This window comes from Paracoccus halophilus, from assembly GCF_000763905.1.
Lineage (GTDB): Bacteria > Pseudomonadota > Alphaproteobacteria > Rhodobacterales > Rhodobacteraceae > Paracoccus > Paracoccus halophilus.
In genome coordinates this window covers 55,518-111,330 of sequence record NZ_JRKN01000002.1, presented here as the reverse complement: position 1 = coordinate 111,330, position 55,813 = coordinate 55,518, and the positions used below count along the sequence as shown (strand labels likewise).

The following is a 55,813-nucleotide window of genomic DNA, read 5'->3' as shown; positions in this document are numbered from 1 at the left end:
CTTCGGGCTGCGGCAAGTCCACGTTCCTGCGCTGCATCAACCGCATGAACGACACCATCGACGTCGCCCGCATCGAGGGCTCGATCAAGCTGGACGGCGAAGATGTCTATGACAAGCGCGTCGATCCGGTGCAGCTGCGCGCCCGCGTCGGCATGGTGTTCCAGAAGCCGAACCCGTTCCCCAAATCGATCTATGACAACGTCTCCTACGGTCCGCGCATCCACGGGCTTGCGCGCAACAAGGCCGAACTGGACGAGATCGTCGAGAAATCGCTGCGCGGCGCCGCGCTGTGGAACGAGGTCAAGGACCGGCTGCAGGAACCCGGCACCGGGCTTTCGGGCGGCCAGCAACAGCGCCTGTGCATCGCCCGCGCGGTGGCGACCCAGCCTGAGGTGTTGTTGATGGATGAGCCGTGCTCGGCGCTCGACCCCATCGCCACCGGGCAGGTCGAGGAGCTGATCGACCAGCTGCGCAGCGAGTTTTCGGTGGTCATCGTGACCCACTCGATGCAGCAGGCGGCGCGCGTCAGCCAGAAGACGGCCTTCTTCCATCTGGGCTATCTGGTGGAATATGGCGATACGGATGATATCTTCACCAATCCGCGCGATCCGCGCACGGAAAGCTATATCAGCGGCCGCATCGGCTGAGCTGGAAAGGATCTGTCATGAACAACGAACGCCACATCCTGTCCGCCTTCGACCGCGACCTTGAAACGGCGCAGGCGCTGGTCGTCAAGATGGGCGGTATGGTGGAAACCGCGATCCACGACGCCGCCGCCGCGCTGGAGACCCGCGACGAGGAACTGGCCGCCGATGTCCGCCGCCGCGACCGCGCCATCGACGAGCTGGAACAGCAGATCAACGAAGAGGCCGCCCGCCTGATCGCGCTGCGGGCGCCGCGCGCGACCGACCTGCGGATGGTGCTGTCGGTGATCAAGATCTCGTCCAGCCTCGAACGTGTCGGCGATTACGCCAAGAATATCGCGAAGCGCAGCTATGTTCTGGCCGAACTGCCGGCGATCGACGGTGCCGGCATGGCGCTGCGGCGCATGTCCGCCGCCGTCGAGACGATGATGAAGGATGCGCTGGACAGCTATATCCAGCGCGACGCCGCCCTGGCCGAGGATGTCCGCAAGCGCGATCTGGATGTCGACCAGATGTATAACGCGCTGTTTCGCGAGTTCCTGACCTTCATGATGGAGGATCCGCGCAACATCACCGCCTGCATGCATCTGCATTTCATCGCCAAGAACATCGAGCGCATGGGCGATCACGCCACCAGCATCGCCGAGCAGGTGATCTATCTGACCACCGGCGAATTGCCTGACGATCCGCGTCCCAAGGGGGAAAGCGTTCAGCGGGTCGAGCCGGAAGGGGCCTGATCCATGGCGCATTCGCAACCCTGTGTTCTGGTTGTTGAGGACGAGGGCGCGCAGCGCGAGGTTCTGAAGTACAATCTGGAAGCCGAGGGCTTTGACGTCGTTCTGGCCGAAAACGGCGACGAGGCCATGCTGCTGGTCGCCGAGGAGCAACCCGACCTGATCGTCCTGGACTGGATGCTGCCCAATGTCAGCGGCATCGAGGTTTGCCGGCGGGTCAAGGCGGATCCGCAGACCCGCCAGATCCCGGTGGTCATGCTCTCGGCCCGTTCCGAAGAGGTGGATCGCGTGCGCGGGCTGGAAACCGGCGCCGACGATTATGTCGTCAAGCCTTATTCGGTGGTCGAATTGATGGCGCGGCTGCGCACGCAGCTGCGCCGCACCCGACCGGCGACGATGGGCGAGCGGCTGAGCTTTGGCGACATCATTCTGGATGCGGGCGAGCATCGCGTTTTCCGGGCGGGCCAGCCGCTGCATCTGGGACCGACCGAATTCCGGCTGCTGTCGACGCTGATGGAAAAGCCCGGCCGGGTCTGGACCCGCGAGCAACTGCTGGACCGTGTCTGGGGACGCGACATCTATGTCGATACGCGGACCATCGACGTGCATGTAGGCCGGCTGCGCAAGGCGCTGATGGCCAATGGCGGCGACAATCCCGTCCGCACGGTGCGCGGCACGGGCTATTCGCTGGGCTGATCGCCGGCATCAATCCCATGAAAGCCGCGGCCCTCAAGGCCGCGGTTTTTTCGTCTGGCGCGGGCGACTGATAACTGCCCGAGATCGTGCCGGCACTAGTTTTGCGAACCTTGCGCGGGAGTCTGCGCCTGGACCGGCTTTCCTCTTGGCGCCGGTCGGGCATTTGTGATCGCAGCGGGCAGGTCGGGCTTGGGGGCAGGGGGCGATGCACGTTCTCGCGCGAGGCTTTTTGCTTGCGGGACGCGGGCAGATGCACCTGCCGGCCGGGCCTCAGGCGCCTGTGCCTGCCCGGTATCCGGTTTTTCCGGCGGTTGCGCAGCTTGCGTCAGATGGGGTTTCTGCGGCGGCGGCTGAAAGGGAATATGGCGGCTGTAAGGCTTCGACAAGGGCTCTTGCTCGGACCCGGGCGGAGCGGTCGTCCATCGCAGACGAGGTTCTCCCAAGGGCTTCCATTCCTGCCGATCACTTACCCCAGGCGCGGATTTTTCCGACTCGGGCCGCGAAGACATGAACCCCGTCGAGGCCGGTAGCTCTTGATCTTTCAAGCTATGCGCCTGCTGAACCTGCGCAAGCGCAAGCTGCGTTGCCGTCAACGCGAGAATCGCCGCGATAGCCGTGGTACTTCCTCCAACCGGGCGCATTTCCATGCTCCGCCGTAGTTTGCCTGTCGAACTGTCAACAGCCGTTCAGCGGCAGGGTTCCCTTATGCCCCCGTACTTGCCGGAAAATCGGCGGCCGGCCGGGCGGCGCTCAGGCGCCGGTCAGTGCCAGCCTTCCTCCGGCCATGCGCTGTACCCGGCCCGCGATTTCCAGCTCCAGAATGACCGGAGCCAGCATCGCGACGGGTATCCCCAGATCGCGGATCAGCAGGTTTTCCTCGGTCGGGCTGGGACCAAGCCGGGACAGGACGCGCGCCTCCAGATTGACGGGACCGCCCTGGGCGGGGGATCTTTGCGGCATCCCGGCTTTGGCGGCGACCTTGTGACCCAGCTCGGCCAGACGCCGGGCAACGGCCGCCGGCTGCCGGGGGCGGGTCATGTCCGCGCCCATCTCCGGCAAGGATGGCGCGGGAGGCGGCGGCTTTGGCGCGAGTTCTTGCGGCGCGTCGTCGCAGGCGCCGTTCGATTGCAATGCCGTCAGCACATCGGCCGAGTTGCGGACCAGCGTGGCGCCGTCCCGGATCAGTGCGTTGCAGCCGCCGGCGCGCGCATCCATCGGATGGCCGGGAACGGCCATCACCTCGCGTCCCTGGTCGAGCGCGCAGCGCGCCGTGATCAGACTGCCGGATCGCAGCGCCGCCTCGATCACCACGACGGCGCGCGACAGGCCCGAGATGATGCGGTTGCGCGCCGGGAAATGCCGCGCGACCGGCTCGGTGCCGGGGGGCTGTTCGGTGACCAGCAGGCCGGTGTCGCAAATGCGATCGGCCAAAGCCCCGTTCTCGGCCGGATATACCATGTCGATGCCACCCGCCATGATGGCGATCGTGCCGCCATGCAGCGCGGCCTCATGCGCGACGGTATCAATGCCGCGCGCCAGCCCCGAGACGACCATGGCGCCGGATTGCGACAGGCCCGAGGCCAGGCCGCGCGCCATCCGCAGCCCCAGGGATGAGGCATTGCGCGCCCCGATCACCGCCACCGGCAGGCGCGTCAGCGCGGACAGATCGCCACGCACCCACAAGACGGGCGGCGCTTCGGAGATTTCGCGCAATATCGCGGGGTAGTCGGGCTGGTTCCATGTCAACAGCCGCGCGCCGGCGCGCAGGCCCGCGCGAATCTCGGCCTCGGCCACCGGGGCGGGGCAGGGGGTATAGTCATCGATCCCCGCCGCGCGCGCGATGGCCGGCAATGCGGCCAGCGCCGCGGCGGCGCTGCCATGCTCGGCCAGCAGCCGGTGAAAGGTTGCAACGCCGACCCGGCGCGAACGGATAAGGCGCAGGTCCGAAAGCGCGATTTCATCCGCCGCGGGATGGTTTTGCCGGGGGTCGAAAGATCGGGGTCCTGCCATCATCTGCGCTGCCTCTGTCGCGTCCGCAGACGAAACCTGGCATGGCAGTGGTTAAGAAAGCGTTAGCCCGGGCAAATTCCGAACTTTCCCGATCCGGCCGTCACGCAGCGGAGCCGCCGATGGTCAGCCCGCCGATTCGCAGCGTCGGCAGGCCGACACCCACCGGCACCCATTGCCCCTGCTTGCCGCAATTGCCGATTCCCGGATCCAGCGCCAGATCGTTGCCGATGGCACGGATCTGCTGCAGCGCGGTCGCGCCGTCGCCGATCAGCGTGGCGCCGCGGATCGCATCTCCGATCCGGCCGTTCCGGACCCGATAGGCCTCGGTGCAGGAAAAGACGAACTTCCCGTTGGTGATATCGACCTGACCGCCGCCGAAGCCGACGGCATAGATGCCGTCCTCCAGCCCCGAAAGGATCGAGGCGGGGTCCTCGGGGCCGGCCAGCATGAAGGTGTTGGTCATGCGCGGCATCGGCGCATGGGCATAGCTTTGCCGGCGGCCGTTGCCGGTCGGCGGCACCCCCAGTAACCGGGCATTCTGGCGGTCCTGCATGTAGCCGACCAGCACGCCGTCCTCGATCAGCACGTTGCGGCCGGGTGCCGTGCCCTCGTCATCGACGGAAATCGAGCCGCGCCGGTCGGGGATCGTGCCGTCGTCGATCACGGTGACGCCGGACGCGGCGACGCGCTGCCCCATCAGCCCGGCGAATGCGGAATGGCCCTTGCGGTTGAAATCCCCTTCGAGCCCGTGGCCGACGGCCTCGTGCAGCAGGATGCCGGGCCAGCCGGGGCCCAGCACGACATCCATCACCCCGGCGGGCGCGGGGACCGAGCGCAGGTTGACCAGCGCGATGCGCAGCGCCTCGCGCACGAGGCCCTGCCAGTGATCGGGGGTGATCAGCCCGTCCAGCGCGATGCGGCCGCCGCCGCCGGCATTGCCCGATTCCCGGCGGCTGTTCGATTCCACGATGACCGAGACATTGATCCGCGCCATTGGCCGGGTGTCGGTGGCCAGCCCGCCCTCGGGGCGCAGGATGGCGATTTCCTGGACCGAGGTCGCGATGCTGGCGGAAACCTGCACCACGCGCGGGTCCAGATCGCGCGCGAAGGCGTCGATGTCGCGCAGCAGGGCGACGCGGGCGGCAAAGCTGATCCCGGAGGCCGGGTCAATGGCCGCGTAAAGCGGCGCGGTCGCACCCTCCGGGGGCAGGGCCAGCCTGCCGCCGCCGTCGCCGATCGCCAGCCGGACGGTGCGGGCGGCATCCTTCAGCGATGACTCGCTGATCTCGGTGGAATGGGCATAGCCGGTCACTTCGCCGCGCACGGCGCGCAGGCCGAAACCCTGCTGGGCGTCATAGCTGGCATTGCGCAGCCTGCCATCGTCAAAGACCAGTGCCTCGGATCGGGACCGTTCCAGAAACAGCTCGCCGTCATCGCCGCCGGCCAGCGCAGAGCGCAGGATAGCCAGCGTGCGATCCCGGTCGAGAAGGGTCCGGAACGGTGAAAAGGAAGCGTCTGTCATGCGGGCCTGTCCCTGTCGTGCGGTCCCGACTATGGGTTTTTTCCGCGAAAGTCGATAGCTATAGGCTTGCTGCTGCGGGTAAGATATGGTTCTGGTGCAGCACCGATACCGGCCGCGTCTCAAGACCATGGTGCGGCGGGGCATGTTAGGCAACGGGATGGGATGATGGCAAAAGCGACGATGCGCCACCGGCTGGCGGCAGTAACGGGCCTTGGGTTTGCGGCAATGACGGCGGGGCCGGCATTCGCGCAGGACGTGTTGGGTGATCTGCCTTCGATCGGCAAGCCCGTGGATGGCGGCATGGGGTTCCAGCCGGCGGCGAGCCCGCTGGCGCAGGACCAGCAATGGCTGGACAATTTCGTGCTTTATATCATCACGGCCGTCACGATCTTTGTCTGCGTGCTGCTGCTGATCTGCATTTTCCGTTTCAACCGCCGGTCGAATCCGGTGCCCGCGCGCTTTACCCACAACACCCCGATCGAGGTGATCTGGACGCTGGTGCCGGTGCTGATCCTGGTGGCCATCGGCGCCTTCTCGCTGCCGATCCTGTTTCGCAGCCAGGAAATGCCCAACGATCCCGACCTGGTGATCAAGGCGATCGGCAACCAGTGGTACTGGTCCTATGAATATCCCGATGACGGCATCGCCTTCGATGCGCTTATGCTGGAAAAGGAAGCACTGGCCGAGGCCGGCTATTCCGAGGATGAATACCTGCTGGCCACCGACAACGCGGTGGTGGTGCCGGTCGGCAAGAAGGTTCTGGTGCAGGTCACCGCGACCGACGTGATCCACGCCTGGACGATCCCCGCATTCGCCGTCAAGCAGGACGCGGTTCCGGGCCGCATCGCGCAGCTCTGGTTCTCGGTCGATCAGGAAGGCGTCTATTTCGGCCAGTGCTCCGAGCTTTGCGGCATCAACCACGCCTATATGCCGATCGTGGTGAAGGCCGTCAGCCAGGAGAAATACGATGCATGGCTGGCCGGCGCGAAAGAGGAATTCGCCGCCGATGCCTCGGACTACCTGCCGGCGAAGCCCGTTCAGCTGGCGCTGGCGGAATAAGGCCGCGCCGTGGCCGATATCAACGCATATGAGGGGCCGGCCGAGGCCGGCTTCGGCGATTACGTCGCGCTCCTGAAGCCGCGCGTCATGTCGCTGGTGGTCTTTACCGCGCTGGTCGGGCTGTGGATCGCGCCGCAGCCGGTCAACCCGTTCATCGCCTTTTGCAGCGTGCTGTTCATCGCCATCGGCGGCGGCGCTTCGGGCGCGCTGAACATGTGGTATGACGCCGATATCGACGCGGTGATGAAACGCACCGCGGGCCGCCCCGTGCCCTCGGGCCGGGTCTCCTCGCAAGAGGCGCTGGCGGTCGGCATCGCGCTGTCGGGCCTGTCGGTGATGATGCTGGGGCTGGCGGCGAACTGGTTCGCGGCGGGCTTTCTGGCCTTTACCATCTTCTTCTACGCGGTGATCTATACGATCTGGCTCAAGCGCCGGACGCCGCAGAATATCGTCATCGGCGGTGCTGCCGGGGCCTTTCCGCCGATGATCGGCTGGGCCTGCGCGACCGGCGGCATCGGGATCGAGCCGCTGCTGATGTTCGCGCTGATCTTTTTCTGGACGCCGCCGCATTTCTGGGCGCTGGCGCTCTTCATGAAAGAGGATTACTCGCGCGCCGGGGTGCCGATGCTGACCGTGACCCATGGCCGCAAGGTGACGCGCCGCCACATCTTTGCCTATACGCTGGTGCTGGCGCCCTTTGCGATCTGGCTGGGGCTGACCTCGGTTGGCGGGCCGCTTTACATGGCGGTGGCGGTGGTGCTGAACGCCATGTTCATCGCCGGCGGCTGGCGCATCCTGCGCCGCACCGAAGAGCAGGCGATGGCCGACCATTACCTGGTCGAAAAGCGTTACTTCCGCCTGTCGCTCTATTATACCTTCCTGCATTTCCTGGCCCTGCTGGTGCAGAGCTGGATCGGAGGATGGTGATGCTGCGGACCGAGCACGAACTGCACAGGCGCCGCCGCGGCCGCAATATCGGGCTGCTGGTGGTGCTGATCGCCTTCGCCGCGCTGGTCTTTGGCCTGACCGTGGTCAAGATCGGCCAGGGCGACATGATGGAGGGCTATGATTACCGGCCGCGCGCGTCGATGCTGCCGCGCGATCCCGATGCGCCGGCACCCGCCGCCGCGCCCGAGACGCCCGCCGAACCGCAGCAGCAGCAGCCGGAGGATCAGCAATGACCGTGAAATCCAGATCGAACACCCGCGTTCTTGCCACGCTGGCCGGGGTTGTGATCCTGATGGGCGCGCTGGCCTGGGCGGCCGTGCCGTTTTACAACTGGTTCTGCCGGGTGACCGGCTATGCCGGCACCACCAATGTCTCGGAGACGGTTTCCGACACCGTGCTGGACGAAATCGTGCGCGTGCGTTTCGATTCGAATGCCGACAAGGATCTGGGCTGGACCTTCCGCCCCATGCAGCGCGAGATGAAGATCCGCATCGGCGAAAACGCCATCGCCTATTACGAGGCGGTGAACAATACCGACAAGGTGATCACCGGCACCGCCAGCTATAACGTCGCCCCCGACACGGCCGGCTATTTCTTCAACAAGGTCGAGTGCTTCTGCTTTACCGAGCAGACCCTGCAACCCGGAGAGCGGGTCGAGATGCCGGTCAGCTTCTTTGTCGATGCCGGGATCGTGAACGACCGCGACGCGGGTCGGGTCCGCGACATCACCCTGTCCTATACCTTCCATCTGAGCGAAGTGGCCGAGCCGCAGCAGGCGGCACTGGACGCAGCGCCGGAGGCGAACGTAAATTGAGCAACAAGAACCAGCAACAGCCGGGAATGCAGCCATGGCCCATGTAAAGAACCACGATTACCAGATCCTGCCGCCCTCCATCTGGCCGCTTCTCGGCGCCATTGCCGCCTTCGTGATGCTGACCGGCGCCGTGGCCTGGATGAAGGGGATCACGCTGCTCGGCCTGCCGATCGAGGGGCCGTGGATGTTCCTGATGGGGCTGACGGCGGTGCTCTACGTCATGTTCGGCTGGTGGGCCGATGTCGTGCAGGAGGGCGAGACCGGCGAACATACCCCGGTCGTGCGCATCGGGCTGCAATACGGCGTCATCCTGTTCATCGTCTCCGAGGTGATGTTCTTCGTCGCCTGGTTCTGGGCCTTTATCAAGAACGCCATGTATCCGATGGGGCCGGACAGCCCGATCAAGGACGGCGTCTGGCCGCCGGCGGGAATCGAGACCTTCGATCCCTGGCACCTGCCGCTGATCAACACCCTGATCCTGCTGCTGTCGGGCGTTGCGGTGACCTGGGCGCACCATGCCTTTGTCCATGAGGGCGATCGCAAGACCACCATCAACGGCCTTGCCATCGCGGTGTTCCTGGGTCTGTGCTTCACCGCGCTTCAGGCCTATGAATACAGCCATGCCGCCTTCGGCATGTCCGACACGGTCTATGCCGGCGTGTTCTTCATGGCGACCGGCTTTCACGGGTTCCATGTCATCATCGGCACGATCTTCCTGTTCGTCTGCCTGATCCGGATGATCCGGGGCCAGATGACGCAGGAACAGCATATCGGCTTCGAGGCGGCCGCCTGGTACTGGCACTTCGTCGATGTGGTCTGGCTGTTCCTGTTCGTCGTGGTCTATATCTGGGGCGGCTGATCCCGCATCCGGTTCCCGAGAACGACGCGCGGGGCGGCCCCCCGCGCGTTTTCATTCGGAGGGTTCACATGCTGACCGGCGGTTGCCAATGCGGTGCCCTGCGCTATCGGGTCGATGCAGATCCGATCCGCGTCTATTGCTGCCATTGCACGCAGTGCCGCGCGCAATCGGCCTCGGCCTTCGGCATCTCGGTGATCGTGCCGCCCGATGCGGTGACGCTGACACGGGGGCAGGCGCGGATATGGTCGCGGCCAACGGTGACCGGCAAGGTGCTGGACTGCGCCTTTTGCCCCGCATGCGGCAGCCGCGTCTGGCATGTCGACAACCCTGCCGGGGATGAGCTGTCGGTCAAGGGCGGCTCGCTCGATGGCGGTGTCGATCTGCGCGGCGCCTGGCATATCTGGACCTCGAGCAAGCTGCCCGGCATCGTCATTCCCGAAACCGCACGGCAATTTCCGCAAGAACACGATTGATGAAACGCTATCTTTTCCCCCTGTTTGTCGGCATCCTCGGCTGCGCCATCCTGATTTCGCTGGGCATGTGGCAATTGCGCCGGATGGAGTGGAAACAGGACATGATCAGCGGCATCGAGCAGCGTATCGGCGGCGCGCCGGTCGGCCTGCCGGCGGCGGTTGACCCGTCGATGAAATATCTGCCGGTCTATGTCTCGGGCCGGACCACCGGGCAAGAGATCGACGTGCTGTCGGGCACCAAGGAACGGGGCGGCGGCTATCAGGTCGTCTCGAGCTTCGTCACCGATGACGGGCGGCGCATCCTGGTGGATCGGGGCTTCATCGACCAGGACCACAAGCGCGCGCCGCGCCCGGCCGTGCGGCTGGAGATCGCCGGCAATCTGCACTGGCCCGAGGAAAAGGGCAGCGCCACGCCCGATCCGAACCTGGACGCCAATATCTGGTTTGCCCGCGACGTGCCCGCCATGGCCGCGCAGTTGGGAACCGAGCCGATCCTGATCGTCGCGGCCGAGACGCGGGGCGACGCGCAGGGGATCGAGCCGATCCCGGTCGCGGTCGAGGGGATACCGAACAACCATCTCAGCTATGCGGTGCAGTGGTTCATGATCGCCGCCGTCTGGGCAGGGATGACAGTGGCGCTGATCTGGCGTATCAGGCAGCGGCAATTCTAGGGGGACGCGATGCGTTACGTTTCGACCAGGGGTCAGGCCCCGGTCCTGGATTTCGAACAGGCGATGATGACCGGGCTGGCGCGCGATGGCGGGCTTTACCTGCCGGAAACCGTGCCCGCGATGACCCGGGACCAGATCGCCGCGCTTGCCGGCCTGCGCTATGAAGAGGTCGCGCTGCGCGTCGTCACCCCTTATATCGGCGACAGCTTCACGCAGGACGAGCTGCGCGGCGCCATTGCCCGCGCCTATGCCGGTTTCGACCATGTCTCGCGCGCGCCGCTGATCGAACTGGCGCCGGGCCATCACCTGCTCGAGCTGTTCCACGGCCCGACGCTGGCCTTCAAGGATTTCGCCATGCAGCTGATCGGCCAGCTGTTCCAGTTGGCGCTGAAGCGGTCCGGCCAGCGGGTCGCGATCCTGGGTGCGACCTCGGGCGATACCGGCTCGGCCGCGATCGAGGCGTTTCGGGGTCTCGACAATGTGGACGTGTTCATCATGTACCCGCATGGCCGCGTCAGCGAGGTGCAGCGCCGCCAGATGTCCACCCCCGCTGACGCCAATGTCCATGCGCTGGCGGTGGATGGCAATTTCGACGATTGCCAGGCGCGGCTCAAGGATCTGTTCAACGATCACGGTTTTCGCGACGAGGTCGGGCTGGCCGGGGTCAATTCGATCAACTGGGCGCGGGTGCTGGCGCAGATCGTCTATTACTTCACCGCCGCCACCAGCCTTGGCGCGCCGGCGCGCGAGATCGACTTTACCGTGCCCACGGGCAATTTCGGCGATATCCTTGCCGGCTCTATCGCGAAACAGATGGGCCTGCCCATCGGCCGGCTGGTCGTCGCCACCAATCAGAACGACATCCTGCATCGCGCGCTCAGCACCGGCGAATACCGGGTCGGCACGGTCGCGCCCTCGATCAGCCCGTCGATGGATATTCAGGTCAGCTCGAATTTCGAGCGCGCCCTGTGGCTGGCCTATGGCCGCGACGGCTCTGCCATCGGCCAGCTGATGGAGGAGCTGAAATCCGGCGGGTTCACGATCAGTCAGGGCGCGCTTGAGCACCTGCGCGAAACCTATGTTTCGGGCCGCGCGTCAGAGGCCGAGACCAGCGCCATGATCGCCACCATCCGCGAGGAAACCGGCCAGGTGATCTGCCCGCATACGGCGGTCGCGGTCAAGGTGGCGCGCGAACATATCCGCGCCGGCGTGCCGATGATCAGCCTGGCCACCGCGCATCCCGCGAAATTCCCCGACGCGGTCGAGGATGCGGTGGGGATCCGCCCGCCCTTGCCGCCGCATATGGCGGATCTGTTCGCCCGCGACGAACGCATTACCCGGATTGCAAATGATGCCGAGGCGATTAAATCATTGATCCTCGAACGGAGGACAGCTTGAACGAACCCCGCATTACCACGCTTGCCAACGGCCTGCGCGTCGTGACCCGCGACATGCCCGGCCTGCATTCCGCCTCGATCGGGATCTGGGTCAATGCCGGCGGCCGCGATGAGCGCCCCGAACAGAACGGCGTCGCGCATTTCCTTGAGCATATGGCGTTCAAGGGGACGGCGCGGCGCAATGCCCTGCAGATCGCCGAATCCATCGAGGATGTCGGCGGCTATATCAACGCCTATACCTCGCGCGATGTGACCGCCTATTACGCGCGGGTGCTGGCGGGCGATGTCGAACTGGCGCTGGACGTGCTTTCGGACATCCTTCTGAACCCGGTTTTCGACCAGCGCGAGATCGAGGTCGAGCGTGGCGTGATCCTGCAGGAAATCGGGCAGTCTCTGGACACGCCCGACGACGTGATCTTCGACTGGCTGCAAGAGGCCGCCTATCCCGACCAGCCCCTGGGCCGCACCATCCTGGGCCCGGCCGAGCGGGTCAGCCATTTCAGCCGCGACGACCTGTCGGGCTTTATCGGCCAGCATTACGGCCCCGAGCGGATGATCGTCTCGGCCGCCGGCGCCGTCGATCACGACCGCATCCTGCGTCAGGTCGAGGCGATATTCTCGCATCTGGCGCCGCGCGCCGATACGCCGCGCGAACCCGCCCGCTGGCGCGGTGCCGAGGCGCGGCGCGTCAAGAAGCTGGAGCAGGCGCATTTCGCGCTGGCCTTTGAGGGGCCGGGCTATCTGTCGGATGATTTCTATGCCGCGCAGATCTGGACCTCGGCGCTTGGCGGCGGCATGTCCTCGCGGCTGTTCCAGAAGATCCGCGAAGAGCGGGGGCTGTGCTATTCGATCTTTGCGCAATCGGGGTTCCATGACGATACCGGCATGGTCACGATCTATGCCGGCACCTCGGGCGATCAGATCGCCGATCTGGCCAATCTGACCGTCGACGAGCTCAAGCGCGCCGCCGGCGACATGACCGAGGCCGAGATCGCGCGCGCCCGCGCGCAGCTCAAGGCGGGGCTGCTGATGGGGCTGGAAAGCCCGACCGGCCAGGCCGAGCGCATGGCCCGGTCGCTGGCCATCTGGGGCCGCATCTCGGACCCGGCCGAGGTGGCGGCGCGCATCGACGCGGTCACCGCCGCCGATCTGCGCCGCTATGCCGAAAAGCTGATCCGGGATGCCCGCCCGGCTCTGGCGCTTTACGGGCCGGTCCGCGCCGCGCCCTCGCTTGTCAGGCTGACCGAGAGGTTGGCCGCCTGATGCTTCTGCGCCGCCGTCCGCTGCGACTGGAAACCGAGCGGATGGTGCTGCGCCTGCCGGCGCATGGCGATTTCGGGGCATGGAGTGCGCTGCGCGTCGAAAGCCGCGCCTTTCTGACCCCGTGGGAGCCGGTCTGGGCCGAAAACCACCTGTCGCGCAAAAGCTTTACCAACCGCGTCTATTGGGCGCAGCGGGCCAGCCGCAACGGCACCGCGCTGCCGCTGTTCCTGATCCGCCGGGACGGGTCGCTCCTGGGCGCGATCACGCTGGACAATATCCGCCGCGGCCCGGCGCAATCGGCGACGATCGGCTATTGGATCGGCCAGCCCTTTGCCCGCCAGGGCTACATGCGCGAGGCGATCGGCGCGCTGGTTCACCACGCCTTCACCCAGCTCGACCTCAGCCGGATCGAGGCCGCCTGCCTGCCCGAGAATGCCGCCTCGCGCGGGGTTCTGGAACGCTCGGGCTTCAAATATGAGGGCGTGGCGCAAAGCTATCTGCAGATCAATGGCCGCTGGCGCAACCATGTGCTTTATTCGAACCTGCGCCACGACCGGCGCGGCAAGACCGAGGCGCGCTGAAAACAAGGGGGAAGCGATGCCGGACATGTCCCTGAACCCTGCCGATGCGGCGCTGGCCGGGCGGCTGCCTGCGGGCGTGCTGCGCCCGCTGACCCCCGCCTATCTGGAAGAGCCGCGCCGGCGCTGGTCCGGCCAGGCCGGTCTGGTTGCCGCGCCGCGCAATACCGATGAGGTGGCCGCCGTGGTCCGCGCCTGCGCCGAGGCGCGCGTCGGCATCGTCCCGCGCGGCGGCGGCACCGGGCTGGTCGGCGGGCAGGTGATGCCCGGCGGCCCCGCGCCGCTGATCCTGTCGCTCGAGCGGATGACCGCGTTGCGCGGTCTCTGGCCGCAGGAAAACGTGCTGGTCGCCGAGGCGGGCATGAGCCTGCAGGCGGTGCGCGACGCGGCGGCGGGGGCCGCGCGGCTGTTTCCCCTGTCGCTGGCCAGTCAGGGCACGGCGGCGATCGGCGGCTGTCTTGCGACCAATGCCGGCGGTGTCACCGCGCTGCGCTATGGCACCGCCCGCGCGCTGTGCCTGGGGATCGAGGCGGTGCTGCCCGATGGCAGGGTGATCCACGACCTGAAGCGGCTGCGCAAGGACAATACCGGCTACGATCTGCGCGACCTGCTGATCGGCGCCGAGGGCACGCTGGGCATCATTACCGCCGCCAGCCTGCGCCTGGTCGTGCCGCCGCCCGATACCGGCGTCGCCATGCTGGCCGTGCCCGGCCCGGCCGAGGCGCTGAGCCTGCTGTCCCTGGCCGAGGGGCGCATGGCCGGCGGCGTCACCGCATTCGAGCTGATCGCCGGGCAGGGGCTGGCCTTTCTGGCCGAGGTTCTGCCCGATATCCGCCGTCCCTTGCCCGATGCCGCCTGGTCGGTGCTGATCGAGGTCGGCCTGCCCGAGGGCCTGCCGCCCGGCGATGCGCTCGAGGGGCTGCTGGTCGATGCGCTGGAGCGTGGCCTGGTTCTGGACGGGGTGATCGCGCAATCGGGCCAGCAGGCGGCCGATTTCTGGAACCTGCGCGAGAACCTGCCCGAGGCGAATGCCCGGATCGGTGCCATCGCCAGCCATGATATCAGCCTGCCGCTGTCCGAGATCGCGGGCTTCATCCGCGACGCGGAAGCGGCGTTGACCGCGCGGGCGGAACTGCGGATCAACTGTTTCGGCCATCTGGGCGACGGCAACCTGCATTACAACCTGTTCCCGGCGCCGGGCCGGTCGCGCGACGCCTATGACGACCGCCGCAAGGCCCTGTCCGATCTGATCCATGAGATGGTCATGGCGCGCGGCGGCTCGTTCTCGGCCGAGCATGGCGTCGGGCGACTGAAGGTCGCGGAACTGGAACGCTGGGCCGATCCGGCGCGGCTGGCGGTGATGCGCACGCTCAAGGCGGCGCTGGACCCGCTGGGGATCATGAACCCGGGGGCGGTTCTTGCGCCAGCACCGGGTTGAGACGCGGCGGGCAGGTGATTGGGCTGGCATCGCGCTCCCCGCCCCGCCGAGGTCTGTCGGACGCTGCTCCGCAGCGTCCATGCGGCGGGTCCCCATCGGCTTCAGGGCCGCAGCCCATATTGCAAAAGGCGCGATGCCTTAGCTCAGCGCCGATTTCAGCAGGTCCAGCGCATGTGCGACGGTCGCCGCCCGGACCTGCGCGCGGCCGAGCGGGCCGAACTCCACCGTTTCGGTGCGGCAGCCCCGCGCGTCGCCGATGCCAAAGCAGACGCGGCCCTCGGGCTTGTGTTCCGAGCCGCCCGGCCCGGCGATGCCGGTGACCGCCACTGCGATCCCGGCCCGCGAACGCGCCAGCGCGCCCTGTGCCATCTCGGCCGCGATTTCCTCGCTGACCGCGCCATGGGCCTCCAGGGTTTCGGGGCGGATGCCCAGCATCTCGATCTTGGCGGCGTTGGAATAGGTGACGAAGCCGCGATCCACCACGTCCGAGGAGCCCGCCACATCGGTCAGCCGGCCGGCGATCAGCCCGCCGGTGCAGCTTTCGGCGGTGGCGATCATCACGCCGCGCGCACGGGCGAGTTGCAGGATTTCGGCTGTATCGGTCATCGCATCAGCAGCCCGTGCGACAGGCCCGCCGCGATCATCGTCGCGACGCCCGCGAACAGCCCGGCCAGCAGGTCGTCCCACATCACCGCATCGGCATCGCCTCGCCGGTCGGCGCGGCCGATGATCCAGGGTTTCCAGATGTCGAACAGCCGGAAAAAGACAAAGGCCGCCACCCAGCCGGGATAGGGAAACATCTCGCGCGGCAGCCCCATCAGCAGGAACCCGGCCGAGGGAAAGCTGAGCGCGATCCACTGGCCGGCGACCTCGTCGATGACGATTTCCTTGCGGTCCTTGTGGGCAAGCCCGGCGGTCATTCGCCGCACCGCCCAGAACCCCGCCGCGATGGCGATCAGCGTGGCGGCCAGCAGCGCCGGGAAATGGCCCAGCCGGTGGATGGCCAGCCCCAGCAGGATCGCCACGGCCGAGGCCCAGGTGCCCGGCGCCGGCCGCAGGTTGCCGATGCCGAATAGCGTTGCGATCTGTCTGTCCATCCTGTGCCCCTTTCGGTTCAGTCGCGGATCAATGTGGCGGTTGCGATGGCGGCGATGCCTTCCTCGCGGCCGGTAAAGCCCAGCCGCTCGGATGTGGTGGCCTTGACGCTGACCCGGTCCGTGGCGATGCCGATGATTTCGGCCAGCCGCGCCATCATCGCGGGCGCGTGCGGGCCGATCTTGGGGCGTTCGCAGATCAGCGTCACATCGGCATTCGCGATCCGGTAGCCCATGTCGCGGGCAAGCTCCGCCGCATGGCGCAGGAAAACATGGCTTTCCGCGCCCTTCCATTGCGGGTCCGAGGGCGGGAAATGGCGGCCGATATCGCCCTGCGCCAGCGCGCCATAGATCGCGTCGGTCAGCGCATGCATGCCGACATCGGCATCCGAATGCCCCAGAAGCGCCTTGTCATGCGCGATGCGCACACCACACAGCCAGAGGTGATCGCCGGCGGTAAAGGCATGCACGTCGTAGCCATTGCCCAGACGGATATCCATGGCATTCCCCAATATGCGTTCCGCGCGCGAAAAATCGGGCGGATAGGTCAGTTTCAGATTGTCCTCGTCGCCCGGCGTGACGATGACCGGCAGGCCGGCGCGGATCGCCAGTTCGACATCGTCGGCCGCGCCCTCGGGATGGGCGCGATGGGCGGCAAGGATGGCGTCCAGCGCGAAGCCCTGCGGGGTCTGGGCGCGAAACAGCCCCTCGCGGCTGGCGGTGCCGGTGACGCGGCCGTCCCGCACCCGCCAGAGCGCATCCGAGACGGGCAGGGCGGGGGCGGCCGCCGGCGCGCCCGATTGCAGAGCCTGCACCACACCGGCGGTCACCGCCGCAGGCACCAGCGGCCGCGCGCCGTCATGGATCAGCACATGGCTTACGCCGCTGCCCGCAAGGCTTTCCAGCGCCGCGCGCACGCTTTCGCTGCGCGTCGCGCCGCCCGCGATCAGCGTGACCGGGCCGGCAAGCTCCTCGATCCCGCGGGTCATGTCCTCGGGGGCGAGCGTCACCACGATGCGCGGAAACGCGGCAAAGGCGCGGATGCTGCGCGCCAGCACGCTGCGACCGGCCAGCGCGCGCCACTGCTTGGGCGGGCCATCGCCGGCGCGCGTGCCCCTTCCGGCGGCGGTGATGATGGCGGCATAGGTTGCGGGTATGGTCATGGCGACAGCTTTAGGCGAGCCCGCCGCCCGAGGCAATCGCCGCAAAAGCGCCTTTCGTCGCAGGCGGGCGGCGCAAGCGGCCTTGGCCCTGCGCGCGGCTTCTGCGTATAAGGGCGCGACCGCCCTGCTGGGCATTCGCGACCGTGCCAAGGAACCCGCCATGACCGATCCCGCCATTGCCGATCAATCCAAGGATGCCGCCGCCACCGCCGCCGTCAGGCTGGTCGAGCCGGGGATGCGGCTGGGGCTGGGCACCGGCTCGACCGCCGCGATCTTCGTGCGGCGGCTGGCGCAGCGGGTCAAGGCCGAGGGGTTCGAGCTGCGCTGCGCCGCGACCTCGAAGGGGACGGCGGAACTGGCAGGCTCGCTGGGGCTCCGGGTCGAGGAGCTGGACGATATCGGCTGGCTCGACCTGACCATCGACGGGGCGGACGAGCTGGACCCGGACCTGAACCTGATCAAGGGCGGCGGCGCGGCGCATCTGCGTGAAAAGATCGTGGCGACCGCCTCGGACCGGATGGTGGTGATCGCGGATCAGGGCAAGGTGGTCAACCGGCTGGGCCAGTTCCACCTGCCGGTCGAGGTGATTCCCTTTGGCTGGCAGGCCACGCGCCAGCTGATCCTGCGCGCGCTCGAGCGGCTGGATCTGAGCCAGCGCCCGGTCCTGCTGCGCAAGCGCGACGACCAGCCGCTGCTGACCGACGAGGGGAACCTGATCCTTGATCTGGCGCTGGAGGAGATCCACGACCCCGAGGCGCTGGCGGCCGAGCTGTCGGCAATCGCCGGGGTGGTTGAACACGGGCTTTTCCTGAATATCTGCCAGCTTGCGATCATCGGCCGTCCCGACGGCTCGGTCGTGGAACTGGCACGCGAGGATTTCGAATGAATTTCGACTACGACCTTTTCGTCATCGGCGGTGGCTCGGGGGGGGTGCGCGCGGCGCGCATCGCCGCCAGCGAATACGGCGCCCGCGTGGCCCTGGCCGAGGAGGACCGCATGGGCGGCACCTGCGTCATTCGCGGCTGCGTGCCGAAAAAGCTGATGATCTTTGCCTCGCAGGCGGGGGCGATGGCGGCGGAATCGCGCGGCTATGGCTGGGCCGAGGCCAGCGCCGGCGGTTTCGACTGGCCGATGTTCCATGCCGCGCTGATGCGCGAGCTCGACCGGCTGGAAGCGGCCTATACCGGCGGGCTGGATGCGGCCGGCGTCAAGATCTACCGCCAGCGCGCCCGTATCCATGACGCGCATAGCGTGGCGCTGGCCGATGGCCGGCGGGTGACGGCCAAGCATATCCTGATCGCGGTGGGGGGGCGTCCGCAACTGCCGGGCATTCCGGGGCAGGATCTGGGCATGATCTCGGACGATCTGTTCACCATGGAAAAGCTGCCCGGCCGCGTGCTGGTGGTGGGCGGCGGCTTCATCGCCTGCGAATTCGCCACCATCCTGAACGGGCTGGGCAGCGATACGGTGCTGGCCTATCGCGGCGACGCGGTGCTGCGCGGCTTTGACGGCGAGATGCGCCGCCATGTCACCGCGCAGCTTGACCAGATTGGCGTCGAGGTGCGGCTGGAAACCAATCCCGCGCGGCTCGACCGCGACGGCGACGGCATCCGCGTCAGTTTCGAGGATGGCGCGACCGACCGTTTCGACGCGGTGATGTTCGCCACCGGCCGCGCGCCCTATACGCAGGGGCTGGGGCTGGACGAGGTCGGCGTCAGGCTGGGCCGCAAGGGCGAGATCGTGGTGGACGAATGGTCGCAGACTTCCGTGCCCTCGATCTTTGCGGTCGGGGATGTGACGAACCGGGTGAACCTGACCCCGGTCGCGATCCGCGAAGGCCACAGCTTTGCCGATACGATCTTTGGCGCGCGCCCGCGCAAGGTCGATCACGGTCTTGTGGCCAGTGCCGTCTATACCCGCCCGCATGAGCTGGCGACCATCGGCCTGACCGAGGAGCAGGCCGCGGAGCGCGGCCCCGCCGATGTCTATGTCGCCAGTTTCCGGCCGATGCGTTCGCTTTTCGCCGGATCCGAGGCGCGGGCGGTGATGAAGCTGATCGTCGCGGCGGAAACCGACAAGGTGCTGGGCTGCCACATCTTCGGCCCCGAGGCGGGCGAGATGATCCAGATGGTCGCCATCCCGATCGGCATGGGCGCGACCAAGGCCGATTTCGACGCGGCCATGGCCGTGCATCCGACGCTGGCCGAAGAGCTTGTCACGATGCGCAAGCCAAGCCGGCGGATTGGCGGGGAGTTTGCCGGGAAAGAGCGGGGTTTGGCTTGATTTTCAGGCTGAAACCACCAGTTTCAACCAGACGACAAAGCAAGAGCGAGGCACGAGAGGCATGGCTGGACAAGGCCCATGGGGCGGCGGCGGAGATGACGGCAAGGGCGGCGGCAGGCCGCAGGGGGGGCCGCGCCCCTGGGGAAATGGCGGCGGCGATCAGGACGGTAACGACCGGGATCCGCAGGGGCCGCGCCGTGGCGACCAGATGCCCGAGATCGAGGAGCTGATGCGCAAGGGCCAGGACCGGCTGCGCGTGCTGATGGGTGGCAAGTCCACGGGCAACGGCAAGCGCGGCGGCGGGCCGCGCCGGCCGCAGCCGCCGCAACTGAACCTCGGGCGCGGCACATGGGGGTTGATCGGGCTTGGCGCCGTCGCGCTCTGGGCCTTCATGTCCTTCTATACCGTGGACGAGGGCGAGCGCTCGGTCGAGCTGCTGTTCGGCCGCCCCTCGGCCATCGGCATGCCGGGCCTGAACTTCGCGCCCTGGCCGGTCGTCACCCGCGAAATCGTGCAGGCCACCGGCGAACGCGTGACCGAGATCGGTGTGGGACAGGGCGGCGCCATGGATAGCGGTCTGATGCTGACCCGCGACCAGAATATCGTCGATATGGGCTATCAGGTGGTCTGGAACGTCTCGAACCCGGAACAGTATCTGTTCAATCTGGCCGATCCGCCCGGCACCATCCGCGCCGTGGCCGAATCCGCGATGCGCGACATCGTGGCGCGCTCGGAGCTGGCGCCGATCCTGAACCGCGACCGCGAAACCATCCGCGCCGAACTTGAAGAGGCCGTGCAGGGCACGCTGGACCTCTATGAGGCGGGGATCAACGTGATCCGCGTCAACCTGCACCGCGCCGATCCGCCGCGCGAGGTGATCGACAGCTTCCGCGAGGTGCAGGCCGCGCAGCAGGAACGCGACCGGCTGGAAAAAGAGGCCGATGCCTATGCCAACCGCGTGCTGGCCAGCGCCCGGGGTGAGGCCGCCGCCGTGATCGAACGCGCCGAGGGCTATCGCGCCGAGGCGGTCAACACCGCAGAGGGCGAGGCGGCGCGCTTCAACTCGGTCTATGACGAATATGTCAAGGCGCCCGAGGTGACACGCCGCCGCATGTATCTGGAGACCATGGAACAGGTGCTGGGCAGCGTGAACAAGGTCATCATGGATGGCGAGGGCGGGCAGGGGGTCGTTCCCTATCTGCCGCTTGACCAGTTGCGGCCCGGATCGGGCGGCGCCGCCAACCGGACCAATGCCAGCGCGGGGAGCAACTGATGAAACGCTTTATGTCGACATTGGCCCTGCCGGCCCTGGTGGTGATCGGCGTGCTGGTCTTCAGCTCGCTCTATATCGTCGATGTGCGCGAACGCGCACTGGTCCTGCGCTTTCGCGAGGTGGTGACGGTGCGCGAGAATCCGGGCCTCGGGATCAAGGTTCCGCTGCTGGATTCGGTGGTGAAATACGATGCCCGCATCCTTGGCCTGCCGACCAGCCCGATGGAGGTCACGCCGCTGGACGACCGCCGTCTGGTGGTGGACGCATTCGCCCGCTGGCAGGTGACCGACGCGCAGCGCGTCTATCAGGCCACGCAGGGTCTGGGCCTGCCGCGCGTGCAGGAACGGCTGGACGATATCATCAACTCGAACATCCGCCAGGTGCTGGGCTCGGTGCCCTCGACCACGGTGCTGTCGGATGACCGCACGCCGCTGATGAACCGCATCCGCGACCTGTCGCGCTCCGAGGCCGAGGATCTGGGCGTGCGCGTCATCGACGTGCGGCTGACCCGGACCGACCTGCCCGAGCAGAACCTGACCGCGACCTATGCGAGGATGCGCGCCGAGCGCGAGCGCGAGGCCGCCGACGAGATCGCCCGCGGTGGCGAGGCGGCGCAGCGCGTCCGCGCCGCCGCCGACCGGACCGTCGTGGAACTGACCTCGGAGGCGCGCAAAAAGGCCGAGGTGGTCCGGGGCGAGGCGGATGCCCGCCGCAACGCGATCTATGCCGAGGCCTTTGGCCGAGATCCCGAGTTCTTTGCCTTCACCCGCTCGATGACCTCATACGAGCGCTCGCTGCGGGGCGAGAACAGCGCGCTGGTGATCCAGCCCGAGGGCGAGTTCTTCTCGTATCTGCGCAATGACGGCTCGGACCGGGCCAATCCGGTCCCGGTGCCCGCGCCGGCCGCTGCCCCGGCCGCCGAAGCCGAACCCGAAGAGGATGCGGCTGCCGATGTCTCGGAGGAAGCCGTCGCCCCGACCGAGACCAATCGCGAGGGCGAGCCTCTGGGCGCGAATGCCGGCGTCAAGCTGACGCCGATGCCCGAAGCGCTGGCCAGCCCGCCGCAGGAAGAGCCGGTGGTGGCGCCGGGCGCCGCCGACTGATCGGCGCATGTCCTGAAACGAGGGGGCCGGGCGGATCTTCTGCCCGGCCCCTTGCTTTCAGCCGGGCGCAGGGTGCGCGGTGGCAGGGTGCGGTCAGGTCTCGGCGCCGGGTGCCGTGCCGGGGCGGCGTGTCTCGTCATCGGCGATCTCGCGCTGCCATTCGCGCCAGATCGAGACCAGCAGCGCCATCAGCACCGGCCCGACGAACAGGCCGACGATGCCCATTGTCTTGACCCCGCCGATCAGGCCGAAAAACGTCGGCAGGAAGGGCAGCTTGACCGGCCCGCCGACCAGCATCGGGCGCACCGTCTTGTCGACGATGAACAGCTCGCAGGTGCCCCAGACGAACAGTGCCAGCCCGGCGACCGGGGCGCCGCTGGCCGCCAGATAGACCGAGACCAGCGTGAAGCTGAGCGGCGCGCCGCCGGGGATCAGCGCCATGAAGCCGGTGATGACGCCGAAGGTCACCGGCGAGGGCACGCCCGCCAGCCAGTAGGCCACGCCCAGAATGACCCCCTCGCCGATGGCGATCAGCGTCATGCCGGTTACGGTCGAGCTGATCGTCGCGGGCACGACGCGCGACAGCCGGCCCCACCGCTCGGGCAGGATGCGGCGGCCGACGCGGTCGATCTGCGCCACGATCTTGTCGCCGTCGCGATACAGCACGAACAGGGTGATCAGCAGGAACAGCAGGTTCAGCGCCAGATGAAAGGTCAGCGTGCCCGCGGTGATCGCGCCGCGATAGATCGCGCCGATATTCGAGCCGCTGACCAGTTGCACGATCTCGCTGATGCCGCCGGGCCGGCCGATATAGGTCTGCCAGTTCCGGTCCAGCCATTCGCCCACCTGCGGCAGGTCCAGCATCCAGCCCGGCGTCGGCGCGCCGGCGCTGTTGACCAGAATCGCCCAGCTTATCCAGTCGCGCAATTCGCGGAACGCGTAAAGCAGCGCCATGGCGATCGGGATCAGCAGGAAGCAGACCAGCAGCACGATCAGCAGCGTCGCCGCGCCCGTCCGGCCCAGCCCCATGCCTTCGGCGGCGCGGTCGCGGATCGGCCAGCTGGCCAGCGCAATGACCGAGGCGGCCAGCACCGGCACCAGAAAGCCGTGAAAGAAATAGACCGAGGCCGCGACGATCGCCAGCAGCAGCCAGCGCGCCGCCGAGATATTGGTCACCAGCGGCTGGCGATACACACGAAGCCCGACCTGGTTCGGTTGGCCCTGAACGGGCTTGTCGCCGCCCGGCGCGGACGCGCCCATTCTGTCAGGCATATCGCGCGTGTTCATCCTGTCCGACCCCGGTTCCGGCCCGCCAGGGGCCGCGCGCCACGAGATAACAGTTCCGCTCGGGCTGCAAGCAGAATGCCACGGGTCCGGACCAGGTTCCGCATCATTCTGACGTTACCGGGTGACATTGTGATATCGCAAGGCTAACCTGGCGCCACCAAGGGGAGCCCCGGCAAGGGGCTGAGAAACCGCTGGCGCAGCGAGCGCGGTGACCCTTCGAACCTGAACCGGATCATGCCGGCGGAGGGATGGGAAGAAATGCACCTGCCTTTTGCCGGCCTCACCGCGAGGCCGAGAATGAACCACAACGCCCGGTCTCGCCCCTTATGCAGGAGCCTGCGATGACCGAAACCTTCTTTGAAACCCTGCGCCGGGAAAACGGCGCCAACTGGTCTGCGGCCGTCACCCATCGTTTCGTGCGCGAATTGCTGGACGGCTCGATCCCGGATGCGGTCATGGCGGGCTATCTGGTGCAGGATCACCGGTTCCTCGACGCCTTCCTGACGCTTCTGGGCGCCGCCATCGCCTCGGCCGACCGGTTTGAATCGCGGCTGGTGCTTGGCCGCTTCGTCGGCCTCGTCTCGGGCGAGGAGAACGACTATTTCCTGCGCGCCTTCGAGGCGCTTGGCGTTTCGGCCGGGGATCGCGCGGCAATCCCGGACGCCGCCGCCACCACCGGCTTCAAGGCGATCATGCGCGAGGCGGCCGCCTCGGGCTCCTATGCCGCCGCGCTGGCCGTCCTGAACGTGGCCGAGGGCCTGTATCTGGACTGGGCGATGCGCGCCCGCGACCCGCTGCCGGAGAACTTCGTTCATGCCGAATGGATCAGGCTGCACGACAACCCGCAATTCCGCGAATTCGTGGCCTTCCTGCGGGCCGAGCTTGACCGGGTGGGTCCGGCCGCTGCGGATCGGGCGCGCGATTTCTTCGGCCGTGCGGTGGCGCTGGAAGTGGCGTTTTTCGACGCCGCCTGTCAATCGGCCGAGGCGGCGGTCAGTCCCTGACGATCTCGGTCGCCAATGGGCCGCGCGGCGGTCCGTATGCGCGATAATCCATGACGATGCGCAAAAGCGCCGCCGGCGTGACGGCGGCGCTGTCCTGGCGCAGCCCGTCGGGTCGCCACCAGCGGAATTCCCGGGTGATCCGGGCCTCGGCCGCGTCCCGCATCCGGGGCGCGAAGCGGCGGCAGGGGACGATGAAATATTGCTCGGACTGGCGCCAGCGATTGCCGTGCATGGTCAGCTCATGGCGGCGCTTCCAGATCAGCGGGCCGATCGTTGCGCCGCTGAGCCCGGTTTCCTCGGCCAGTTCGCGGCGCAGGGCCTCCTCCGCTGTCTCGCCGGGCTGGATGCCGCCGCCGGGGCAGATCCAGAAACTGCCGTTCTGCACCGCGACCCGGATCAGCAGCACCTCGTCATCCGGGGTCAGAAGGATGCCGCGCGCGGCCTGCCTGTCGATGATCTTCATGTCTTGCCTGCCATGGCTGCGGAACGGGATGCGGCGCGGGGGCGGCGCCGGGACATCGCGGAAACCCCGCGCACCAGCCTGCGACAAAGATCCTGTGCAAGTCACGATCAGTTCATCCCCTGAGAGCGTGATTCATTTGCAACGGGGGTAAAAATCCCGTTGAACGTGAACAGATTGTCGGAACGGAGAAAAATCTTCCGGCATGAAAGGAGACCTGTCAGATGAAGAACACCTCCCCCCGTCATCTTTTGACCGCATCGGGCATGGCGCTGATGCTGGCCTTGTCGCCGCTCCATGCGCAAGAGGCCGCGACAGCGGATGCCGCCCAGGCCGCGGCCAATGAAAACAAACCCCTGACGGCACCGGAAAGCCAGGCCCGCCGTCAACAGGCGATGCCCGAGAGCTTTGCCGATCTGGTCGAGCAGGTCAGCCCGGCCGTCGTCAACATCACCACCACCGCGACCGTTTCCTCGCCGCTGGCGCGTGGCCCGCAATTCCCCGAGGGCAGCCCATTCAGCGACCTGTTCCGCGAATTCGGCTTTCCCGGCTTTCCCGATCAGGGCAGCCCATTCAACCGCGGCGCCCCGACCGAGCGGCGCTCGAACGCGTTGGGCTCGGGCTTCGTGATCTCGGCCGACGGGCTTATCGTCACCAACAACCATGTGATCGTCGATGCAGACGAGATCGAGATCGAGTTCTTCTCGGGCGAGAAACTGCCCGCCGAGGTGGTCGGCCGGGACGAAAAGACCGATATCGCGGTGCTCAGGGTCGAGAGCGACGAGGCGCTGCCCTTTGTCAGTTTCGGCGACAGCGACGTTGCCCGCGTGGGCGACTGGGTTCTGGCGCTTGGCAATCCGCTGGGGCAGGGGTTCTCGGCCTCGACCGGGATCGTCTCGGCGCGCAACCGGGCGCTGTCGGGCACCTATGACGATTTCATCCAGACCGATGCGGCGATCAACCGGGGTAATTCCGGCGGCCCGCTGTTCAACATGGATGGCGAGGTGATCGGCGTGAACACCGCCATCCTGTCGCCCAATGGCGGCTCGATCGGGATCGGTTTCTCGATGGCCTCGAATGTCGTGTCGAAGGTGGTCGAGCAGCTTGAGCAATTCGGCGAAACCCGGCGCGGCTGGCTGGGCGTAAAGATCCAGCCGGTGACCCAGGATATCGCGGATTCGCTGGGGATGACGGATGTGCGCGGCGCGATGGTCACCGATGTGCCCTCGGGGCCGGCCGCCGATGCCGGCATGCGGGCGGGCGATGTGATCATCGATTTCGCCGGCGGCGAGGTCGAGGATCCGCGCGATCTTGTGCGGCGCGTCGCCGATGCCCCGGTGGGCGAGGCGGTCGAGGTGATCGTCCTGCGCAACGGCGAACCGGTCGAGCTGCAGGTGACGCTGGGCCGGCGCGAACTGGCCGAGGGTGGCGGCAGCGGCGAGATCAGCAGCGCCGCCGAATCGGCGACCGATCTGATGGGCATGACCGTGGCGCCGCTGACCCCCGAGATCGCGGCCGAGCTTGGCGTGTCGCGCGACATGCGCGGCTTGGTCGTGCAATCGGTCGATCCCTCGGGCGCCGCTGCCGACAAGGGGCTGACCGCCGGTGACGTGATTACCGAGGCGGGCCAGCAGCCGGTCGAGACCATGGCCGATCTGGAGGACCGCATCAGCGAAGCGCGCGAGGCGGGCCGCAAATCCGTCCTGCTGATGGTGCGCCGCGCGGGCGAGCCGCGCTTTGTCGCCCTGCCGGTCAAGTAGGAGCGGTTTCGCGAAAACGAAAATGGGCCGGCAAAGACCGGCCCGTTTCCAAAGCGGGGCGCCGATTGGCGCCCATTTTCGTTTCGGCTTACTGGCTGGCGCCTTCGGCCGCTGCTGCCGGTGCGGCTGCTGCCGGTGCGTCCTGGGCGGCCGGCGCGCCATCCTTGTTCGCCTCGACCAGCGCATTCATGCCGGCGGTAAAGCCGGACAGCGACATGGGCAGCTTGACCATCCGTTCCTTGGGCGCGCCAAAGGGCAGGAGCGAGACGGTGGCGGTATTGCCCCCCTTCAGCGGGTTGATCTCGGCATCCGACAGGCCGATGCGCGAGATGCAGCCGATCTGCGTGCACAGCATGAAGGGATAGCGCGCTTCCTTGCCGCTGTCGATCTGCAGGCCCAGACCGGCCTGAAGCTCGGTCTCCAGGGGCGCGATAAAGGTGATCACGGCGCGAACCTCGTCTTCGGCCATGGGAATCACCGAAGCCTCGGCGACGGGCGAATCGTTCGGATCCTTGAGAAGCTGATAAAGTTCACAGGGGTCGCTGCCGCTTTCGGTCCTCATGCAGCGCAGGGTCCATGCGCCATGGGTTTCCTTGGCATAGGGCTCGCCGATCTTGGGTTCGGCATTCGCATCGGCGTCGGCCTCGGCCGCCGGCGCCTCGGCCGGCATTGCTTCGGCAGCCGGCGCTTCGGCTGCGGGCTGCCCGCTGGTTTCCGCCGCCTCTTGCGCGGTTGCGATCCCGGCCCCGCCCGCAAGGGTGAAAAGAGCGGCAAGAATAGCCGCGGAGGTCAGTTTGGCCATGGTTAACATCCTTTGGTCCATGCTTCGCAACCGCCATTAGCATGCGTGACATGGCTTGTCAGGATGGGGCGCCTACAAAAGGAGTCACCATTCTGTTGAACGGGCGGCATGAACGAAAGACCGCCGATCTCCGGGCCGCTGAGCGGCGCGTTTGCGGCGCCCGACGCCAGCGACCGGAGCGGAAAGCCAGGGACCCGAAGCGTAAGATGGCCGCCCCGGATCCCCTTGCTTTCCTTCCCTGCCGGACTGGCCGGTCATCATTGCGCCAAAAGCTAGGCTTCGTTGCGCAATGCGTCAACTGTCCTATTCGTCATGTCGTTGTCATATGGGATGCCCGCCCCGATCCGTGATGCGCGCGACCGAAATCGCAGGAAAAAAAGCCGCGCCCGAAGGCGCGGCAGTCCAACAGGGAGGAAGCCGATCCCCCGCCAGGCGGGGTTCGACAGGTTCACACTGGCACAAATGCGTTACGGTTGTATTGTCCTTTTGTGGTAGCCTTGCGTTTTTTTGCCGATCCGAGGGGGTATAATGACACAAATCGTCGATCTGGATGCCGGAATCGCCTTTGTCGGCGGCGGCGGGCAGGGATATGCCGCGCCGCAGAGCCTGCTTCTGAAATATGCCAACCGGCACGGTCTGATCGCGGGCGCCACCGGTACCGGCAAGACGGTTACCCTGCAGACGCTGGCCGAATCGTTCTCGGGCGCCGGGGTTCCGGTCTTCATGGCCGATGTGAAGGGCGATCTGGCGGGGATCGCCAATTCCGGCAGCGAAGGGGCCAGCTTGCACGATGCCTTTGTCAGGCGCGCCGGGCAGATCGGCATGGAGCTGGACTACCAGTCCTTTCCGGTGACCTTCTGGGATGTCTGGGGCGAGCGTGGCCATCCGGTGCGCACGACCCCGGCCGAGATGGGGCCGCTGCTGCTGTCGCGGCTCATGGACCTGACCGATGCGCAGGAAGGCGTGCTGAACATCGCCTTTCGGATTGCCGATGAACAGGGGCTGGCGCTCTTGGACCTGAATGACCTGCAGCAGATGCTGATCTGGGTCGGGCAGAACGCCAAGGATCTGAGCCTGCAATACGGCAATGTCTCGACCGCCTCGGTCGGCGCCATCCAGCGCGCGCTGATGGTGCTGGAAAACGAGGGCGGCGACCGGCTGTTCGGCGAGCCGGCGCTGGAGCTTGCCGATCTCATGCGGCTGGATGCCTCGGGCAAGGGGATGGTCAATATCCTGTCGGCGGAGCGGCTGATGAACGCGCCGCGGCTTTATGCGACATTTCTGTTGTGGCTGATGTCGGAACTGTTCGAGCAGCTGCCCGAGGTCGGCGATCCGGACAAGCCGCGCATCGCCTTTTTCTTTGACGAGGCGCATCTGCTGTTTGACGGCGCGCCCGACGCGCTGGTGGCCAAGATCGAGCAGGTGGCGCGGCTGATCCGCTCCAAGGGGGTCAGCCTGTGGTTCATCAGCCAGAACCCCGCCGACCTGCCCGAGGCGGTTCTGGGCCAGCTGGGCAACCGCGTCCAGCATGCGCTGCGCGCCTTTACCGCCAAGGATCAGAAGGCGCTGCGTCTGGCGGCGCAGAATTACCGTCCCAATCCCGAATTCGACACGGCCGAGGCGATCCAGTCGGTCGGAACCGGCGAGGCGGTGACCTCGCTGCTGGAGGCCAAGGGGGTGCCGGGGATCGTGCAGCGCACCTTGATTCGCCCGCCCCTGTCGCAGCTTGGCCCGATTTCCGATGCCGAGCGCGGCGCGTTCAATCGGGCCTCGCCCATGGCGGCCAAATATGGCCAGGACCTGGATCGGGAATCCGCCGCCGAATTGCTGGCGAAGCGGGCCGAGGCCGCCGCCCGGGAAAGCGCGGATGCCGGCGCGAAAGGCGCCGATGACGATCTTTGGGACATGGATCGCGACTATACCCGCGCCCGGCGCTATGACCCGGGCGTGCAGATCGAAACCCGGCAGAAAAGCCGCAGCCGGTCATCGTCGCGCCGCTCGGATTCCATGATCGAAGCCTTTGGCAAAAGCTTCGCGCGGCAATTGGGCACGAAAAGCGGGCAGGCGCTGGTGCGCGGCGTGCTGGGTTCGCTGTTCAGAGGCAAATAGCCGCGCGCGGCGCGCCGGCCACCGGGCGCGGGGCGGCCTCGGCGGTTTCGGCCAGAATCGCGATCAGCAGCATGATATGGCGATGCAGGTCGTATTCGGCCTGTCCCGCGCGGCGGGCGGCGTCCAGCCGCGCCTCTTCGGCATGCAGGCGGGGCAGGATTGCGCCGGCGGGCGGCAGCTGTTCGCATTTCAGCACGCGGTGCAGATCGCGCCGGCGATTCCAGCCCGCCAGCCCGGCGCGGGCGGCGCGCACCAGCAGCCCCGGGCGGCGCAGACGCGGTTGCGAAGGGCGCGGTTCAAAGGCGATTACGTTGCTCATGATGGTCGTCTCGCTTCCCTGAGGTGAACTTTGATGCGGCCAGTATCTACAATCTAAGCGTGTGTTGCGCATCGGCGGCGTGCTGCGCGCGGCCCGGCAAGGAATCCTTAGTAATTATTAGCAAATATCGCCTCATCTCGGCGGGTGCCTGCGATTGATGGCAGGGTTAATAAACAACCCATAGGCGAGCGTCTGCCCGCTCGTCTTCAGGAAATGAAGGAATGACCATGACAATGTTGACGGGAGATTTCGCCCTGGACGCCTCGATCGCCGGACTGCCATCCGGTCTTGGCACCACGGCGTGCGATCGCCCTGAATCCGGCGCGGCCCAGCCTGTCGTGGCCGGGCCAGAAGATGACGACCTCAAGCTTTATTTGCGCCATATCGAGGGTGGCGAAACGATCCGGTCGCTGGCCCGCGAACTGGGCTGCCACGCCTCGACCGTCCTGCGCCGCATCCGCCGGTTCGAGGCGCGCCGCGACGATCCGCTGGTCGATCGCGGGGTCGAACGTGCGGTGCTTGCCCAGGGGAACGGCAAGGCGTTGCCCGCCCCGGGACATGCCGGCAGCAAGCAGATTTCCCGCGTGCTGCGCCGCCTGGCGGAACCCGGCGCGCAAATGGTCGTGGCCGAGGGGATGGACAAGGCGATCGTGGTCCGGGACGATATCCGCACCGCGATTCTGGACCGCGAACTGGCCGAGCACATGGCGCTGCGGGCATTGGTGCAGCTGGTCGGGCAGGGGCGGGTCAGCCGCTATGCGATTTCCGCCCAGGGGCGCGAGACCCTGCGCCGGCTGCTGGCCTCAAGGCGCGGGCGCAGCATGCCGGGCCGCGACGATTTCGCCCAGGCCCAGCCGGTCGCGGAAAATGCCGGCTGCGCCGAACAGGCCGCCGAATTCACCCATGCCGACCAGCATCGCCAATGGGAAGAACGCGAGATCACCGATCCCGAGGATGGCCGCCGCCGCCGCGCGCGGGTAAATATCGCCGAGAGCCCGCTTCTGGTGCTGGCCCGGCGGCGCGAGGCGGATGGCTCGCCCTTTCTGTCGGCCGGGATGGTGGCGGCGGGCGAAAGGCTGCGCGAGGATTTCGAACTGGCCCAGATGGGGCCGCGCGTGACCCAGAACTGGGACCGCTTCCTGACCGCCGGGGTCGATGTGTCGCGCATGGCCGGCGGCTATGGCGGCGGATCCGAGGGCGCGCGCAACCGGGTCGCCGCCGCCCTGCGCGAACTGGGTCCGGGCATGGGCGATCTGGTGCTGCGCGTCTGCTGCTTTCTGGAAGGGATCGAGATGACCGAGCGGCGCTTGGGCTGGTCGGCGCGTTCGGGCAAGATCGTGCTGCGGCTGGCGCTGATGCGGCTGGAACGCCATTACAGCGAAACCTATGGCTCGGGCGCGCCGATGATCGGCTGATGCCGCGACAATGCCGGGGTCGGGATGAAAAAGGGCGCCGCGAGGGCGCCCTTTGCGTTTCCGCCGGATGCGGCGATCAGGCCGCGGCCCTGGACGGATTGGCGCGCAGCCATTCCAGCACCGATTCCGGCGAGCTTGCGCCATAGGGATCCTCGGGGCAGTTGTCGACGCGGCCGGGTTCCTCGAACCAAGCCTCGACCCGGCCATCGTTGATGATCGCGGCATAGCGCCAGCTGCGCGCGCCGAAGCCCAGATTGTCCTTGCGCACCAGCATGCCGACGCGGTCGGTGAATTCGCCCGAACCGTCGGGGATCACCTTGACATTGTTCAGGTTCTGCGACCTGGCCCATTGGTTCATGACGAAGCTGTCATTGACCGACATGCAATAGATGGCATCGATCCCCAGATCGGCCATCTCGGCCGCCGCCTTTTCAAAGCCGGGCAGCTGATAGGTCGAGCAGGTCGGGGTGAATGCGCCCGGCAGCGAGAACAGCACCACGCGCTTGCCCTTGAAATAATCCGCAGTCGTGACCGGCTGCCAGCGATAGGGGTTGGAGCCGCCCAGCGATTCGTCGCGCACGCGGGTCTGGAAGGTCACTTCGGGAAGCAGGTCGCCTTGTTTCATCTTTTCGTCCTCATCTGACATCGGCTCCTCCCATTTGTCGATGCTGCGTTGCGGCATCGGCCCCATGTAGATGCCCTGACCAATGGCGTTGATCAAGCCCCCAAAAGCCCTTAAGTTCGGCTGATATCAGCAAAGGATGCCGTCATGGCGGATAAGCCCCCGGTTCTGCGCCACCCCGAGAAAGCCCATCGTGCCGATCAGGCGCAGCCGAAGAAACCCGGCTGGATCCGCGTCAAGGCGCCGACCTCGGAGGGCTACAAGAAGACGCGCGACATCATGCGCGAGAACCGCCTGTCCACCGTCTGCGAAGAGGCGGGCTGCCCCAATGTCGGCGAATGCTGGAGCCAGGGCCACGCCACCATGATGATCATGGGCGAGATCTGCACCCGTGGCTGCACCTTCTGCAACGTGGCCACCGGGCGCCCCGACCGGCTGGATGTGTTCGAGCCGGGCCGCGTCGCGCATGCGGTGCAGAAGCTGGGGCTGAAACATGTCGTCATCACCTCGGTCGATCGCGACGATCTGGACGATGGCGGGGCGGATCACTTTGCCCAGACGATCCGCGCGATCCGCCACCGCGCGCCCGGCTCGACCATCGAGGTGCTGACCCCGGATTTCCTGAAATCCAAGCCCGGCGCGCTGGAAACCGTGGTCGAGGCGCGGCCCGACGTGTTCAACCACAACCTTGAGACGGTGCCGGCGCTTTACCCCTCGGTCCGTCCCGGCGCGCGCTATTTCCATTCGCTGCGGCTGCTGCAGAAGGTCAAGGAACTGGACCCCGGCATGTTCACCAAATCCGGCATCATGGTCGGGCTGGGCGAGGACCGGCAAAGCGTGCTGCAGGTGATGGACGACATGCGCGCGGCCGATATCGATTTCATGACCATCGGCCAGTATCTGCAACCGACGCCCAAGCATCACCGCGTGGACCGTTTCGTCACGCCCGAGGAGTTCAAGGGCTATGAAAAGGCCGCCTTCGGCAAGGGCTTCCTGATGGTTTCGGCGACGCCGCTGACGCGCTCATCCTATCATGCGGGCGACGATTTCGCCCGGCTGCGCGATGCCCGGCTGGCCAGGCTGGGCCGCGCCTGAAGGCTGGGCGAAAAAGCGATCCCGGGGCATTGCAAGGGCACTTGCCGCCGCCCGCAATCCCCGTTATCCCGGCGGCATGTGCCCGAGTGGCGGAATGGTAGACGCAGCGGATTCAAAATCCGCCGCCGCAAGGCATGCCGGTTCGAGTCCGGCCTCGGGTACCACCGCAAATCCTTGAAATTGCCGCCTTCTGCGATGGATCGGGCGCCCCGGTGCGGGGCGCCGGCCGGCAGGCGTCAGTGCAGGTTCAGCTTTTCGGCAAAGCTGCCGCGATAGAGTTGCGACAATTCCGCCAGCGCTGAGTCATCGCCGCCCAGCGTCACCCTGTCGCCGCCGAAGCGGCCGACCTGCATGACCGGAACGCCGGCCGCTTGGGCCGCGTCGCGCAGCGTCCGGGCCGAGTCCGGCGCGCAGGCGACCAGATAGCGTGCCTGATCCTCGCCGAAAAGCTGGCCGATATCGTTGCTGTCCAGGATCACGCCCAGACCCGCCGCCTCGGCCATCTCGAAGGCCGCCAGCGCCAGCCCGCCATCGGAAAGATCGGTCGCGGCGGTCAGCAGCTTGCGATTGGCGCGCAGGAACTCGCCATTGCGCCGCTCGGCCGCCAGATCGACATGGGGGGCGTCGCCGGCCTCGATGCCAAAGGCCTCGGCGGCCAGAGCGGACTGGCCCAGATGGCCGGCGGTCTCGCCGATCACCAGCGCGATATCGCCATCCGCGGGCAGGCCGGCGATCAACTCGTCCAGATGCGCGATCAGGCCAACACCGCCGATGGTCGGGGTGGGCAGGATGCCCTTGCCGTCGGTTTCATTGTAAAGCGAGACATTGCCCGAGACGATGGGGAAATCCAGCGCCGCGCAGGCCTCGCCGATGCCCTTGATCGCGCCGACGAACTGACCCATGATTTCGGGCTTTTCGGGATTGCCGAAATTCAGGTTGTCGGTGGTGGCAAGCGGCTGCGCGCCGCAGGCGGTCAGGTTGCGATAGGCCTCGGCCACGGCCTGCTTGCCGCCCTCGAACGGGTTGGCGCGGACATAGCGGGGCGTCACGTCGCTGGTGAAGGCCAGCGCCTTGTCCGTGCCGTGCACGCGCACCACGCCGGCGCCCAGCCCGGGGCGGCGGACCGTATCGGCGCCGACCTGGGTGTCATATTGTTCCCAGACCCAGCTTTTATATGCGTAATTGGCCGAGCCGATCAGCGCTTTCAGCGCCGCGATCGGGGTGATCGCGGGCAGGGCGGGCATGGCGGCGGCAGGCGGCGTCTCGACCCATGGCCGGTCATATTCCGGCGCGCTTGAGGACAGTTTGGACAGCGGCAGATCGGCCTTGACCTCATTGCCATGCAGGATCAGGAAGCGGTCCTCGGCGATGGTCTCGCCGACGATGGCGAAATCCAGATCCCATTTTTCAAAGATGGCGCGGGCCTCGGCCTCTTTTTCGGGCTTGAGCACCATGAGCATGCGTTCCTGGGATTCCGACAGCATCATCTCATAGGCGGTCATGCCGGTTTCGCGCTGCGGCACGGCGTCCAGCACCAGACGGATGCCCAGGCCCCCCTTGTCGCCCATTTCCACGGCCGAGCAGGTCAGCCCCGCCGCGCCCATGTCCTGAATGGAAATCACGCTGTCGGTCTGCATCAGCTCAAGGCAGGCTTCCAGCAGGCATTTCTCGGTGAACGGGTCGCCGACCTGAACGGTGGGGCGTTTTTCCTCGATCGTGTCGTCGAATTCGGCGCTGGCCATGGTGGCGCCGCCGACGCCGTCGCGGCCGGTCTTGGCGCCCAGATAGACGACCGGCATGCCGACGCCCGAGGCGGCCGAATAAAAAATCCGGTCCGCATCGGCGAGGCCGGCGGCAAAGGCGTTGACCAGGCAGTTGCCGTCATAGCTGCGATGAAAGCGGACCTCTCCGCCGACATTCGGCACGCCGAAGGCGTTGCCATAGGCACCGATCCCCTCGACCACGCCCTTGACCAGATGCGTGGTCTTGGGATGCTCGGGCCGGCCAAAGGACAGCGCGTCCATGGCGGCGATGGGCCGCGCGCCCATGGTGAAGACATCGCGCAGGATGCCGCCGACGCCGGTCGCGGCGCCCTGATGCGGCTCGATATAGCTGGGATGGTTGTGGCTTTCCATCTTGAAGACCACCGCCTGCCCGTCGCCGATATCCACGACGCCGGCATTCTCGCCGGGGCCGCAGATCACCTGCGGGCCGGTGGTGGGCAGGGTGCGCAGCCATTTCTTGGACGACTTGTAGGAGCAATGCTCGTTCCACATGGCCGAGAAGATACCCAGCTCGGTAAAGCTCGGCTCGCGCCCGATGATGTCGAGGATGCGCTGATATTCGTCGGGCTTCAGGCCATGCGCGGCAATCAGGTCGCTGGTGATCTGCGGTTCGTTCATGCGGACGGCCTTTCCCCCGGTTTTCCGGCCTTTTAAGCGGCACTTGCGGGTTAGGAAAGGGGGCGTGCGCTCTGAGCCCGGAAACCCCGGGCGAAAGCTGCCGGAGCGGGCAAAAAAAAGCCGGGCACGAGGCCCGGCTCAAGTCCAACAGGGAGGTTGAAGTTGATGAGAGTTTCCTCAAATCATCCCCTTCGCTGCCTCAGATATGTGCGCTTGACGAACGGATCAAGGTTGATCTGGGTTTTCAGCGTCATGGCGGATATGCGCTGCAAGCATGACAGCCCCCGGCGGCGCCGGTCCGGCAGCGCCTATTTCGCGTCGGCCATGGCCTCGTCCTCGGCCTGCTGCTTGCGGATCGACTGGATCTCTTCCAGCACGAAATCGCGAAAGGCGGTGACCCGGCGCGAGGCGCGCAATTCCTCGGGGAAAGCCAGGAAGACCGGCACCTCGCCCGATTGGATATCGGGCAACACCCGGACCATGTTCGGAAAATCCGAGATCAGGTAATCGGGCAGAAGGCCGATGCCGACATGGTTTAGGACCGCCTGCAGCACGCCGAAATAATTGTTGACCATCAGCGTCGAGGTCATGTTGTGCGACAGCAGCATCTGCGCCAGAACGGCGCCCGAACTGACCTGCGGCGTCTCGGGGCTCTGGCAGATCAGCCGATGCGCGGCCATGTCCTGGATCGTTTGCGGTGTGCCGGCTGCCTCGAGATATTGCGGCGTCGCATAAAGTCGCATGCGGATGTTCAGCAGCCGGCGGCGGATCAGGTCCTGCTGGCTTGGCTCTTTCATGCGGATCGCCACATCGGCTTCGCGCATCGGCAGGTCCAGAACGCGCTCTTCCAGGATCAGGTTGATCTTGAGATCGGGATAGAGTTCGTAAAGCTTGGCCAGCCGCGGCACCAGCCACATCGAGCCGAAGCCGGTGGCGGTGGTCACCTTCAATTCGCCGAAAACGCCTTCCTCGCTGTCGCGGATGCGCGCGGCGGTGGTGTCCAGCTTGCGTGCCATCGCGGATGTCGCATCGAACAGCAGCTCCCCCTGTTCGGTCAGAATCAGCCCCCGCGCGTGGCGGTGGAACAGGGTCGTGTTCAGCGAATCCTCCAGCGCCCTGATCTGGCGGCTGACGGCCGATTGCGACAGGTGAAGCACATCGCCGGCATGGGTCAGACTGCCCGCATCCGCGACCGCGTGAAATATTCTTAGCTTGTCCCAATCCATATCATTGCTTTCTTGCGGCATCTGCCATGCAATTCGTGCAACCCTTACCATGCTGGCTGCAGCAAACAAATCGGTAAAAAAACGTATAAAACGCTTTATCGGTCAGTTTTACTGACCTATGATGGAGATGTCAGCCGTCGAGCTTGGGAGGGCCAGATGAGCGTGCAGGAGTTTTCTCTTTCGGACCGATTCGACCTGAAGCGCAGGCATGTGCTGCTGAACGGCACGCAGGCGCTGGTGCGGCTGATGCTGATGCAGGCGGCGCGCGACCGGGCGGCGGGGCTGAACACGGCCGGTTTCTGCACCGGTTATCGCGGCTCGCCGCTGGGTGCGGTCGATCTGCAGATGATGAAATCCGACAAGGAACTGAAGGCCGCCAGTGTCCTGTTCCAGCCCGGCCTGAACGAGGATCTGGCCGCGACCTCGATCTGGGGCAGCCAGCAGGCGGAATTGCGGGGCGAGGGCAGATATGACGGTGTCTTCGCGCTGTGGTATGGCAAGGGGCCGGGGGTGGACCGCTCGGGCGACGTGATGCGCCACGCGAATATGGCCGGCTCGTCCAGGCATGGCGGCGTGGTCATGGCGATGGGCGACGATCATACCGGCGAATCCTCGACCGTGCTGCATCAGTCGGACTGGGCGATGGTGGATGCCTATATCCCCGTCCTGTCCCCCGCCGGCGTGCAGGAGATCCTGGATTTCGGCCTTTACGGCTTTGCCCTGTCGCGCTTTGCGGGCGTCTGGACCGGGCTCAAGACGATGAAGGACACGGTCGAGGCGACCAGCGTCGTCGATGGCGATCCCGAGCGGCTGCGTTTCGTCACGCCCGATTTCGCCATGCCCGAGGGCGGGCTGAACATCCGCCTCGGCGACACGCCGGTCGCGCAAGAGGCGCGGATGATCGACTACAAGCGCTTCGCGGCCGAGGCCTTCGCCCGCGCCAATCGCATCGACCGCATGGTCTGGGGCAAGCCCGGCGCCCGGATCGGCTTTGTCGCCGCCGGCAAGAACTGGCTGGACCTGACCCATGCGCTGAGCCTTTTGGGCATCGACGAGGCCGAGGCCGAGCGGCTGGGCATCAGCACCTACAAGGTCGGGCAGACCTGGCCGATGGACATGAAATCCTTTCAGGAATGGTCTGAAAACCTTGAAATTCTGGTCGTCGTCGAGGAAAAGCGCAAGCTGATCGAGGTGCAGGTCAAGGAGGCGATATTCGACAATCGCCACGGCCGTCGCGTGCTGGGTTGGAAACATGACCGCACCGGCGAGGAGCTGTTTCCGACCCGCTTCGCGCTGGATCCGGTGATGATCGCGCAAAAGCTGGGCGCGATCCTGATCGAGGAGGGGCGCGGGACCGAGGCGATCAAGGCCGGGCTGCAGCGCCTGACCGAAGTGCGTCGCAATGACAATGCGCCCGAGATTGTCACCAGAACACCTTGGTTTTGTTCGGGTTGTCCGCATAACACCTCGACCCGTCTGCCGGAGGGCGCGCGCGCCTATGCCGGCATCGGCTGCCATTACATGGTGCAGTGGATGGGCCGCGAGACCCAGGGCTTCACCCATATGGGCGGCGAAGGCGTGAACTGGGTCGGTGAGGCGCCATTCAGCAAAAGAAAACATGTTTTCCAGAATCTTGGCGACGGAACCTATAATCATTCCGGCTCTCTGGCGATCCGCGCGGCGCTGGCTGCGGGCACCAGCATCACCTACAAGATCCTGTTCAACGACGCGGTCGCCATGACCGGCGGCCAGCCCAATGAGGGCGGGCTGACCGCATCGCAGATCGCGCGCGAATTGCATGCCATGGGCGTCAGCCCGGTGGTGGTCGTCTATGACGAGAAAGAGGATGTCGATCGCGGCGAATTCCCGCCCAACATGCGTTTCGAAGAGCGCGAGTCGATGCTGGCCGTGCAAAAGGAACTGGAGGAGGTCGGCGGCGTCAGCGCCATCCTCTATATCCAGACCTGCGCCGCGGAAAAGCGCCGCCGCCGCAAGCGCGGGCTGTTCCCGGACCCTGACCGCCGCATCTGGATCAATCCCGAGATCTGCGAGGGCTGCGGCGATTGCGGCGTACAGTCGAACTGCGTCTCGATCGTGCCCAGGGATACCGAACTGGGCCGCAAGCGCGCCATCGACCAGTCCAGCTGCAACAAGGATTATTCCTGCGTCAAGGGCTTCTGCCCCAGCTTTGTCTCGGTCCGGGGCGCGAAGCTGCGCCGACCCAGGGCCGCCGCGCTGGACCTGCCCGAAATGCCCGCGCCGGCATTGCCCGCGATCCGGGGCACGCATAACATCGTCGTCACCGGCGTCGGCGGCACCGGCGTCGTCACCATCGGCGCGGTGCTGGCCCAGGCGGCGCATATCGACGGCAAGGGCGCCGGCATGATGGAGATGGCCGGGCTCGCGCAAAAGGGCGGCGCGGTCCATATCCATCTGCGTCTGGCCAATGCGCCCGGCGATATCAGCGCCATTCGCGTCGCCGTGGGCGAGGCGGATTGCGTCATCGGCGGCGATCTGGTGGTGACCGGCGGCGCCAAGACGATCGGGCTGATGACCAATGGGCGCACTGGCGCCGTGGTCAACGATCACGAGATCATCACCGGCGATTTCACCCGGCAGCGCGATTTCCAGGTGCCTTCGGACCGGCTGCGCCTGTCGCTCGAGGCGCGGTTGGGCGACAAGGTGGCGTTATTCGACGCCTCGACGCTGGCGCTGCGGCTGCTGGGCGATTCGATCTATTCCAACATGCTGGTGCTGGGCGCGTCATGGCAGCGCGGCCTGCTGCCCCTGGGCGAAGAGGCGATCCTGAAGGCCATTGAGCTGAACGGCGCCAAGGTGGCCGAGAACCAGCGCGCCTTCCAGATCGGTCGCTGGGCCATCCTGCATCCGGACAAGGCGGCGGAACTCATCGCGGGGCCGGCGCAACAGGATGAGGCGGTCGATCCGGTCGCCTACCGCGCGGCGCGTCTGGTCGATTACCAGAATACGGCGCTGGCCAGCCGTTTTCGGGATTTCGTTGCGCAAGCCCCCGAAGAATTGCGGGAAAGTGTCGCCAGAGGCTATTACAAGCTGCTTGCCTACAAGGACGAATACGAGGTCGCGCGGCTGCATCTGGATTCGGCGCGGCAGGTGCTTGAGGAATTCGAGGAGGGCGGCCGGCTGTCCTTTCATCTGGCGCCGCCCGTGCTGCCGGGGCGCGATCCCGACGGGCGTCCGCGCAAGCGCGAATTCGGCGCCTGGGTTTTGCCCGTCTTTCGGCTGCTGGCCCGGATGAAGGGGCTGCGCGGCACTGCGCTGGACCCGTTCGGCTGGCTGCCCGAGCGCCGCGCCGAGCGTGCCGCCATCGCCGAATACGAATCCGACATGCGTGACGTTTGGCCGCAGGCGCGGCCGGAAACGCTGGAGCTGATCCGCGAACTGGCCGAATTGCCGCTGAGCGTGCGCGGCTATGGCCCGGTCAAGGAGGAGTCCGCGAAACAGGCGGCGGCGCGGCGGCTCTGGCTGCTGGATGCGATCCGGCAGGGGGGCACGCCCCTGGCGCAGGCGGCCGAATGACATAAGTCATGGCATTTGCGTGGCGCGCGCCCTAAATAAGTCCGGTCGCGAGCAGGAGGCTAGTCATGGCGGTGGGCGTTTTCGATTCGGGTCTGGGCGGGCTGACCGTTCTGGCCGCCATTGCCGCCCGCATGCCCGATCTGCCGCTGGTCTATCTGGGCGACAATGCCCATACGCCCTATGGCGTGCGCGATGCCGAGGATATCTTTCAGCTGACCTGCGCGGGCGTCGAGCGGCTCTGGGCCGAGGGCTGCGATCTGGTGATCCTTGCCTGCAACACGGCCTCGGCCGCGGCGCTGCGGCGGATGCAGGAAACCTGGCTGCCCGCCGACAAGCGCGTGCTGGGGGTCTTCGTGCCGATGATCGAGGCCCTGACCGAGCGCCGCTGGGGCGACAATTCGCCGCCGCGCGAGGTCGCGGTCAAGCATGTGGCGCTGTTCGCCACCCCGGCCACCGTCGCCAGCCGCGCCTTTCAGCGCGAACTGGCGTTCCGCGCCATCGGCGTCGATGTCGAGGCCCAGCCCTGCGGCGGTGTCGTCGATGCGATCGAACAGGGCGACGAGATCCTGGCCGAGGCGCTGGTGACATCCCATGTCGAGGCATTGCTGCGCCGGATGCCCCATCCCGAGGCCGCGATCCTGGGCTGCACGCATTACCCGCTGGTGCAGGCCGCCTTCCAGAAGGCTCTGGGCCCCGATGTCGCGGTCTATTCGCAGCCGCAGCTGGTCGCCGAAAGCCTGGACGACTATCTGAAGCGCCACCCCGAGATGCAGGGCGCGGGTGGGGACTCGCGCTTTCTGACCACTGGCGAGCCCGGGCGCGTCTCGGGCAAGGCCACGCAGTTTCTCCGCCATTCGATCCGGTTCGAACCAGCCTGAGATATGAAGAGCCAAGAAAATGAAATCGCTCAAGAAAAAACGCAGAATTCAGATCATTATCGCCGCCGCGCTGTCGCTGGCGCTGGCGGTCGGGCTGATCGGCTACGGTTTTCGTGACGGCATCAACCTCTATCGCTCGCCCAGCGAGATGGCCGAGAACCCGCCCGGCGCGGACGAGATATTCCGTCTGGGCGGCCTGGTCGAGGAGGGCAGCCTGATCCGTGGCGCCAGCGAGACGGTGACCTTCAGCGTGACCGATGGCGGCGCCTCGGTGCCGGTGCGCTTTACCGGCGTGCTGCCGGATCTGTTCTCCGAGGGGCAGGGCATGATCGGCACCGGCCGGATGGAGGGTGATACCTTCGTCGCCACCGAAATCCTGGCCAAGCACGATGAAAACTATATGCCGCGCGAGGTGATGGATTCGCTGAAGGAGCAGGGCGTCTACGAGGACCCCAACGCCTGACCAGATGCGGCGCGCCCGCTTGCAACGCGCGATTGCTTAACGAAAGGTTAACCGGATTTCTTCAGCCTTGACCCGCTTCACATGGGGGCCGGGATGAAGACAGTGGAACAGATCGCGAAGGAAATCGTCGCGCGTGAGGGGGGCTACGTCAACGACCCCGACGATCCGGGCGGCGCGACCAATTTCGGCGTGACCATCGACACCTTGCGGCGCCTGGGGATCGACAAGACCGGCGACGGTCGCGTCGATACGGGCGATGTCAGGGCGCTGACCCGCGCCGATGCCGAGCGGATCTTTGTCGAGCATTACTTTCGCCGGCCGCGGCTGGGCGAATTGCCGCCGTCGGTTCAGGCCTCGGTCTTTGACATGTATGTCAATGCCGGGGCGAACGCGGTGAAGATCCTGCAACAACTGGTCACGCGGATGGGCTTTCCGGCGGTGGCCGACGGGGTGATCGGGCCGCGCACCATTCTGGCGGCACGGCAGGCGGATGCGGCGGCGCGGGGCTATCTGGCCGATGCCTACGGCATCGCGCGGCGCAACTATTACTATGCGCTGGCGGATGCGCGCCCGGCCAGCCGCAAATATGCGCGCACCCGCGCCGGTGGCAAGGGCGGCTGGATCACCCGGGCAGAGGAATTCATCTCGGAGCGCTATCACCTGAGCGCGGCCGAACATCAGGCGAGGATCGCGGCATGGGGATGATGGACCGCCTGCTGGGTGGCGGTGCCGCCGTCACCACGGTTGCCAATGCGGCCACCAACATGGCCGAGGTGTTTCGCGAGAACTCGACCCGCAAGATGGAGCTGAACGAAGAGGCCTATGCCCGCGCGATCAGCCAGCTTACGGGCGAATTCGCCGCCGCGCCGCGCGGCTGGTTCGACGGATTCATGAATGGGCTGAACCGCCTGCCGCGACCGCTGCTGACCCTGGGCACGATCGGGCTGTTCGCCTATGCGATGATCGAACCCCAGGGATTCGGCCTGCGCATGCAGAACCTGAACCTGGTCCCCGAGCCTTTGTGGTGGCTGCTGGGCGCGGTGATCAGCTTTTACTTCGGCGCGCGCGAGGCGCATTATTTCCGCAGCCGTCCGGTCATTCCGGCCATCGCCGGCCTGGCGTTCGGTGCGGCCGGCCTGCCCGCGGATGCGGTTAAGGCCATGGGCCCGTCCGGCATGGATCCGGGGCCGGCGGCCGCGCCGGACAGGTTCGCCGACAATCCGGCATTGCGCGACTGGGCCGGGACCGGGGCGGCAAGCTAGCGGTACTGTGACAATATGGCCGGCGCGGGGGGGCTGGTTTGACGCCCGCGCCGCCGCTATCCTGTGGGCAGTCATCCGGAGATAGCCCATGAATGCGGAATTCGGCCATTTCGCCCTGATCCTTGCCTTTGCGGTCGCGCTTTACCAGATGATCGTGCCGATGGTGGGCGCCGCCAAGGGCTGGAGCGGATGGATCGATTCCGCGCGTCCCGCCGCGCTGGCGCAGTTCGGCCTGATCGCGATTTCCTTTGCCGCGCTGACCATCGCCTTTGTCACCTCGGATTTCTCGGTCCGGCTGGTCTATGCGAATTCGCATACCGCCAAGCCGATGATCTACAAGATTTCCGGCGTCTGGGGCAATCACGAGGGGTCGATGCTGCTCTGGGTGCTGATCCTGTCGCTGTTCGGGGCAGCGGCGGCGGTTTTCGGCACCAACCTGCCGCCACGGCTGCGCGCGCGCGTGCTGTCGGTGCAGGCCGCGATCGGCTCGGCCTTTCTGGGCTTTATCCTGTTCACCTCGAACCCGTTCCTGCGGCTCGACAACCCGCCGTTCGACGGGCGCGATCTGAACCCGCTCCTGCAGGATCCGGGTCTCGCGCTGCATCCGCCGTTTCTGTATCTGGGCTATGTCGGGCTGTCGGTGGCCTTCAGCTTTGCCGTTGCCGCCCTGATCGAGGGGCGCGTCGATGCGGCCTGGGCACGCTGGGTCCGCCCCTGGACGCTGGCCGCCTGGATGTTCCTGACCATCGGCATCGCATTGGGCTCGTGGTGGGCCTATTATGAACTGGGCTGGGGCGGGTTCTGGTTCTGGGACCCGGTCGAGAATGCCAGCTTCATGCCCTGGCTGTTCGCCACGGCGCTGCTGCATTCCGCCATCGTCGTGGAAAAGCGCGAGGTGCTGAAAAGCTGGACCATCCTGCTGGCGATCCTGGCTTTCGGATTTTCGCTGATCGGCACCTTCATCGTGCGTTCCGGGATCATCACCTCGGTCCACAGCTTCGCCAGCGATCCCGAGCGCGGCGTGTTCATCCTGTTCATCCTGGCCCTGTTCGTGGGCGGCGCGCTGATGCTGTTCACCTTTCGCGCCAGCTCGATGCAGGCCAAGGGGGTCTTTGCCCCCGTCTCGCGCGAGGGGGCCTTGGTGCTGAACAACATCCTGCTGGCGGTGTCGGCATTCGTGGTGTTCATCGGCACGGTCTGGCCGCTGATCGCCGAGCTGGCCTGGGGGCGCAAGCTCTCGGTCGGCGCGCCCTTCTTCGAGCAGGCCTTCACGCCCTTCATGATCGTGCTGGCGATCGTCCTGCCGATCGGGGCGATCCTGCCCTGGAAACGCGGCAAGCCGGGCCGCGCGCTGCGTTCGCTGCGCGGCGCGCTGGTCTTTGCCTTCGCGGTGATGGCGCTGGTCTATGCGGTCTCGACCGGGCGTTCGGCGCTGGCGGTGGTCGGGGCGGGACTGGGCAGCTGGCTGATCGCCGGCTCGGTCCTCGATCTGTGGATGCGCATCGGCAAATCCGGCCTGTCGCGGCTGCTGCGCCTGCCGCGCGCCGATTGGGGCAAGGCGCTGGCCCATGGCGGGCTGGGGGTGACCTTCATCGGCGTCAGCCTGCTGATGGCCTGGCAGGTCGAGGATATCCGTGTCGCCCGCCTTGGCGACACCTTCAACGTCGCGGGCTATGACATCACCCTGGAGGCGGTCGATCAGCACCCGGGCCCGAATTACGATTCGATCACCGCCACGATGCGCATCGCCCGCAACGGCCGCGAGGTGGCGACGCTTTACCCCGAAAAGCGCGTCTACCCGGTGCAGGCCATGCCCACGACCGAGGCGGCGATCGCCAGCGACATGTTCCGCGACATCTATCTGGTGATCGGCGATCCGCAGCAGGATGGAGGCTGGGCAGTGCGCAGCTATATAAAACCCTTTGCGACATGGCTCTGGCTCGGCTTCTCGCTGATGGCGCTTGGCGGGCTGGTCAGCCTGTCCGACCGGCGCTATCGCGTCGCCGCCGGCGCACGCGGCGCGCCCGCCCATGCCCAACCGGCCGAGTAGATCATGCGCGCGCTTCTGCTATGCCTTTCGCTGCTGCTCGCGCTGCCCGCATTCGCCGTGCAGCCCGATGAGGTGCTGGACGATCCGGCCCTGGAATCGCGGGCGCGGGCGATTTCCCGGGTCCTGCGCTGCCCGGTCTGCCAGGGCGAGAATATCGACGAATCGAACGCGCCGATCAGCCGCGATCTGAGGCTGTACCTGCGCGAGCGGCTGGTCGCCGGCGACAGTGACGATCATGCGGTGCAGGCCGTGGTCGACCGTTTCGGCGAATATGTCCTGTTCCAGCCGCCGGCGCGGGGCGTCAATCTGCTGCTTTATCTGGCCGGGCCCGGCATGGCGCTGCTGGCGCTGATTCTGGGGATCGCCTTCATCCGCTCGCGCAACCGGCCCGAGGAAGGTCCGGCCGCGCTGAGCGCCGATGAGCAGGCGCGGCTGGACCGGATCATGCGCGACTGACGTGAGGTCGGACTTTCCCCGCTGCCCTGTCTTCGGCAGGATGCCTGAAAATCAGGGGAGCGGGTGCGCATGGATTTTCAGACGATCGCGGTCACGCATGGCGAAGGTATCGCAAGGCTGGTGCTGAACCGGCCCGAGGTGATGAATGCGCTCAACAGCCGCATGCGCCGCGAAATCGTGGCGGCTTTGCGCGATCTGCCGGCCGCGACGCGCTGCGTCGTGCTGACCGGGGCCGCGCGGGCCTTCTGCTCGGGTCAGGATCTTGGCGATGCCAGTGCCGGGCTGAATGTCGAGGCGACGCTGCGCGACGAATACGAGCCGATGCTGGCCGCGATCCGGGATGCGCCGGTGCCGGTGATCTCGGCGGTGAATGGCGTGGCCGCGGGGGCGGGGGCCAATCTGGCCCTGGCGGCGGATGTGGTGATCGCGACGCAAAGCGCCAGCTTCGTGCAGGCCTTCAGCCGCATCGGGCTGATCCCGGATGCCGGCGGCACGCATATCCTTCCGCGCGCGGTCGGCATGGCGCGGGCCATGGGCATGACCCTGTTTGCCGAGAGCGTCCCGGCCGTGAAAGCCGCCGAATGGGGCCTGATCTGGGAGGCCGTGCCCGACGCGGAGTTCGAATCCGTCATAGCGGCGCGGGCGAAATACCTGGCCCAGGGGCCGACGGCCGCGTTCATGGCCACCCGTCAGGCGCTGCGCGCGGCGGATGGCAACGATATGGCCGCGCAATTGCAGGTCGAGGCACGTTTGCAGGGCGAGATGGCGGCAACGCAGGACTTTGCCGAGGGGGTTGCGGCCTTCCTGCAAAAACGCGCGCCCCGTTTCATCGGGCGCTAGCCGTCAACCGGGCGCCGATCGCAACGCCGCATCGGCGTGCCGGAGAACCCGGCCCGCCGCCGTTGCGCGCCGCCTTCAGGCAGCTTCACGGAACGGCTTGAAGCTCGTCTTGTGCGAGGCAGACAGGCGGTCCAGTTCCGCCGCGCGCTCGGCCTCGGTCAGGCTGGGCCAGGGCGTCGGGTTGCTGATCAGCCCCGCTGCCAGCAATTCGGCATGGACGCGCGGGAAATCCAACTCGCCCCAGGAACTGCGGCTGGGCCGGCTGCCGGGCTGCGGCATCCAGTCATTGACCAGGGCATTGATCTCGACCGCCTGCATGCCCTTGAAGACCCGCAGCTGCTCGGTCAGGTAACTGCCGATCTCCATGCTGCGGCGCGTCAGGATCGCCGCCTTCTGTCCGGGGTCGCCAACATATGCCAGCAGATGCAGGGGCGAGCAATCCGCGCCGACGATCAGCCGCGCGGCCTTGTAGCGCGCGATCTGCTCATTCTGCGAGGCAAGCTGTGGGTGGAAGATCTCGTAACCCTCGGCTTCGAGATATTGCTCGATCTTGTATTCGCCCAGGATGCTGCCCCGGTGCGGCCCCAGCTTCGAGCGCGAGATGTAGATCTTTTCCGAACCTTCGGCGGGCACCTTCGCGCCGACATGGGTGTTGACGTAATCGCGAAAGGCGGCGCTGCCGCCGATCAGGTCATACATGCCGATGCCCTGGCGCGGCACGGACAGGGTTTCGACCCTGGTGATCCCGGCGGCGATAATCACCGGGACCTCGATGCCGAAAGCGGTCAGCAGTTGCTGATGCACGGCGACCGCGCGCTCGTTCACGCGCGGGACCTTGGGCGTGAAAATGATCCCGTCAAGCTTGTCTTTCAGCCTGTCAAGTGCCCAGCTGCGGGCCAGCGACTCGACGATGAAATGCCCGAAATGGCCGTAGAAGATGCCGCCGAACATGTAATGGCCCGGCAGGTCGCGGATCGCCGCATCGGCGGGAAGCACGGGGGCGCTGTTCACCGGCCGCGTTGAACTGGTCCAGCTGATCGAGTTCTCGACGAAATTTCCGTCCGCATCCAGGACGCCCGAAGGCTGTTCGCGCAGATTTGCCTCCGAGAGGGGCGGCACGACAAGGGCGTTTCGCAATGTGACGATGTCGTTGCCGCTGTCATTGAGGTCGAGCATCACCTTCTGTTCCTTGCCATTGGTGTTCGGGGCGAGTCGTATCCACCGCCCGCGGTCGGGACAAGGGGTCGAAGCCGGACAGTTCGATATGTTTCTGCCTTAGCTTATGGGCTGCGAATCCCTGACCCCGCTGCCGCAGAAACAGGATCATCCGCGCCGAAAGGCCGAAGCGTTCACGGGTGAATGCCTTGTCGGCCACGCTGTTCAGAAACCAGGGCAGTCGGCGGCTCTGGCGGTAATGGGCGTAGAACCGGCTGGCGGTCAACTCGCCGTTCACGGCCTCGCGCACGATGGTCGAAAGCAGGCTGCTGCGGCGCAGGACAAGCGCCGTCTTGTGGCCGGCATAGCGCGTCCGCAGATGGATGGCATTGGGGTGGCGGAAACGCGCAGCATGTTTCACATCGGGCTCGAAGGTCGGGTCATAGACCAGAAATACCTGCGCGGCGGCGGCCGATTCCTCGGCGGCATCGGCAAAGGGGCCGCTCCAGTCCGCGCGCCGGCCCGAGGCGAAGCGTTCCTCCCAGGGGACGAGGTCCTCCTTGAGGGTGGATTGCGGCGAAAAGGCGATCACCCGGCAGCCGGGCACCAGCGAGGCAAAGGCGCAGGCCGCGTAGCCGCCCATCGAGGTGCCGGTCATGGTCACCGATCTGAAGCGGCGGAAAAAGCCGTTCCCGGCCAGCTGCCGCAGGGCGTCGAACAACTCGTCGCTGCGGAACCAGTCGGGCGCGAAGGCCAGAACGCCAAGCTGCGACCAGCCATGCTTGGCGACGAAACCATAGCCCCAGGGCTCGCGCTCGATCCGGTCGTCGCGCGCCGATGACAGGTTGTCGAAACTGACCATCAGGTGGTCGCTGCCGCGATCCGTGAACTGCAGCGCGTGGTCGCCAAGCGCGCTGTAAAAGCCGCGCCGATGCTCCGACCGGCGCCAGTCCACCAGCCAGCGCGGCGCCGGGTCCGGCTGCGCGGCGGCGGCGGCTGTCTCGTCATCCAGTCGCTCGTCATCATCGTCGCCGCCGGGTTTGGAAGTCTCGGCCATGGAAATCTCGCGGCTGTCCGTTGGAGCTTCATCTTAGGCCCCGGCGGGGTGCTGTGCAATCAGCCGCGCCGGGTTTGCATGCCCGCCGTGGCGTCAGGCCCATTCCCATGGCAGGGTAAAGCGGCCAAGACATTGCACGACGGCCTCGTCCGCGACCTCGCCGCTGCGGCTGAGCCTGGCCACGAGCCCCCGCTTCTTGTCATCGACCACCTCGGAGACCCGGGCGGCCAGTCCCGCCTCGGCCAGCGCGCCGTCATAGACGCGGCGGATCGCCATCTTGCGCAGATCGGGCTTGAAGATCTTGCCGATCGCAGTCTTGGGCAGTTCGGGCAGGATCTCGACATGCTTGGGGATCGCGGCGCGTTCGTGGATATGCTTGCGGGCATGTTCCAGCAACTCCTCGACCGGGACATCGGCGCCCTCGATCAGTTCGACATAGGCGCAGGGCAGTTCGCCGGCAAAGCTGTCGGGCTGGCCGATGGCACCGACAAAGGCGACCTGCGAATGCGACAGCAGCGCGTCCTCGATCTCGGCGGGGTCGATATTGTGGCCGCCGCGGATGATCAGGTCCTTGGCGCGGCCGGTGATCCACAGATAGCCGTCCGGGTCCATGCGGCCCAGATCGCCGGTGCGCAGGAACCGGTCCTCGACGAACAGTTCGTGGTTCTTGTCGGTCTCGGTATAGGTCGAGCCCTCGAAGATGCCGGGGCTGGCCACGCAGATCTCGCCGATCTCGTCGGTCGCGCATTCCTCGAAGGCGCCGTTGCGCCGCTTGAGGATGCGGACATGGGAATAGGGCATCGGGATCCCGACCGAGCCGACCTTCTTGGCGCCCTCGATGGGGTTGCACGACACCAGGCAGGTCGCCTCGGTCAGCCCGTAGCCCTCGGCGATCTCGACCCCGGTGGCGGCCTTGAAGCGGTTGTAGAGCTCCATGGGCAGCGGCGCCGAGCCCGACAGCGCGGTGCGCAGCGATGACACATCGGCATCGACCGGGCGCTGCATCAGCGCGGCGATGGCGGTGGGCACGGTGATCAGGAAAGTGGCCTGCCAGCGCTCGATGAGTTTCCAGAAATTGTCGAAGACGCCGTCGCCGCGATAGCCGGCGGGGGTGGGCATGACCAGTTGCGCGCCCGAAAGCAGGCAGGACATCAGGATCGGATAGGCCGCGAAGACGTGAAACATCGGCAGCGGGCACATCATCACGTCTTTTTCGCTGAACAGCAGCGTCGCGCCCAGCCAGCCGTTATAGATCATGCCCGACAGTTTGTGCTGGGCGACCTTGGGCGTGCCGGTGGTGCCGCCGGTGTGGAAATAGGCGGCGACGCGATCCTCGGTCCCCGGCTCGAAGGTCAGCCGGTCATGGCGCTGTGCGCTGGCGGCGGCCTCGAAATCCATGACCCTGGCGTGATGCCGGACCGGAACCTTGGGGCGCATGAACGGCACCAGCAGGCGCTTGACGCCGGTCAGGTAGCTGCGCAGGTCCACCTCGAGGACGGTCTCGACATTGGGCGCCAGCGAGACCGCCTCGGCCGCCTTCTGCGCGATATCGGTCTTGGGAAAGCTCTTCAGCGTGACCAGGACCTTGGCGCGGGTTTCGCGCAGGATCCCGGCGATCTGTTCGGCATCCAGAAGCGGATTGACCGGGTTCACGATGCCGGCGGTCGCGCCGGCCAGCAGCACGACCGGCGCCGCCGTGCAGTTCGGCAGCAGATAGGCGACCACATCGCCCGGGCCGACGCCAAGGCTGCGAAACAGGTTCGCGGTTTCGGTCACCCGTTCGTGCAATTCGCTCCAGTTGAGCGTCTGCGCATGCGCGCCGGGATCGGAGAACAACTGAAAGCTGATCGCAGGGCGCCGGGGAAAGGCATCTCGGGTACGGCTCAGAGCTTCATGGATCGAGCGCGGCAGATCGCGCCGGTTATAGGGCATTTCCGCCTCGACCGCATCACGGCCGGCGACGTCGGTGAAGCTCGCCATTGATATTCCTCCCAGAACGACAGCGGTCCCACCCGCTGGCGGCCAGATTGCTCCCAAACAGGGCCCCGGGGCAAGGCCGCGCTGCGCCCCCGGAACAGGAACGCAGCGTCAGGCCGCCGGGCTATGCCTGCGGGATCCGCAGGGTCTGGCCGGGATAGATCTTGTCGGGGTCGCTGAGCATCGGCTTGTTGGCCTCGAATATCTGGTGATAGCTGTTGGCATTGCCCAGATAGCGCTTGGCGATGGCGGACAGGGTCTCGCCCTTCTGGACGGTGTGAAAGACGGGCTTGGCGCCGGCGGGCGCGGGGGTTTCGGTGCTGGTGTCATCCGCCACCTCGACCCGCGCGATGCCCTTGATATTGCCAAGCGCCACGACCAGCTTTTCCAGCGTCTCCTGATCGCGCGCCTTGCCCGAGATGATGATCGTGTCGCCACCACGCAGCGTCAGATGCACGTCCTTGGCGGTCAGGCCCAGGTTCTTCAACTCGGCCTTGAGCGCGGCGACCTTGCGGTCGGTTTCGCTTGGCGCGGTTTCGGCCGGCGCCGCCTGCGGGGCGGGCGCGGCTTCGGCCTCGGACCCGAAAACGGATTTGCCGGCATCCTTGACGAAATCCCAGAAAGCCATTGTTTCTCCTTTCACATCAACTCCCAGCGGCAACGCCTCGCCCGCCCGGCGGTTCCCGGAAATCTTGCAGGGCGCGACCGGATGTCGCGCCGGCCGTCGCGGGCCGGCACGGTCCCCGCCGCATCGGCCGCGCGCGCAGGGCGGATCACTCGGCCGCGGCGTTCAGCCCTTCGGTGAATTGCAGCCGGGCGAGGCGCGCATAGAGCCCGCCCTGCGCGACCAGGTCCTGATGCCGGCCCTGCGCCACGATGCGGCCCTGATCGAAGACCACGATGCGGTCGGCCTTTTTCACCGTCGCCAGCCGGTGCGCGACGATGATCGTGGTGCGCGAGCGGGCCAGTTCGTCCACGGCCTCCTGCACCAGCCGTTCGGATTCGGCGTCCAATGCGCTGGTCGCCTCGTCCAGCAGCAGGATCGGCGCGTCGCGCAGGATGGCGCGGGCAATGGCGATGCGCTGTTTCTGCCCGCCCGACAGCATCACGCCGCGCTCGCCGACATAGCTGTCATAGCCCTCTGGCAGCAGGCGCAGGAATTCGTCGGCATGGGCGGCGCGGGCGGCGGCCTCGACCTCGGCATCCGAGGCATCGGGGCGGCCAAAGCGGATATTTTCCCGCGCCGAGGCGGCAAAGATCACCGGGTCCTGCGGCACCAGCGCGATGGCCCGACGGAAATCGGCCCGCGCCATGTCGCGCAGATCCAGCCCGTCGATGCGGACCGCGCCGGCATCCGGGTCCCAGAAGCGCAGCAGAAGCTGGATCACCGTCGTCTTGCCGGCGCCCGATGGGCCGACCAGCGCCACGGTTTCGCCCGGCGCGATATCCAGCGTCACGTTTTCCAGCGCCGAGCGGTCGGGCCGGCTGGGATAGTGGAAGGTCACCTTGTCGAAACCGATCCGCCCCTGGACCGGGCGGGGCAGGGCGACCGGCCGGGCGGGGTCGTTCAGCACATCCTTGGCGGTCAGCAATTCGCTCAGCCGCTCGGTCGCGCCGGCGGCGCGCTGCAATTCGCCCCAGATTTCCGACAGCGCGCCGACCGAGCCGGCGACCAGCACCGCATAGATGACGAACTGCACCAGCTCGCCCACGGTCATCGCCTGCAGCCGGACATCGCGGGCGCCGATCCACAGGACGCCCAGCACGCCGGAAAAGATCAGAAAGATCACGATCACGGTCATCACCGTGCGCGTGCGGACCCGGCGCAGCGCGATGTCATAGGACCCCTCGGTCACCGCGGCGAACCGGGCGCGCGTCGGACCTTCATGGGTGAATGCCTGCACCGTCTGCGCCGAAAGCAGGCTTTCCGAGGCGGCGCCCGAGGATTGCGCGATCCAGTCCTGGGTTTCGCGCGACAGCACCCGCAGCCGCCGGCCCAGCACGATGATCGGCACCACCACAACCGGCACCAGCAGCAGCACCAGCCCCGACAGCTTGACCGATGTCCAGACCAGCATCACCATGCCACCGATCAGGATCAGGAAATTGCGCAGCGCGATGGACACCGATGAGCCGATCACCGACTGGATCAGCGTCGTGTCGGTGGTGATGCGGCTGATGATCTCGCCGGTCAGGATGCGCTCGTAGAATGCCGGGCTCATCGCGATGACGCGGTCGAAGACGGCCTTACGGATATCGGCCACGACGCGCTCGCCCAGCCGGGTGACAAGGTAATAGCGCAGCCCGGTGCCAAGGGCGAGCAGGGCGACGATGGCCAGCGCCGCGCCGAAATACTGGTCCAGCAGATGCGCGCCGGCGCCGAAACCGTCGACCACGCGGCGCACGGCCAGCGGCAGGACAAGGCTGATCCCGGCGGTCAGCGCCAGCGCCGCCATCGCCGCCAGCATCAGCCCGCGCCAGGGACGGATGAATGGCCACAGCGCGCGCAGGGCGCCAATGCGTTTCGTCGTCGGTCGGTCCGCAATGACTCTGGTGCCGCGTGCCATGCCTTCTCCTTCAGTCGCCGGGCGATGCCGGGCTACAGCGCTGCGGTGCCGCCGGCCAGTTCCAGAATGATCTCCCATTCCGCATCCGAGACCGGCTGCACCGACAGGCGCGAATTATTGACCAGCACCATGTCTTTCAGGCGCGGCTCTGCCTTGGCCTCGTCCAGCGAGACGGGGCGCAGGACGCGGGCGACGGCCTTGATGTCCACGCATTCCCATTTCGGGTCATCGGCCTTGGAATCGGGATGCGCCAGCGCCACCACCTCGCAGATGCCGACGATCTCCTTGCCGATATTCGAGTGATAGAAGAAGCCGCGCTCGCCCAGCTGCATCGCCCGCATGTTGTTGCGGGCCTGATAGTTGCGCACGCCGTCCCATTCCTCGCCCGTCTCGCCCTTGGCGATCAGGTGGTCGAAGCTGAACACGTCCGGCTCGGATTTGAAAAGCCAATACGCCATCAGCCGATCACCTTTTTCCATTCGATCACCTCGGTCGAGGCGAAGAGTCCGGCTGCCTTGTAGGGGTCGGCATCGGCCCATTCCTTGACCTCGGTCAAACCCTCGGCCTCGACGATCAGCAGCGAGCCGCGCATCTCGCCCGCCTCGATCAGGGGGCCGGCCATTTGCAGGCCGGGCTGGTCCTTCAGGTAAGCCAGGTGCCTGTCGCGAGTGTCCAGACGGGTTTGCAGCTTGCCGGGGTGGTCGCGGCAGATCACGGCGAACAGGGGCATCATTCCTCCTTCAGCGGTCGGTTCAGCAGAATATCAAGGGCATGTTCCATGGCGACGCGGCCTTCGGCAAGCCCGGCGACCAGATCCGAGATCGGCATCTCGAGCTCCATCCGCCGGGCAATCGCGCTGACCGCGCGGGCGGTGGCGGCGCCCTCGACCGTGGTGCCCTGCGCAAAGGGCTTGCCGGCGCCAAGCGCCAGCCCATAGCGGAAATTGCGCGATTGCTGCGAGGTGCAGGTCAGCACCAGATCGCCCAGTCCCGACAGGCCCGCCAGCGTTTCGGGCCGCGCGCCAAGCGCGATGGCAAGGCGCTGCATCTCGGCAAAGCCGCGGGTGACGATGCTGGCCCGCGCGCTGTCGCCGTAACCCGCGCCGATGGCGGCGCCGGCGGCGATGGCGATGATGTTCTTCAGCGCGCCGCCCAGTTCCGCGCCGATGACATCGGTCGTGCGATAAAGCCGCAGCGAGGCGGTCGAGAGATCGCGTTGCAGCGCCTCGGCCGCATCCGCATCGGCGCAGGCAAGCGTCAGTGCGGTGGGCAGGCCGCGCGCGATATCGGCGGCAAAGCTGGGGCCGGTCAGCACGGCCACGGTGGCGGCGGGGCAGGCGCGGGCGATCAGCGCGGTCGGGCCGGTCAGGCTGGCCAGGTCGATCCCCTTGGCGCAATTGACCAGACGGCGGCCGTCCAGCCGCGCGGCATGTTCGGCCAGAAACCCGCCCAGCACCTGCGCCGGCAGCGCCAGCAGCAGGGTTTCGGCCACGATCCGGTCGAGTTGCCCCGAGACTTGCAGCCCGGCCGGCAGGCGGATCCCCGGCAGGCGCGGGTTTTCGCGCCGCCCGGCCCAATCGGTATCGCGGCCCCAAAGCGTCACCTGCCGCTTGGCCGCCAGGCTGACCGCCAGCGCCGTGCCGAATGCGCCCGCGCCGATCACCGCGATGCTCATGCCTTGGCCCCCCTTTTGCCCGCGCCCAGCATCGGGGCGGCCTTGCGGTCCAGCGGCCAGCGCGGCCGCGCGGCCAGATCCATGCCGTCGCGCTGGCCGGCGCGATAGGCCTCGATCCCCGCCCAGGCGATCATCGCCGCATTGTCCGTGCATAGCCGCAAGGGCGGCGCCAGAAACCCGGCGCCGGCATCACGCGCCACCTGTTGCAGCGCCGCGCGCAGGGTTTGGTTCGCGGCCACGCCCCCGGCCACGGCCAGCACCGGCGCGGGGGATTGCGCCAATGCGCGGCGGGTCTTTTCGGCCAGAACCTCGGCCACGGCGGCCTGAAATCCGGCGCAGATATCGGCGCGGTCCTGTTCGTGCAGCCCGCCCTGCGCCGCCGCCAGATCGTCGCGCAGGCGCAGAACGGCGGTTTTCAGCCCCGAAAAGCTGAGATCGCAGCCCGGGCGGTCCAGCAGCGGCCGGGGCAGGGAAAAGCGGCGCGGATCGCCGTCCCGCGCGGCTGCCTCGACCGAGGGGCCGCCGGGTTGCGGCAGGCCCAGAAGCTTGGCGACCTTGTCGAAAGCCTCGCCCGGGGCGTCGTCGATGGTGCCGCCGAGGCGGGTGAAATCCTCGGGGCCCGCGACCGAAAGAAACTGGCAATGCCCGCCCGAGACCAGCAGCATCAGATAGGGATAGTCGGTGCCGTCGGTCAGGCGCGGGGTCAGCGCATGGCCGGCAAGGTGGTTCACCCCGACCAGCGGCAGGCCGCTGCCCGCCGCCAGCCCCTTGGCCAGCATCAGCCCCGACAGCACGCCGCCGATCAGCCCCGGCCCGGCGGTGACCGCGATCCCGTCCAGATCGGCCAGCGACCGTCCGGCCTGCGCCAGCGCCTGCTCGACGCAGCTATCCAGTTTCTCGGCATGGGCGCGGGCGGCGATTTCCGGCACGACGCCGCCGAAATCGGCATGCAGCGTCGTCTGGCCGGCGACGACCGAGGCAAGGATCTCGCGCCCTTCCGTCACCACGGCGGCGGCGGTGTCGTCGCAGCTGCTTTCGATGCCCAGAAAGGTCAGTGACATGCTCATCCTTGTTCACGCGCGGCCAAGGCCCTAGGCAAAGGGAAGTAGCACCTTGTCAGGCCGATTGCCATGCCGCCGAATGCCCCGCCCTCCCTGCTTGTGACCCGCCCCGAACCTGCCGCGCGGCGATTTGCCGCAAGCGTCGCGCATCTGGGCCTGCCGGTGGTGATCTCGCCGGTGATGCGGATCGAGACGCGGCCCCATGACGAGACGCGGCTGCGTGACGCGCGGGGGCTGGTCCTGACCTCGGTCCATGCGGTGCCGCTGGCCGGGGCGGGGCAGGGCCGTCCCGCCA

53 protein-coding genes, 1 tRNA gene and 1 riboswitch (2 of these 55 only partly in view) are annotated in these 55,813 nt (G+C 66.8%); of the genes, 33 read left to right on the top strand and 21 right to left on the bottom strand.

Annotation, left to right across the window (positions count from 1 at the left end; all coding sequences use genetic code 11):
- The 3 genes in view from pstB to phoB are tightly spaced (at most 17 nt apart) and all read left to right on the top strand, a layout consistent with a single transcriptional unit that may run on beyond the window.
- Positions 1 to 647, top strand: the 3' portion of a protein-coding gene (gene pstB, locus IT41_RS01885; RefSeq protein ID WP_036738342.1) for a phosphate ABC transporter ATP-binding protein PstB. Its footprint begins 151 nt before the window's first position; 647 of the gene's 798 nt are visible here — the last part of the coding sequence; its start codon lies off the left edge, out of view; it ends in the stop codon at positions 645 to 647.
- Between the two features lie 17 nt (positions 648 to 664).
- Positions 665 to 1,381, top strand: a complete 717-nt coding sequence (gene phoU, locus IT41_RS01880) for a phosphate signaling complex protein PhoU (protein WP_036738340.1) — start codon at positions 665 to 667, stop codon at positions 1,379 to 1,381.
- Between the two features lie 3 nt (positions 1,382 to 1,384).
- Complete coding sequence (gene phoB, locus IT41_RS01875; RefSeq protein WP_036738339.1) at positions 1,385 to 2,074, top strand: phosphate regulon transcriptional regulator PhoB; 690 nt, start codon at positions 1,385 to 1,387, stop codon at positions 2,072 to 2,074.
- 750 nt (positions 2,075 to 2,824) lie between these two features.
- Here the strand turns inward: phoB and dprA are convergent.
- Together dprA and tldD are read right to left on the bottom strand one after the other, a co-directional pair.
- Positions 2,825 to 4,084, bottom strand: a complete 1,260-nt coding sequence (gene dprA, locus IT41_RS01870; protein ID WP_052081240.1) for a DNA-processing protein DprA — start codon at positions 4,082 to 4,084, stop codon at positions 2,825 to 2,827.
- 100 nt (positions 4,085 to 4,184) lie between these two features.
- Complete coding sequence (tldD, locus tag IT41_RS01865) at positions 4,185 to 5,606, bottom strand: metalloprotease TldD (RefSeq protein WP_036738338.1); 1,422 nt, start codon at positions 5,604 to 5,606, stop codon at positions 4,185 to 4,187.
- A 162-nt stretch (positions 5,607 to 5,768) separates the two neighbouring features.
- On the opposite strand from tldD, the gene coxB reads away from it, so the two are divergent.
- From coxB to IT41_RS01810, 11 genes are all read left to right on the top strand, one after another.
- Positions 5,769 to 6,665: a cytochrome c oxidase subunit II gene (coxB, locus tag IT41_RS01860; RefSeq protein WP_036738336.1), complete on the top strand. Its 897-nt coding sequence runs from the start codon at positions 5,769 to 5,771 to the stop codon at positions 6,663 to 6,665.
- A 9-nt stretch (positions 6,666 to 6,674) separates the two neighbouring features.
- Entirely contained in the window at positions 6,675 to 7,592 is a 918-nt protein-coding gene (cyoE, locus tag IT41_RS01855; RefSeq protein ID WP_036738335.1) for a heme o synthase, read from the top strand.
- Positions 7,592 to 7,846: a hypothetical protein gene (locus tag IT41_RS01850; protein ID WP_414811544.1), complete on the top strand. Its 255-nt coding sequence runs from the start codon at positions 7,592 to 7,594 to the stop codon at positions 7,844 to 7,846. The genes cyoE and IT41_RS01850 overlap by 1 nt, the downstream gene beginning before the upstream one ends.
- On the top strand, positions 7,843 to 8,427 hold the full coding sequence (locus IT41_RS01845) for a cytochrome c oxidase assembly protein (RefSeq protein WP_036738333.1): 585 nt from the start codon (positions 7,843 to 7,845) through the stop codon (positions 8,425 to 8,427). Before IT41_RS01850 ends, IT41_RS01845 begins: the two co-directional genes overlap by 4 nt.
- A gap of 34 nt (positions 8,428 to 8,461) precedes the next feature.
- The gene (locus IT41_RS01840) at positions 8,462 to 9,286 is read left to right on the top strand and encodes a cytochrome c oxidase subunit 3 (RefSeq protein ID WP_036738331.1); all 825 of its coding nucleotides are present in this window, start codon (positions 8,462 to 8,464) and stop codon (positions 9,284 to 9,286) included.
- A 68-nt stretch (positions 9,287 to 9,354) separates the two neighbouring features.
- Entirely contained in the window at positions 9,355 to 9,759 is a 405-nt protein-coding gene (locus IT41_RS01835) for a GFA family protein (protein ID WP_036738329.1), read from the top strand.
- Complete coding sequence (locus tag IT41_RS01830) at positions 9,759 to 10,430, top strand: SURF1 family protein (RefSeq protein WP_081967427.1); 672 nt, start codon at positions 9,759 to 9,761, stop codon at positions 10,428 to 10,430. The genes IT41_RS01835 and IT41_RS01830 overlap by 1 nt, the downstream gene beginning before the upstream one ends.
- 9 nt (positions 10,431 to 10,439) lie before the next feature.
- The gene (gene thrC, locus IT41_RS01825) at positions 10,440 to 11,828 is read left to right on the top strand and encodes a threonine synthase (RefSeq protein ID WP_036738326.1); all 1,389 of its coding nucleotides are present in this window, start codon (positions 10,440 to 10,442) and stop codon (positions 11,826 to 11,828) included.
- Positions 11,825 to 13,090, top strand: a complete 1,266-nt coding sequence (locus IT41_RS01820) for a M16 family metallopeptidase (RefSeq protein WP_036738325.1) — start codon at positions 11,825 to 11,827, stop codon at positions 13,088 to 13,090. Before thrC ends, IT41_RS01820 begins: the two co-directional genes overlap by 4 nt.
- A complete protein-coding gene (locus IT41_RS01815; protein ID WP_036738324.1) occupies positions 13,090 to 13,671 on the top strand; it encodes a GNAT family N-acetyltransferase in 582 nt (193 codons plus the stop codon). The genes IT41_RS01820 and IT41_RS01815 overlap by 1 nt, the downstream gene beginning before the upstream one ends.
- 25 nt (positions 13,672 to 13,696) lie before the next feature.
- The gene (locus IT41_RS01810; protein WP_036738548.1) at positions 13,697 to 15,106 is read left to right on the top strand and encodes an FAD-binding oxidoreductase; all 1,410 of its coding nucleotides are present in this window, start codon (positions 13,697 to 13,699) and stop codon (positions 15,104 to 15,106) included.
- Between the two features lie 138 nt (positions 15,107 to 15,244).
- On the opposite strand, the gene IT41_RS01805 is transcribed toward IT41_RS01810, so the two are convergent.
- From IT41_RS01805 to IT41_RS01795, 3 genes are read right to left on the bottom strand one after another with little or no spacing between them, the layout of a single operon-like run.
- On the bottom strand, positions 15,245 to 15,712 hold the full coding sequence (locus IT41_RS01805; protein WP_036738323.1) for a CinA family protein: 468 nt from the start codon (positions 15,710 to 15,712) through the stop codon (positions 15,245 to 15,247).
- Positions 15,709 to 16,203: a phosphatidylglycerophosphatase A family protein gene (locus tag IT41_RS01800; protein ID WP_036738322.1), complete on the bottom strand. Its 495-nt coding sequence runs from the start codon at positions 16,201 to 16,203 to the stop codon at positions 15,709 to 15,711. The genes IT41_RS01805 and IT41_RS01800 overlap by 4 nt, the downstream gene beginning before the upstream one ends.
- Before the next feature lie 17 nt (positions 16,204 to 16,220).
- Positions 16,221 to 17,363 (bottom strand): bifunctional 2-C-methyl-D-erythritol 4-phosphate cytidylyltransferase/2-C-methyl-D-erythritol 2,4-cyclodiphosphate synthase, encoded by a 1,143-nt coding sequence (locus IT41_RS01795; RefSeq protein WP_036738320.1) that lies wholly within the window; start codon positions 17,361 to 17,363, stop codon positions 16,221 to 16,223.
- Between the two features lie 160 nt (positions 17,364 to 17,523).
- On the opposite strand from IT41_RS01795, the gene rpiA reads away from it, so the two are divergent.
- The 4 genes from rpiA to hflC all read left to right on the top strand — a co-directional run bounded on the left by rpiA (position 17,524) and on the right by hflC (position 22,022).
- Positions 17,524 to 18,249: a ribose-5-phosphate isomerase RpiA gene (gene rpiA, locus IT41_RS01790; protein WP_036738547.1), complete on the top strand. Its 726-nt coding sequence runs from the start codon at positions 17,524 to 17,526 to the stop codon at positions 18,247 to 18,249.
- Positions 18,246 to 19,646, top strand: coding sequence for a glutathione-disulfide reductase (gene gorA, locus IT41_RS01785; protein WP_036738318.1), 1,401 nt, complete (start codon positions 18,246 to 18,248; stop codon positions 19,644 to 19,646). The genes rpiA and gorA overlap by 4 nt, the downstream gene beginning before the upstream one ends.
- 61 nt (positions 19,647 to 19,707) lie before the next feature.
- The gene (hflK, locus tag IT41_RS01780) at positions 19,708 to 20,919 is read left to right on the top strand and encodes an FtsH protease activity modulator HflK (protein ID WP_036738317.1); all 1,212 of its coding nucleotides are present in this window, start codon (positions 19,708 to 19,710) and stop codon (positions 20,917 to 20,919) included.
- The gene (gene hflC / locus IT41_RS01775) at positions 20,919 to 22,022 is read left to right on the top strand and encodes a protease modulator HflC (protein WP_036738315.1); all 1,104 of its coding nucleotides are present in this window, start codon (positions 20,919 to 20,921) and stop codon (positions 22,020 to 22,022) included. The genes hflK and hflC overlap by 1 nt, the downstream gene beginning before the upstream one ends.
- A gap of 93 nt (positions 22,023 to 22,115) precedes the next feature.
- Here hflC and IT41_RS01770 read toward each other — a convergent pair whose 3' ends face one another.
- Entirely contained in the window at positions 22,116 to 23,294 is a 1,179-nt protein-coding gene (locus tag IT41_RS01770; RefSeq protein WP_231564673.1) for an AI-2E family transporter, read from the bottom strand.
- A 165-nt stretch (positions 23,295 to 23,459) separates the two neighbouring features.
- A riboswitch (TPP riboswitch) is annotated at positions 23,460 to 23,575 on the top strand.
- 75 nt (positions 23,576 to 23,650) lie between these two features.
- On the opposite strand from IT41_RS01770, the gene IT41_RS01765 reads away from it, so the two are divergent.
- Positions 23,651 to 24,313: a TenA family protein gene (locus tag IT41_RS01765; RefSeq protein WP_036738546.1), complete on the top strand. Its 663-nt coding sequence runs from the start codon at positions 23,651 to 23,653 to the stop codon at positions 24,311 to 24,313.
- On the opposite strand, the gene IT41_RS01760 is transcribed toward IT41_RS01765, so the two are convergent.
- Entirely contained in the window at positions 24,303 to 24,776 is a 474-nt protein-coding gene (locus IT41_RS01760) for an NUDIX hydrolase (RefSeq protein WP_036738310.1), read from the bottom strand. The genes IT41_RS01765 and IT41_RS01760 overlap by 11 nt on opposite strands.
- A gap of 221 nt (positions 24,777 to 24,997) precedes the next feature.
- Here IT41_RS01760 and IT41_RS01755 point away from each other — a divergent pair, with 221 nt between their 5' ends.
- A complete protein-coding gene (locus tag IT41_RS01755) occupies positions 24,998 to 26,533 on the top strand; it encodes a DegQ family serine endoprotease (RefSeq protein ID WP_036738308.1) in 1,536 nt (511 codons plus the stop codon).
- Between the two features lie 88 nt (positions 26,534 to 26,621).
- Here IT41_RS01755 and IT41_RS01750 read toward each other — a convergent pair whose 3' ends face one another.
- Positions 26,622 to 27,335, bottom strand: a complete 714-nt coding sequence (locus tag IT41_RS01750) for an invasion associated locus B family protein (protein ID WP_036738307.1) — start codon at positions 27,333 to 27,335, stop codon at positions 26,622 to 26,624.
- 528 nt (positions 27,336 to 27,863) lie between these two features.
- Here IT41_RS01750 and IT41_RS01745 point away from each other — a divergent pair.
- Entirely contained in the window at positions 27,864 to 29,444 is a 1,581-nt protein-coding gene (locus IT41_RS01745) for a helicase HerA-like domain-containing protein (RefSeq protein ID WP_036738306.1), read from the top strand.
- Here IT41_RS01745 and IT41_RS01740 read toward each other — a convergent pair.
- Positions 29,431 to 29,763: a DUF6477 family protein gene (locus IT41_RS01740; RefSeq protein WP_036738305.1), complete on the bottom strand. Its 333-nt coding sequence runs from the start codon at positions 29,761 to 29,763 to the stop codon at positions 29,431 to 29,433. The two genes, IT41_RS01745 and IT41_RS01740, sit on opposite strands and share 14 nt — an antisense overlap.
- Before the next feature lie 221 nt (positions 29,764 to 29,984).
- Between IT41_RS01740 and IT41_RS01735 the strand changes: the two genes are divergently transcribed.
- On the top strand, positions 29,985 to 31,178 hold the full coding sequence (locus IT41_RS01735; protein WP_081967426.1) for a DUF6456 domain-containing protein: 1,194 nt from the start codon (positions 29,985 to 29,987) through the stop codon (positions 31,176 to 31,178).
- Between the two features lie 76 nt (positions 31,179 to 31,254).
- Here the strand turns inward: IT41_RS01735 and IT41_RS01730 are convergent, their stop codons facing one another.
- A complete protein-coding gene (locus tag IT41_RS01730; RefSeq protein WP_036738544.1) occupies positions 31,255 to 31,803 on the bottom strand; it encodes a peroxiredoxin in 549 nt (182 codons plus the stop codon).
- Between the two features lie 144 nt (positions 31,804 to 31,947).
- Between IT41_RS01730 and lipA the strand changes: the two genes are divergently transcribed.
- Positions 31,948 to 32,895: a lipoyl synthase gene (gene lipA / locus IT41_RS01725; RefSeq protein WP_036738303.1), complete on the top strand. Its 948-nt coding sequence runs from the start codon at positions 31,948 to 31,950 to the stop codon at positions 32,893 to 32,895.
- An 80-nt stretch (positions 32,896 to 32,975) separates the two neighbouring features.
- Positions 32,976 to 33,059: transfer RNA gene (locus IT41_RS01720), tRNA-Leu, on the top strand.
- Positions 33,060 to 33,131: 72 nt separating this feature from the next.
- Here IT41_RS01720 and purL read toward each other — a convergent pair.
- Both purL and IT41_RS01710 read right to left on the bottom strand, forming a co-directional pair.
- Positions 33,132 to 35,297, bottom strand: coding sequence for a phosphoribosylformylglycinamidine synthase subunit PurL (purL, locus tag IT41_RS01715; RefSeq protein WP_036738302.1), 2,166 nt, complete (start codon positions 35,295 to 35,297; stop codon positions 33,132 to 33,134).
- A gap of 308 nt (positions 35,298 to 35,605) precedes the next feature.
- Positions 35,606 to 36,523, bottom strand: a complete 918-nt coding sequence (locus IT41_RS01710; protein ID WP_036738543.1) for a LysR family transcriptional regulator — start codon at positions 36,521 to 36,523, stop codon at positions 35,606 to 35,608.
- 111 nt (positions 36,524 to 36,634) lie between these two features.
- Here IT41_RS01710 and IT41_RS01705 point away from each other — a divergent pair, with 111 nt between their 5' ends.
- The 8 genes from IT41_RS01705 (at position 36,635) to IT41_RS01670 (ending at position 46,027) form a co-directional block, all read left to right on the top strand.
- Entirely contained in the window at positions 36,635 to 40,078 is a 3,444-nt protein-coding gene (locus tag IT41_RS01705; protein ID WP_269429282.1) for an indolepyruvate ferredoxin oxidoreductase family protein, read from the top strand.
- A 65-nt stretch (positions 40,079 to 40,143) separates the two neighbouring features.
- Positions 40,144 to 40,956, top strand: coding sequence for a glutamate racemase (locus IT41_RS01700; RefSeq protein WP_036738298.1), 813 nt, complete (start codon positions 40,144 to 40,146; stop codon positions 40,954 to 40,956).
- 19 nt (positions 40,957 to 40,975) lie between these two features.
- Entirely contained in the window at positions 40,976 to 41,419 is a 444-nt protein-coding gene (gene ccmE / locus IT41_RS01695; RefSeq protein WP_036738297.1) for a cytochrome c maturation protein CcmE, read from the top strand.
- Positions 41,420 to 41,512: 93 nt separating this feature from the next.
- A complete protein-coding gene (locus IT41_RS01690; RefSeq protein WP_036738542.1) occupies positions 41,513 to 42,124 on the top strand; it encodes a holin-associated N-acetylmuramidase in 612 nt (203 codons plus the stop codon).
- Positions 42,115 to 42,681 carry a holin family protein gene (locus IT41_RS01685; protein ID WP_036738295.1) on the top strand — a complete coding sequence of 189 codons (567 nt, stop codon included), beginning with the start codon at positions 42,115 to 42,117 and terminating at the stop codon, positions 42,679 to 42,681. Before IT41_RS01690 ends, IT41_RS01685 begins: the two co-directional genes overlap by 10 nt.
- Positions 42,682 to 42,769: 88 nt before the next feature.
- The gene (locus IT41_RS01680) at positions 42,770 to 44,731 is read left to right on the top strand and encodes a heme lyase CcmF/NrfE family subunit (protein ID WP_036738294.1); all 1,962 of its coding nucleotides are present in this window, start codon (positions 42,770 to 42,772) and stop codon (positions 44,729 to 44,731) included.
- A gap of 3 nt (positions 44,732 to 44,734) precedes the next feature.
- Positions 44,735 to 45,187, top strand: coding sequence for a cytochrome c-type biogenesis protein (locus IT41_RS01675; RefSeq protein ID WP_036738293.1), 453 nt, complete (start codon positions 44,735 to 44,737; stop codon positions 45,185 to 45,187).
- 69 nt (positions 45,188 to 45,256) lie between these two features.
- Positions 45,257 to 46,027, top strand: coding sequence for an enoyl-CoA hydratase-related protein (locus tag IT41_RS01670; protein ID WP_036738292.1), 771 nt, complete (start codon positions 45,257 to 45,259; stop codon positions 46,025 to 46,027).
- A 75-nt stretch (positions 46,028 to 46,102) separates the two neighbouring features.
- On the opposite strand, the gene IT41_RS01665 is transcribed toward IT41_RS01670, so the two are convergent.
- The 9 genes from IT41_RS01665 to tsaD form a co-directional block, all read right to left on the bottom strand.
- Positions 46,103 to 47,203 carry a glycosyltransferase 61 family protein gene (locus tag IT41_RS01665; protein WP_139221580.1) on the bottom strand — a complete coding sequence of 367 codons (1,101 nt, stop codon included), beginning with the start codon at positions 47,201 to 47,203 and terminating at the stop codon, positions 46,103 to 46,105.
- Positions 47,187 to 48,239 carry a hypothetical protein gene (locus IT41_RS01660; protein ID WP_052081227.1) on the bottom strand — a complete coding sequence of 351 codons (1,053 nt, stop codon included), beginning with the start codon at positions 48,237 to 48,239 and terminating at the stop codon, positions 47,187 to 47,189. Before IT41_RS01660 ends, IT41_RS01665 begins: the two co-directional genes overlap by 17 nt.
- A 93-nt stretch (positions 48,240 to 48,332) precedes the next feature.
- Positions 48,333 to 50,219: an acyl-CoA synthetase gene (locus tag IT41_RS01655; protein ID WP_036738288.1), complete on the bottom strand. Its 1,887-nt coding sequence runs from the start codon at positions 50,217 to 50,219 to the stop codon at positions 48,333 to 48,335.
- 121 nt (positions 50,220 to 50,340) lie between these two features.
- Positions 50,341 to 50,844, bottom strand: a complete 504-nt coding sequence (gene lysM / locus IT41_RS01650; RefSeq protein ID WP_036738285.1) for a peptidoglycan-binding protein LysM — start codon at positions 50,842 to 50,844, stop codon at positions 50,341 to 50,343.
- A 145-nt stretch (positions 50,845 to 50,989) separates the two neighbouring features.
- On the bottom strand, positions 50,990 to 52,783 hold the full coding sequence (locus IT41_RS01645; RefSeq protein ID WP_036738283.1) for an ABC transporter transmembrane domain-containing protein: 1,794 nt from the start codon (positions 52,781 to 52,783) through the stop codon (positions 50,990 to 50,992).
- A gap of 32 nt (positions 52,784 to 52,815) precedes the next feature.
- Entirely contained in the window at positions 52,816 to 53,241 is a 426-nt protein-coding gene (locus IT41_RS01640) for an EVE domain-containing protein (RefSeq protein ID WP_036738281.1), read from the bottom strand.
- Positions 53,241 to 53,513 (bottom strand): YciI family protein, encoded by a 273-nt coding sequence (locus IT41_RS01635; protein WP_036738537.1) that lies wholly within the window; start codon positions 53,511 to 53,513, stop codon positions 53,241 to 53,243. Before IT41_RS01635 ends, IT41_RS01640 begins: the two co-directional genes overlap by 1 nt.
- Positions 53,513 to 54,457 carry an NAD(P)H-dependent glycerol-3-phosphate dehydrogenase gene (locus IT41_RS01630; RefSeq protein WP_036738280.1) on the bottom strand — a complete coding sequence of 315 codons (945 nt, stop codon included), beginning with the start codon at positions 54,455 to 54,457 and terminating at the stop codon, positions 53,513 to 53,515. Before IT41_RS01630 ends, IT41_RS01635 begins: the two co-directional genes overlap by 1 nt.
- A complete protein-coding gene (gene tsaD / locus IT41_RS01625; RefSeq protein WP_036738279.1) occupies positions 54,454 to 55,524 on the bottom strand; it encodes a tRNA (adenosine(37)-N6)-threonylcarbamoyltransferase complex transferase subunit TsaD in 1,071 nt (356 codons plus the stop codon). Before tsaD ends, IT41_RS01630 begins: the two co-directional genes overlap by 4 nt.
- A gap of 63 nt (positions 55,525 to 55,587) precedes the next feature.
- Between tsaD and IT41_RS01620 the strand changes: the two genes are divergently transcribed.
- Positions 55,588 to 55,813 carry the 5' portion of a uroporphyrinogen-III synthase gene (locus tag IT41_RS01620; RefSeq protein ID WP_036738278.1) on the top strand. Its footprint extends 449 nt past the window's final position, so the window shows 226 of its 675 coding nt (coding positions 1-226); the start codon lies at positions 55,588 to 55,590; the stop codon falls past the right edge of the window.

Bases quoted from the DNA above. Each gene is read 5' to 3' on its own strand.
- phoU (WP_036738340.1), top strand. From the start codon at position 665: ATGAACAACGAACGCCACATCCTGTCCGCCTTCGACCGCGACCTTGAA.
- phoB (WP_036738339.1), top strand. From the start codon at position 1,385: ATGGCGCATTCGCAACCCTGTGTTCTGGTTGTTGAGGACGAGGGCGCG.
- dprA (WP_052081240.1), bottom strand. From the start codon at position 4,084: ATGGCAGGACCCCGATCTTTCGACCCCCGGCAAAACCATCCCGCGGCG.
- tldD (WP_036738338.1), bottom strand. From the start codon at position 5,606: ATGACAGACGCTTCCTTTTCACCGTTCCGGACCCTTCTCGACCGGGAT.
- coxB (WP_036738336.1), top strand. From the start codon at position 5,769: ATGATGGCAAAAGCGACGATGCGCCACCGGCTGGCGGCAGTAACGGGC.
- IT41_RS01850 (WP_414811544.1), top strand. From the start codon at position 7,592: ATGCTGCGGACCGAGCACGAACTGCACAGGCGCCGCCGCGGCCGCAAT.
- IT41_RS01845 (WP_036738333.1), top strand. From the start codon at position 7,843: ATGACCGTGAAATCCAGATCGAACACCCGCGTTCTTGCCACGCTGGCC.
- IT41_RS01840 (WP_036738331.1), top strand. From the start codon at position 8,462: ATGGCCCATGTAAAGAACCACGATTACCAGATCCTGCCGCCCTCCATC.
- IT41_RS01835 (WP_036738329.1), top strand. From the start codon at position 9,355: ATGCTGACCGGCGGTTGCCAATGCGGTGCCCTGCGCTATCGGGTCGAT.
- IT41_RS01830 (WP_081967427.1), top strand. From the start codon at position 9,759: ATGAAACGCTATCTTTTCCCCCTGTTTGTCGGCATCCTCGGCTGCGCC.
- thrC (WP_036738326.1), top strand. From the start codon at position 10,440: ATGCGTTACGTTTCGACCAGGGGTCAGGCCCCGGTCCTGGATTTCGAA.
- IT41_RS01815 (WP_036738324.1), top strand. From the start codon at position 13,090: ATGCTTCTGCGCCGCCGTCCGCTGCGACTGGAAACCGAGCGGATGGTG.
- IT41_RS01810 (WP_036738548.1), top strand. From the start codon at position 13,697: ATGTCCCTGAACCCTGCCGATGCGGCGCTGGCCGGGCGGCTGCCTGCG.
- IT41_RS01805 (WP_036738323.1), bottom strand. From the start codon at position 15,712: ATGACCGATACAGCCGAAATCCTGCAACTCGCCCGTGCGCGCGGCGTG.
- IT41_RS01800 (WP_036738322.1), bottom strand. From the start codon at position 16,203: ATGGACAGACAGATCGCAACGCTATTCGGCATCGGCAACCTGCGGCCG.
- IT41_RS01795 (WP_036738320.1), bottom strand. From the start codon at position 17,363: ATGACCATACCCGCAACCTATGCCGCCATCATCACCGCCGCCGGAAGG.
- rpiA (WP_036738547.1), top strand. From the start codon at position 17,524: ATGACCGATCCCGCCATTGCCGATCAATCCAAGGATGCCGCCGCCACC.
- gorA (WP_036738318.1), top strand. From the start codon at position 18,246: ATGAATTTCGACTACGACCTTTTCGTCATCGGCGGTGGCTCGGGGGGG.
- hflK (WP_036738317.1), top strand. From the start codon at position 19,708: ATGGCTGGACAAGGCCCATGGGGCGGCGGCGGAGATGACGGCAAGGGC.
- hflC (WP_036738315.1), top strand. From the start codon at position 20,919: ATGAAACGCTTTATGTCGACATTGGCCCTGCCGGCCCTGGTGGTGATC.
- IT41_RS01770 (WP_231564673.1), bottom strand. From the start codon at position 23,294: ATGCCTGACAGAATGGGCGCGTCCGCGCCGGGCGGCGACAAGCCCGTT.
- IT41_RS01765 (WP_036738546.1), top strand. From the start codon at position 23,651: ATGACCGAAACCTTCTTTGAAACCCTGCGCCGGGAAAACGGCGCCAAC.
- IT41_RS01760 (WP_036738310.1), bottom strand. From the start codon at position 24,776: ATGAAGATCATCGACAGGCAGGCCGCGCGCGGCATCCTTCTGACCCCG.
- IT41_RS01755 (WP_036738308.1), top strand. From the start codon at position 24,998: ATGAAGAACACCTCCCCCCGTCATCTTTTGACCGCATCGGGCATGGCG.
- IT41_RS01750 (WP_036738307.1), bottom strand. From the start codon at position 27,335: ATGGCCAAACTGACCTCCGCGGCTATTCTTGCCGCTCTTTTCACCCTT.
- IT41_RS01745 (WP_036738306.1), top strand. From the start codon at position 27,864: ATGACACAAATCGTCGATCTGGATGCCGGAATCGCCTTTGTCGGCGGC.
- IT41_RS01740 (WP_036738305.1), bottom strand. From the start codon at position 29,763: ATGAGCAACGTAATCGCCTTTGAACCGCGCCCTTCGCAACCGCGTCTG.
- IT41_RS01735 (WP_081967426.1), top strand. From the start codon at position 29,985: ATGACCATGACAATGTTGACGGGAGATTTCGCCCTGGACGCCTCGATC.
- IT41_RS01730 (WP_036738544.1), bottom strand. From the start codon at position 31,803: ATGAAACAAGGCGACCTGCTTCCCGAAGTGACCTTCCAGACCCGCGTG.
- lipA (WP_036738303.1), top strand. From the start codon at position 31,948: ATGGCGGATAAGCCCCCGGTTCTGCGCCACCCCGAGAAAGCCCATCGT.
- purL (WP_036738302.1), bottom strand. From the start codon at position 35,297: ATGAACGAACCGCAGATCACCAGCGACCTGATTGCCGCGCATGGCCTG.
- IT41_RS01710 (WP_036738543.1), bottom strand. From the start codon at position 36,523: ATGGATTGGGACAAGCTAAGAATATTTCACGCGGTCGCGGATGCGGGC.
- IT41_RS01700 (WP_036738298.1), top strand. From the start codon at position 40,144: ATGGCGGTGGGCGTTTTCGATTCGGGTCTGGGCGGGCTGACCGTTCTG.
- ccmE (WP_036738297.1), top strand. From the start codon at position 40,976: ATGAAATCGCTCAAGAAAAAACGCAGAATTCAGATCATTATCGCCGCC.
- IT41_RS01690 (WP_036738542.1), top strand. From the start codon at position 41,513: ATGAAGACAGTGGAACAGATCGCGAAGGAAATCGTCGCGCGTGAGGGG.
- IT41_RS01685 (WP_036738295.1), top strand. From the start codon at position 42,115: ATGGGGATGATGGACCGCCTGCTGGGTGGCGGTGCCGCCGTCACCACG.
- IT41_RS01680 (WP_036738294.1), top strand. From the start codon at position 42,770: ATGAATGCGGAATTCGGCCATTTCGCCCTGATCCTTGCCTTTGCGGTC.
- IT41_RS01675 (WP_036738293.1), top strand. From the start codon at position 44,735: ATGCGCGCGCTTCTGCTATGCCTTTCGCTGCTGCTCGCGCTGCCCGCA.
- IT41_RS01670 (WP_036738292.1), top strand. From the start codon at position 45,257: ATGGATTTTCAGACGATCGCGGTCACGCATGGCGAAGGTATCGCAAGG.
- IT41_RS01665 (WP_139221580.1), bottom strand. From the start codon at position 47,203: ATGCTCGACCTCAATGACAGCGGCAACGACATCGTCACATTGCGAAAC.
- IT41_RS01660 (WP_052081227.1), bottom strand. From the start codon at position 48,239: ATGGCCGAGACTTCCAAACCCGGCGGCGACGATGATGACGAGCGACTG.
- IT41_RS01655 (WP_036738288.1), bottom strand. From the start codon at position 50,219: ATGGCGAGCTTCACCGACGTCGCCGGCCGTGATGCGGTCGAGGCGGAA.
- lysM (WP_036738285.1), bottom strand. From the start codon at position 50,844: ATGGCTTTCTGGGATTTCGTCAAGGATGCCGGCAAATCCGTTTTCGGG.
- IT41_RS01645 (WP_036738283.1), bottom strand. From the start codon at position 52,783: ATGGCACGCGGCACCAGAGTCATTGCGGACCGACCGACGACGAAACGC.
- IT41_RS01640 (WP_036738281.1), bottom strand. From the start codon at position 53,241: ATGGCGTATTGGCTTTTCAAATCCGAGCCGGACGTGTTCAGCTTCGAC.
- IT41_RS01635 (WP_036738537.1), bottom strand. From the start codon at position 53,513: ATGCCCCTGTTCGCCGTGATCTGCCGCGACCACCCCGGCAAGCTGCAA.
- IT41_RS01630 (WP_036738280.1), bottom strand. From the start codon at position 54,457: ATGAGCATCGCGGTGATCGGCGCGGGCGCATTCGGCACGGCGCTGGCG.
- tsaD (WP_036738279.1), bottom strand. From the start codon at position 55,524: ATGAGCATGTCACTGACCTTTCTGGGCATCGAAAGCAGCTGCGACGAC.